We start from the raw sequence: 56,563 nt of genomic DNA on the forward strand, positions 1-56,563 counted from the left end.
AGCGCAGCGTGCGCCACGCCAACAGCTGCTTCTTCACCATGGTGGCGGTGGACGAAGAAGGCCGGCCGACGCCGGTGCCGCCCCTGCAGCCGGCCACATCCGACGAGAAGCGACGCCAGGCCGCCGCGCAGATCCGTCGCCAGCTGCGCCAGGAAATGGAACAGCGCCATCTGGAACTGCTGGCGTCGAACCCGCCTTCGCCGGAGGAATGACGTATTGCCGGCCAGCGGCCGGCACTACCGCAACAACTCAGCCCGTATTCTGCACGCCCTGCGAAACACCGTTCACGCAGGCCACCAGCGCGCGCAGCAGATCGTCGTCTTCCCGGTCGCTGGCCCGCCAGCGCTGCAGCAGATCCACCTGAAGCACGCTGATCGGGTCCACATAGGGATTGCGCAGGCGGATCGACAGCGCCAGCCGCGCATCGTGGTCCAGCAACGTCTGCTGGTCCATCAGCGCCAGCAACCAGTGCCGGGTCAGTTCCAGCTCGCGCTGCACCTGCGGGAAGAAACGCCCGTGAAGCTCACCGGACAACAGCGAGAACTGCTCGGCAATGGTGATATCGCCCTTGGACAGCACCATCGCAATGTCATCCAGGAAGGTGCGGAAGAACGGCCAGTCGCGCGCCATCTCGCGCAGGATGCCCTCGTGACCGGCATCCACGGCCGCCTGCAGGCCACTGCCCACGCCATACCAGCCAGGAATGACCGCGCGTGCCTGGCTCCAGGCGAACACCCACGGAATCGCGCGCAGGTTGCCCAGCGCCGCGTCCTGGCCGAGCCGGCGCGACGGCCGCGAGCCCAGCGTCATCCGCTCGATCACATCGATCGGCGTGGCGGTGCGGAAGTAGTCCATGAAACCGGGTTGGCCGACGAAGCCACGATAGACCTCGCTGCTGGCCGCAGCCACCGCATCCATCACCGGCCGCCAGTCATCCTCGCGCGGCTCGGCCGCGCGCGGGCGCAGGCTGGCGCGTAGCACCGCGCCGGTGGCCTGTTCCAGCGAACGCAGCGCCAGCGCGCGGATGCCGTATTTGCGGTGGATCACCTCGCCCTGCTCGGTCACCCGCAGTCGACCATCGATGCTGCCGCGCGGCGAGGCATCGACCGCGTGCGTGGTCTTGCCGCCCCCCCGGCTGATCGAGCCGCCACGGCCATGGAAGAAGGTCAATCGGATGCCCGCCTCGGCCGCCACCTCCAGCAGCTCTACCTGCGCGCGCTGCAGGCCCCAGCGCGAGGCGGCGATGCCACCGTCCTTGCTGCTGTCCGAATAGCCCAGCATCACCATCTGCACATCGCCGCGCGCATGCAGATGGGCGCGATACACCGGGTCGGCCAGCAGGTCGCGCAGGGTTGCGGTGCCACGCTTGAGGTCGTCCACGGTTTCGAACAGCGGTGCGATATCCAGCGGCACCGCCCCCCCCTCTTCCACCAGGCCGCCACGGCGTGCCAGCGCAAGCACCGCCAGCACATCGCTGCGATCATGTGCCATCGAGATGATGTAGCTGCCCAGTGCGTCGCCGCCATGGCGCGCACGTGCATCGGCCAGTGCAGCGAAAACCGCATCCAGCCGCTGGTTGCCCTCGTCATCGCCGTTGGACAATGCCGTTTCACCGCTGGCATGCGGGCTGAGCAGCCGCGCACGGCCCACCGCATCCAGCGCCTGCCATGCCTCCTCGCCACCCAGCACTGCGGCCAGCGCGCGCGCATGCACGCTCGACTCCTGGCGCACATCCAACCGCGCCAGGTGGAAGCCGAAGGTCTTCACCCGCCACAGCAGGCGCTGCACGGCAAAGCCACCGGCATGCTCGCCGCGGTTGGCACGCAGGCTGTCGAGGATCAGCTGCAGATCCTCGATCAGTTCCGCGGGTCCGGCATAGGCGCCTTCGCCGTCCTCCAGCGTGGCCTGCAGGCGTGCACGCATGCGGTCATTGAGCAGGCGGTACGGCATGTCGGCATGGCGTGGCCGCGACTGCACCTGCGGCAGCAGCTGCTGGTAATGCACCACGCGTGCCTGCAGCGCATCACTGACCCCCACCCGCTCGGTGGACTGGCTGAGCAGGCTGGCCAGCTGCAGCAGTTCCTTCTGGTAGCGCCCCAGCACCGCCTGCCGCTGCGCATCCAGCGTGCTGCGGATGGTGTGGGCATCCACGTTCGGATTGCCGTCCATGTCGCCGCCCACCCAGGTACCGAAACGCAGCAGGCGCGGCAGTGGCAGTTCTTCACCATAGGTATCGCGCAGTGCCTGCTGCAGCGATTCGTACAGCACCGGGATCACCCGGTACAGCACCTGCACCAGGTAGAAGCCGACGTGCTCGCGTTCGTCATCGACGGTGGGCCGCACCGGCGAGGAATCGGTGGTCTGCCACGAGGCGGTGAGTGCCATGCGGAAGCGCGCGGCATCAGCCGCCGCCTCGCCGGGCGTGCGCTGGCCGTCGAGATTGTCGACCAGGCTGGCCACCATCAGCTGCTCTTTTTCCAGCAGCGCGCGGCGCACCGCTTCGGTCGGGTGTGCGGTGAACACCGGTTCGATATCGATGCGCGGCAACCACTGCGCCAGCTCGTCCAGGCCCACGCCCTGTGCCTTCAGATGCAGCAGTGCATCCTGCAGGCCATCGGGCTGCGGCGCGGCGGTACCGGCACGCTGGTAGTCGCGGCGGCGGCGGATGCGATGCACGCGCTCGGCGATGTTGACCACCTGGAAGTAGGTGCTGAACGCACGCACCATGGTCTCGGCCTGCTGCGGCGTGCGCCCGGCCAGGCCTGCGGCCAGCTCCGACAGGGGCGCCTGGTTCTCGCGGCGGGCGATGGCGCGGGTACGCACGTCCTCGACATCGTCGAGGAAGGCGGCCGACACCTGTTCGACCAGCAGATCGCCGACCAGTGCGCCGAGCCGGCGCACATCATCGCGAAGCGGAAGATCGGGAGAAGCGAATTCGATGCTGCTGCGGTACTCGTTCATCGGCGACGCACGGGCCTCGGTCAACGGATCCTGGCCCCAAGCCTATCCCAGATCGGGTGTCGTGCTGCGATGCAAAAATGGTTTCATCTGGTAGTGCCGGCCGCTGGCCGGCAACCTCGGGTTGCGTGGGTCCCTGAGGTTGCCGGCCAGCGGCCGGCACTACCCGGTCCGGTCAGCGCGGCTTCTTTGCCTTGCCCTGCTCGGCCGGACCGATGGTCTGCTCCAGCCAGCGCTCGCTCTCGGCCAGCATGGTCATGATCGATTCGCGCGCACGATAGGCATGCGATTCGTTCGGCAGCATCACCAGCCGCGCGGTGCCACCCAGGCCCTTCACCGCCGCGAACATGCGCTCGCTCTGGATCGGGAAGGTGCCCGAGTTGTTGTCGTCCACGCCGTGGATGAACAGGATCGGATCCTTGATCCTGTCGGCGTAATTGAACGGCGCCATCTTCTGGTAGACCTCCTGTGCCTGCCAGTAGTTGCGCTCCTCGGCCTGGAAGCCGAACGGAGTAAGCGTGCGGTTGTAGGCGCCGCTGCGTGCGATGCCGGCCTTGAACAGGCGGGTATGCGCCAGCAGGTTGGCGGTCATGAACGCACCGTAGGAATGCCCACCGATGGCGATATGGTCGCGATCGGTCACGCCACGCCGCACCACTTCGTCCACCGCGGCCTGGGCGTTGGCCACCAGCTGTTCGATGTAGGTGTCGTTGGGTTCCTTGTCGCCTTCACCGATGATTGGCATCGACGGGCTCGCCAGCACCACGTAGCCCTTGGCCAGGAACGCCTGCGGGCCCCAATAGCTGACCGCATTGAAGCGGTACGGCGAATCGGTGACCTGGCTGGCCGCGGCCGCGCTCTTGAACTCACCCGGGTAGGCCCACATCAGCAGCGGGCGCGGGCCATCGCGCTTCGGGTCGTAGCCCGGCGGCAGCAGCAGGGTCGCAGTCAGGTCGACGCCGTCCTTGCGCTTGTAGCGGATCTGTTCCTTCTGCACGCCCTTCAGCTGTGGCAGCGGATGCGCGAAGTGGGTCAGCGCGCGCGGCGCGGTGCCGGCATCGGCCAGCGACTGCACGTAGAAGTTGGCCGGCTCGTCCGGGCTCTCACGGCTCAGCAGCAGCGAACGACCCTGGTCGTCCAGCAACGCCACCGGCAACGAGTAGTTCGGCGCCTGCGAGTGGAACAGACGCGTCGCCTTGCCGGTGGCGATGTCGAAGCGGTCCACGAACGGGCGGTCGCCCTCCGGCGAGGCACCGGCACCGGCCAGGTACAGGCTGCTGCCATCCGGGCTGGTCTGCAGCAGCGAGCGGCCGCGCTCGTCGCTGGACAACAGCGGCCGGCCCGGATCGGCGTAGCGGTCCTGCGCGTCGCGATCCCACAGCAGGCGTGGCTCGGCACCGGCGTTGTCCGGGGCGATCAGCCAGGTCCTGGTCTTGCGCGTCTTCCACCACGATTCGGTCAGCAGGGCCAGGTCGCCACGGCCCCAGCTGATGCCGGCCAGGCGGCTGCCGAGCTGGGCCAGGGTCACCGGCGGCCTGTCGAACGGCGCGGCCTGCATCAGTACCGCATCGCGCACCTTGGCGTCGCGGTTCGGGTCGCCGCCGTCCTGCGCTTCGGCCCAGACCAGGGTGGCATCGGCGTCGCCGCGCCAGCGGATGTCACGCACGCCGGTCACTTCAGCATCGTTGCCGGTCGGCAGGCCTTCCACCAGCGGGCGCACGGCCACGGTGTGCACCAGCTTGCCGCTGGCTCGGTCGATCACTTCGATGCGGCGCGGGAAGCTGTCCACCGGCACCACATAGGAGTACGGGCGCTGCACCGGCTGGCGCAGCACGAAGCGGCCATCCGGCGAAACCGCAAAGCCCATGAAGATGCCGGCGCTTCCGATCGCGCGGGTGCTGCCGTCCAGGCCGACTTCCACCGGTTGGGTGGTGGCGTAGTAATCGAACTGGCGCGCGTCGGCCTCGTTCTTCAGCAGGTCCTGGTAGGTGCGGATCGACACCACGCCGCCGCCCTGGCTGGTCTGCTGCACGGCCGGACCGGTCGGGATGCCGTCGGCGGCAGGCGCTGCACCAAGATTGGCCGGGCGGGTGAACACCACCAGCCCGCGGCTGTCCGGCAGCCACTGGTAGCCGCTGCCGATCACCGTGTTCAGCCCAGCAACCAGGCGGCGCGCACTGCCGGCGCCCACGTCCACCAGCCACAGTTCATTGGCGCCGCTGGCGGCGTCGACCTGGTTGAAGGCCAGCCACTTCTGGTCCGGCGACCAGGTCACGCTGGCGATCGACAGCTTGCCCGGCAGTCCGCTGATCTGCCGTTCCCTGCCATCGGCCACGTTCATCAGCCACAGCTTTTCGCCGAAGCTGAAGCGGCTGTCGGAGAAGGTACGCGGGTTGATGCGCAGGCCGGCCAGCTTCAGTTCCGGCTGGGCCACCACCTGGATCGACGGCAGCGACGGCATCTGCATCAGCGCGGCCACATCGCGGCGCGGCGACAGGAACAACGACGGCGCGCGCGGGGCATCGACCACCGCCTGCAGCGCAGCCGAGGGCAGCTCGTAGCCGTTGACGCCCTGTGCCTGCGCCGCCGCGGGCTGCGGGGCCGCGGCCCAGGCCAGCGGGGCGACCGCCAGCAGTCCCATCGACAGGACCAGGCCGGTCCAGCGCCGTGTGCGGCGCGCGTGCATGCTCATCGTTCCACCTGTGTATTGCGTGAAAACACCGACCTTAACAGGCCATGCACGCCAGCCCATCTGCCGATGGTTGGGTCATCCCGATGTCACCCCGGGGCCGCGATATAATGGGGGTTCTCCCCTGCCGAGGGGCGCTGCGACCGGATCCCACGAGGCCCGGCCAGGCTCGGTAAGGTGGCTTTGTAACAACGGCGCCCGGCCAGATGCGAGCACCCGCTCGTCCACAACCGGAGCACACCAATGAACGCTGTTGCCAAGACCTTCTCCACCGAAGGTGATTACAAGATCCGCGATATCACGCTGGCCGACTGGGGCCGCAAGGAACTGGACATCGCCGAGCACGAAATGCCGGGCCTGATGTCGATCCGCCGCAAGTACCAGGCCGAGCTGCCGCTGAAGGGCGTGCGCGTAACCGGTTCGCTGCACATGACCATCCAGACCGCCGTGCTGATCGAGACCCTGAAGGACATCGGCGCCGACGTGCGCTGGGCCTCGTGCAACATCTTCTCGACCCAGGACCACGCCGCCGCCGCGATCGCCGCCACCGGCACCCCGGTGTTCGCGTGGAAGGGCGAAACCCTGGAAGAGTACTGGGACTGCACCCTGGACGCGCTGACCTTCACCCTGGCCGACGGCACCCTGACCGGCCCGGAACTGGTGGTCGACGACGGTGGTGACGTGACCCTGCTGATCCACAAGGGCTACGAGCTGGAAAACGGCAGTGACTGGGTCAACACCGCGTCCTCCTCGCACGAAGAACAGGTCATCAAGAACCTGCTCAAGCGCGTTGCCAAGGAGCGCCCGGGTTACTGGGGCCGCGTGGTCAAGGACTGGAAGGGCGTCTCCGAAGAGACCACCACCGGCGTGCACCGCCTGTACCAGCTGGCCCAGGCCGGCACCCTGCTGATCCCGGCGATCAACGTCAACGACTCGGTCACCAAGAGCAAGTTCGACAACCTGTACGGCTGCCGCGAGTCGCTGGCCGACGGCCTGAAGCGCGCGATGGACGTGATGCTGGCCGGCAAGGTGGCCGTGGTCTGCGGCTACGGCGACGTCGGCAAGGGCTGCGCGGCATCGCTGCGTGCCTACGGCGCGCGCGTCATCGTCACCGAGATCGACCCGATCTGCGCCCTGCAGGCGGCGATGGAAGGCTATGAAGTCAACACCATCGAATCGACGCTGGGCCGTGCCGACCTGTACGTCACCACCACCGGCAACAAGGACATCATCCGCATCGAGCACCTGAGCGCGATGAAGGACCAGGCCATCGTCTGCAACATCGGCCACTTCGACAACGAGATCCAGGTCGATGCGCTGGTGTCGTTCGCTGGCATCAAGCACGTCAACATCAAGCCGCAGGTGGACAAGTACATCTTCCCGAACGGCAACGCGATCTTCCTGCTGGCCGAAGGCCGCCTGGTGAACCTGGGCTGCGCCACCGGCCACCCGAGCTTCGTGATGTCCAACAGCTTCGCCAACCAGACCCTGGCACAGATCGACCTGTGGGCGAACAAGGACAGCTACGAGAAGAAGGTCTACCTGCTGCCGAAGAAGCTGGACGAAGAAGTGGCCCGCCTGCACCTGGAGAAGATCGGCGTGAAGCTGACCACCCTGAGCCAGGAACAGGCCGACTACATCGGCGTGCCGGTGGAAGGCCCGTTCAAGCCGGACCACTACCGCTACTGATGCCTGCGCGGTGCCGGCCAGCGGCCGGCACTACCGGCGTACACGGGGTCGGATCCCTTTCCGCAGGAAAGGGCTCTGACCCCAGCAATGGAAGCAGAAAGAACGGGCGCCTGCGGGCGCCCGTTCTGCGTTCGCGTGCGGCCGTATCCCCCGCAGCCAACCCACAGTAGATCCACGCCATGCGTGGATGATCCACCCGCAATAGCCTCGGTCAAGGCAACACCCCGACCCCACGCTACGATGCGCACATGACTCCGGCCATCAACCTGCTCAAGCGCGAGAAGATCGCCCACACCGTGCGCAGCTACGTGCACGACGCCCACGCCGAATCGTATGGCGGCGAAGCCGTCGACAAGCTCGGCCTCGACCCGGCCCAGGTGTTCAAGACCCTGCTGGCCAGCACCGAGACACACGAGCTGCTGGTGGCGATCGTGCCGGTGGCCGGCCAGCTGGATCTGAAGGCACTGGCCGAAGCGGCCGGCTGCAAGAAGTGCGAAATGGCCGCGGCTGATGCCGCGCAACGCGCGACCGGCTACCTGGTCGGTGGCATCAGCCCGCTGGGGCAGAAGAAGCGCCTGCGCACCTTCCTGGACGCCAGCGCGCAGGCACTGCCCCAGTTGCATGTCAGCGCCGGCCGGCGCGGCCTCGAGGTGGAACTGGCACCGGCCGACCTGCTGCGCCTGACCGCCGGCCGCTACGCCGCGATCGGCAAGGCCCGCTGATGCGCTGGCCGTGGTCCACGGCGCCCTCGCCCCGGCTCGAGGATGCACAGGCCGATGTACTGATGCAGGAGCTGCTGTCGCGCGACGGCACGCGCATCACCGCCGCCGCACGCTCCGTCGCACGCCTGTTCACCGCGTCCTCGCTGGAGGCATTGGCCGCGCATGTCGAGCTGATCGAACAGCGCTGCCGTGGCATCGCACTCGGCGGCATGCTGATCAGCAACCAGTCGCACCTGAAGGCCGCCCTGCAGCGCCTGCGCTACTGGCAGGCGCACACGGGCTGCCTGTGCGCACTCAATCCCGGCTACCCGTTCTTCGATCCGCGCCGCCTGCTCGAACAAGGGCAGATGCAGCTGCTGTCGATGGAACCCGCCGAGGACGGATGGGGCGACTGCCACACCGTCGCCTGCACGCAGTGCGGCCAGCACTGGCAGGCGATCGACCGCGAGTACCACTACCCGTGGTGGGAGTGGAAAGCGCTCTGACCGACCTGCAGCCACGCATGGCGTGGCGCTACTGCGGTCCGGTGGATCCAACGCGGAACCGCACCCACATCCGTAGATCCACGCCACGCGTGGAGGGCATGACCGCGCGGAACCACACCCATCAGTAGATCCACACCATGCGTGGAGGGCATGACCCCGCGGAACCGCCCCCATCAGTAGATCCACGCCATGCGTGGAGGGCATGACCCCGCGGAACCGCCCCCATCAGTAGATCCACGCCATGCGTGGAGGGCGATCACTCCACCAGTTCGTACCGCATCGGCACGCGCACGAGGGTCAGCTCGGGCACCGTGCTCTTCGCATCGGCGCGGATGAAATGCCAGCCACGCAATTCTTCCACGGCCGCTTCATCCAGCAGCGCGTAGCCGCTGGATGTCTCCACGATCACCGCGGCAACACCCCCTCGTGCATCGATCAGCGCCTTCAGCTGGCTGCGACCGGAAAGTCCCTGCTGCATGGCCTCTGGTGGATACCGTGGCGATACGCCGCGTGGCTGCATCCACGGGATCCCCTCGCCCGCGAACAAATCGCGGCTGCTGCGTGCCGCGCAGTGCTTCGGCAGGCGCAACTGAAGAGACAACTGCGCGTGGTCCACGGTCACCTCGGCGGGCGCTGCGCAGGCATGCTGCGCCAATACATGCAGCATCTGCTGCTGCCGAAGCAGCGCCTTGCCATTGGCTGCGGTCGCCTCGACCACGCAGCGACCGCCCTCGGGCTGCATCGACAGCGCGGTCACGCCCGCATCGCGCAACGCCGGAACGGCCGCCAACGGCGCGCACGCGGCTTCGGCAGGTGGCTTCACTGCCAGTACCGGGGCGGCGGGCAGCGTGCCCGCCAGCACCGCCAGGATCATCCTTGCCCAGATCGCCATGCCCTGCCCTCCGTGGGTCTGCCTGGCCCGATCATAGCGCGCGCATGGGGTCGGCTCGCTTTCCCAAGGGAAGGGCCCAGGCTCCGGGTTCGAACGATCGGGTCAGAGCCCCGCGCCGCGGGGGGCCGACCCGGGCCGGCTACGGCCGCCAGTTGGCGTTGTTCTCCCAGAACGCCACCGAGCGCCGGTAGGCCTCACGGTCCAGCGGCACGCCCGAACCCCCTTCGTCCACGCCCAGCGCATTGCGCATCATCGTGATCGGCGCCATCGGCACCTCTTCCGGCTCGGCGGTGTAGATGCAGCCGACGATGCCCCAGTCGGCCTCGATCGGTGAACCTTCCCTGGCCAGCTGTTCGGCGCTGTACAGGATCACCACCAGATAGTTCGCACGCGGCGACTCCACGCCTTCGAACCAGCGCACCAGCACCGGCAGCTCTTCTCGATTGCGCGCTTCGTAGCCGCTGCGCAGCAGGTGGCGGTTGGCATCGGTAACCGGCACCGTGAGACAGCGCGTGCGGGTCCAGTTCTCGTAGACGAACAGCTTGCAGAATGGTGCGTAGCCATCGAGCACTTTCATCGGCGCGTGCGCGTTGAGGTGGGCTTCGAACTGCTCGGCCGTGCAGTCCTGGATGGTGTTACCACGCGGCACGCGCGGGAACAGGCGGGGACGGGCGAAATCGGTGAGGACGATGGACATGGCGGGACACGATCAGGAAATCCGCTGCACAGGGTAACCGCCCGCGGGCGCGGTGGAGCGGATGCCGATGGTCACTGGCATCCGTCGCGTACTTGCCGCACCCTGCGGGCGACCCACCCTCTGGATTGCCGGCTCATGGATGCAGCACGCGCCTTGCCCCGCCGCCGCCGATGGCCCTACGTGCTGGCCGCCTTCGTGCTGGTGCCGCCGCTGCTGTTCAGCGCTGCCCTGCTCTGGCCGCTGCCGGCACCGCCGCTGCCCGAACCCGGCAACAGCCGGGTGATCCTCAACGCGCGGGTGGTCGACGTCGCGCGTGGCGAGGTCAGCGAACCCACCACGGTGATCCTGCGCAACGGCACCATCGCTGCCATCGGCGAACAGGCGCATGACCCGGCATTGCCGGTCCTCGATGCCGGGGGTCGCTGGCTGCTGCCGGGCTTCTGGGACATGCACACCCATGCCCTGCAGTTGTCACCGCAGCTGCAGTTCCCGCTGATGCTGGCCAACGGCATCACCGGTACCCGCGACATGATGGACTGCCCGCAGCCGGCCGACCCGCTCATTGCCTGCGTGGCCGACAAGCGCCGCTGGACCGCACAGGCCATTGCCGGGCAGCAGGTCGCGCCGCGCTTCGTGCAGATCGCCAGCTTCTACTTTGAAGATCCGGCGCTCGCACCGGAGGCCGCTGTACTGCGCGCACGTGCCTACACCGCACGCGGCATCGATGCGCTGAAGGTCTACAACCGGTTGCGTGCGGATACCTACCAGCGGCTGGCCGGCGAAGCACAGCGGATGCACCGCCCGCTGGTCGGGCACCTGCCCAGGGCCGTGCCGCTGGAGGACGCCCTGCAGGCAGGCCAGCGCAGTTTCGAGCACGCCCACCTGTTCGTCCGCCACTGCTTCGACAATGCCGCCGCCTGGCGGGGCGGCACGCTGGATGGCGAAGACCCGACCGCCCTGGCCGAACGCATGGTCGGCGGCTACCAACCGGCGCTCTGCAACGAAGCGTTCGGGCTGATGCAGGCCAGCGGCGCCGCCTTCGTGCCCACCCACGTGACCCGCGAAGAAGACGCGCGCGCACGTGACCCGGCCTTCGTCGACGATCCGCGCCTGGCCTATCTCGATCCGCTCTCGCGCTGGGCATGGCGTGACGATCTCAAGGCGACGGTGCAGCGCTATCCCGGACTGCGCGGCGAAGACGCGCTGAGGGCCTACTTCGAACATGGCCTGGCGCTCACCGGTGCTGCGCATCGGGCAGGCGTCACCGTGCTGGTCGGCACCGACACCGGGCTGGGCGGGTTGCGCTACCACGATGAGCTGCAATGGCTGCGACAGGCCGGCCTCGGCCAGGCCGACGTGCTGCGCGCCGCTACGCTGCAGGCGGCGCGCCACCTGGAACTGCAGGCCTCGCACGGCAGCGTCGATGTCGGCAAGGCCGCCGATCTGGTGCTGCTCGACGGCAATCCGCTACAGGACACCGCCCATACCCGGCGCGTGCACGCGGTGCTGCTGGCCGGCCATCTCTACGACCGTCCACGACTGGATGCCCTGCTGGCCTACGCGCGCGCGCAGGCGCGTTCGCCAGCGGTCATGGCGCGCCTGCTGTGGGGATTTGCCACCAGTCCGGTCAGTGCCGAACTGTAACCACGGCTACAGCGCCATCCGCTCGCGCAGGTCGCGGGCCTGCCGCCTCGACACCTCCACCTCGCTGCCGTCATCCAGCGCCAGGTCATAGCCATCGCCGATGCTCGGCGTCACGCCACGGATGCGGCGCAGGTTGACCAGGGTGTTGCGGTTGGCACGGAAGAACAGATCCGGCGGCAGGCGGGCTTCCAATGCACTCAGGCTGCGGGTCAGCAGGGCGTTCTGGTCGCGGAACCACAACCGCGTGTAGTTGCCATCCACCACCAGCCGGCGGATCTCGGAAACCGCCACGAACCAGCAGCGTTCGCCTTCGCGCACGAACACCTGGTCCTGCGCGCCCAGCGTGCCGCGCAACGCCGGCGCTTCGCCCGCAACCGCCGGATGCTGGCGGGCCCGCTCCAGCGCCTCCAGCAGCCGCGGCGCCTCGACCGGCTTCACCAGGTAGTCCAGCGCATTGGCCTGGAACGCGCGTACAGCATAGGTGTCATAGGCCGTAACGAAGACCACGGCCGGCACCGTCTCCAGGTCGTCCAGCACATCGAAGCCACTGCCGGAAGGCATCTGCACATCGAGCAGCACCAGGTCCGGCGCCAGCGTGGCGATCGCCTCGCGTGCGGCGGGCACATCATCGGCCTCGCCCACGCACTGCACCCACGGCAGCGCCGACAGCAGGGTACGCAGTTCCTGCCGCGCCAGCCGCGCATCATCGACGATCAGCACGCGCAGCATCGCGCTCATTGCGGAATCTCCAGCAGCGCCTGCATGCGGTCGCCGACCGGCTGCAGGGTGAAACGCCCGCGCGTGCCGAGCTGCGCACGCAGATAGGCCAGGCCAACACCGTGCCCGTGACTGGGCTCGCCGGCACTGCCCAGCGGATTGTCCACCCGCAGGCGCAGCACGTCGTGGTCCAGCGAAGCACGGATCCGCACCTCGCCGCCGCCGGGACGGCTGGCAATGCCGTGCTTGATCGCGTTCTCCACCAGCAGCTGCAGCGCCATCGCCGGCAGCTGCGCCTGCGAGGCATCGGCCTCGATGTGCTGCTGCACCTGCAGCCGCTGTTCGAAGTGGATCGCCTCGATCGCCAGGTAGTCGTCGACCATCGCCAGCTCCTCGGCCAGCGTGACCTGCTCGCTGCGGTTGTGCGCCAGGGCCTGGCGCAGCGTGCGCGACAGCCGGGTCACCATGTCGCGCGCGCGTTCCGGGTCTTCCAGGATCAGCGCGCGCAGGTTGTTCAGCGCATTGAACATGAAGTGCGGGTTGAGCCGCGCACGCAGTGCGTCCCGTTCCAGTGCGCTGCGCTCGGCCTCTGCGCGCAGCCGCGCCAGCTCACTGTGGCGGGCCCGGCGCAGGCCGTGCAGGCCGGCCCACAGGCCGGTCCACATCAGCAGGAACAGCGCGGTGTTCATCCAGTACACCAGTACCGAAGACCATTGGTAGTCCGCATGGCCTCCGGGCAGTTGCACCCAGCCCAGCGCCAGCGCCGGCAGCAGCAGCGCGGCGGTCACCAGCTGTGCGACGCTGGCCCCCAGCACCACGCCGGCGGCCAGCTTCAGCAGCAGGCTGCCCAGGCTTCCGTCCCACCAGCGCTGGCGCAGCGCAACCGAGCGCAGCGCACCGCTGCACAGCCACAGGCAGGCAGCCACGCTGACGGTGATCAACACGATGCCGCTGTATACCGCGCCGCCCCCGATCCGCATCCCGACCCACAGCCCGTACAGCGCATAGCCGGACCACGCCAGTGCGTTGAGCGTCCAGAAGCGGCGGGAGGGCGTGGTGGCGTCCATGTGGGCCTTGGCGGTGGGCAGGGAATGCACAGCAATCAGGAATGCGCGGCCAGGAAGCGACGCAGCTGCTCCTGCAACCAGCTCGGATCATCCCACATCAGGAAGTGGAAGCCCTGCGCACTCATCGCCACCTGCACGCCCCGCAGCTTCGCGTACTGCGCCAGGAACACCGCGCGGGTGCTGTCTTCGGTGCCGCCCATCGGCTGGTAGCCAGCCCAACTGCCCAGCACCAGCGTCGGCGCGCTGATCGAGGCGATGCTGTCACGCAGGTCGGTGGTCATCACCGCATGCATGGCATCGGCCGTGGTCTGGCGGTCGCTGGCTTCGCCCCAGCGCCCCAGCTCGGCCTGGCGCTGCGGATTCCGGGTCATGCCTGGCAGCCCGGCCTTCAGCTGCGCCTGCCACTGCGCGGCGTCGGCGGCCAGCATCCCCTTGCGCAACTGGTCGGCCATGGGCCGCACGCTGTCCGCGGTGGCGTTCGGGTCACGTGCCGCCGGCAGGAACGGCAGTGCATCAACCACCACCAGCGCGCTGACCGCGTTCGGCTCGGCCTGCGCCATCTGCAGGCCCAGCAGGCCGCCCAGGCTGTGGCCGACCACCACCACCGGCCCCAGGTGGCGGTCATGCAGGTAGGCCAGCAGCTGCCCGCGCATCGCCGGCAGGAACCCGGCCGGATCCGGATCGGCCGCTGCCGCGCCGGCGAAACCCGGCAGCTGCACCAGGTGGCACTGCACGTCCTTCAGTGCCAGGCAGGTCTCGCGCCAGACCTCGGCGCTGCTGTTGAGGCCGGGGATCATCAACACCGGGCGGCCTGTGCCGACCACCTCGACCTGCACCTTGCCGGTGCCTGTGGCGGCCGCCGCATGGGCGGAACCGGAGCCCAGCACGGCCATCGCCATGCCGATCATCGCCAGCCGGGCCAGCGCCTTCATTGCGTACCAGAGTGCCAGGAAGATCTTCATCGTCTGCTCCTTCATCGGGTGGATGTTGCCGGGATGGAAGCAGCCTGCGGTCGGCCGTGGCAGCCCGGTTGCGATTTCGGAGCAGCGGCCGGACGCCGGGGCGAACGGTCGCACGGACGGATGGTGCCCCTCACACATTCATTGCACATCCATCTTGATGAAGCGATATACTTATTCACAACCGCCGCCGCCGCCCGCGCCATGACCGCCATCAGCTTCGAGTTCTATCCGCCCAAGACCGACGAACAGCGCAGCCAGCTGGACCGTGCCGCGGCCAGGCTGAAGGACTACAGTCCGGAGTACGTGTCGTGTACCTTCGGCGCCGGTGGCTCGACCCTGAGCTACACCTCGGAGACGGTGCGCCACCTCAACCAGCATCATGGCTTCGAGGCCGCGCCGCACCTGTCCTGCGTCGGCGGCACGCGCCAGGAAATCCGCGAGCTGCTCAAGCTGTACCGCGCCATCGGGTGCCGGCGCCTGGTCGCACTGCGCGGCGACCTGCCCTCCGGCATGGGCTTCCCCGGCGACATGCGCTATGCCGCCGAGCTGATCGCGTTCATCCGCGCCGAGCACGGCGATGCCTTCCACATCGAAGTGGGCGCGTACCCGGAAACGCATCCGCAGGCGACCGATGCACTGGCCGACCTGAAGCACTTCAAGGCCAAGATCGATGCCGGTGCCGACGCGGCGATCACCCAGTATTTCTTCAACCCGGATGCCTACTTCCACTTCGTCGATGAAGTGCGCCGGCTCGGCGTGCAGGTGCCGATCACGCCCGGCATCATGCCGATCGCCAACTTCAGCCAGCTGCGCCGCTTCTCCGAGCAGTGCGGTGCGGAGATTCCGCGCTGGATCGGCCGCAAGATGCAGGCCTACGGCGATGACGCCGAGTCGGTACGTGCTTTCGGTGCCGAAGTGGTGGCCAGGCTGTGCCAGCGCCTGATCGAAGGCGGAGCGCCCGGGCTGCACTTCTACACCTTGAACCTGGCCAAGCCGACCACCTCGGTGCTGAAACTGCTGCAGGGCTGAAAGCACGCCGGGAAGGCGTGATCGGCGCTACCCTGCAGGGATGATCCGGCTTTCCTTCCTGCTGTTGCTGCTGCCGTTGTGGTCGCCGCCGAACGCGGCCCACGCACAAACCACGCGCCTGAACCGCTGCAGCGACGCGCAGGGCCAGAGCGTCTATACCGATCGGCCCTGTGACAGCGTCGGCGCGCGCTCGCGCCTGCCACCACCTGCGCCTGCATCGACGGGCAACATCGGCCAGCGTGACACACTGGGTGCACGCTGCCCGCGCCGGTTGAGCGAGCTGGTCGAGGCGCTGCGCAGCGGCATCGCCAGCAACGATGTGAACCGGCTGTCTTCGCTGTACCTGTGGGGTGCGGTCTCCGACGCCGGTGCACAACGCATCCTCGGCCAACTCGAATCGCTGGCGCGACGGCCACTGGTGGACGTGGTGCCGGTGTATCCGTCACAGGGGCCGGCGTCCTCGCAGGAGGAGGGTCAGAGCCCTGCTGCACAGGAAGCCGACCCTGAGCCGCCGGCCGTACGGCATCCGATCGGCCTGCGCCTGGAGCAGACCCTGCCCGGCAGCGTGGCGCGCGCCTCGACGGTGCTGGGGTTGCGGCGGCAATACGGGTGTTTCTGGATCACGTTGTGATCGGGAGGGGTCGGATCGCTTTCCAGCGGAAAGGGCTCTGACCCCAGGATTCGTTCTTACTCCGGCCACAACCCGCGGATCGCGGCGATGCCCTGCCCACCATGGCGGCGCGCCTCGGCAATGTGGCCACTGCCCAGGCCACCCAGCGCGTAGATCGGCAGTGACACCTGCGCACGCAGTGTGGCGAAGGCATCCCAGCCCAACGGCTCGGCGTGCGGATGGCTGGCCGTGGCCTGCACCGGCCCGAGCACGGCGAAGTCGCAGCCCAGACGCTGTGCGGCCTGCAGCTGCGGCAGGTCATGGCAGGAGGCCGCCACCAGCTGGCCCGCGGGAAGCGGCCGCTGCGACAGCTGCAACAGTTGTTCGCTGCCCAGGTGCACGCCCACGCCCAATGCGCGTGCCAGTTCGATATCGCGGTTGAGCAGCCACTGCACCCCATTGCGGCGATGCGCGCGCACGGCCTGCTCGACCATCGCCTGCCGCTGCGGATGGTCAGCAGGCAGGCGCAGCTGGATGCGCTGCTGACCGGCCGCCACCGCCCGCTGCAGCTGGTCATGCCACTGCTGCACGCCGCTGGCATCGTCGGCCGGCGCCGGGGTGATCAGGTAGCGGTCGGGCTGGCGCAATGCGGCCACCACCGGCAGATCGGCAGGCGGCATCGAATAGCGGCCCAGCTTGTCCTGCGCCACCCAGGTAATCGCCTGGCCCTCGCGCCCGCGTGGGGTGCCTTTCCAGCTGCGCACATGGCGCACTTCCAGGGTCAGGTGCTTGTCCGGGTAGCGCTGCGGCACGTCCATCAGCCACTCGCCGACATCGGCCTCGATGCCCAGTTCCTCGCGCAGCTCGCGCACCAGGGCCTGTTCGGAGGTCTCGCCGGATTCGCGCTTGCCACCGGGGAATTCCCACAGCCCGGCCATGTCGCGGTTCTCGGTACGGCGGTTGAGCAGCACGCGGCCACGCGCGTCGGTGATGACGGCAGCCACGACATGGATCGATCGGGTGGGGGAAGGCATGGGGGAAGCATGCCCAGAACAGGGCGATCGGCGCAATCGCGGATCTGGCCAGGATCATGTACCACAAAAGAAAAGCCCCGCGTTCGCGGGGCTCTTCCGGATCAGCTCAGCTGGCCGTGGCAGTGCTTGTACTTCTTGCCACTGCCGCACGGGCACGGATCATTGCGGCCGATCTTCGGCTCGTCGCGCTGCAGCTGTGCCACGCCCTGCTGGGCGGCCTGCACCTGCGCGGCTTCCTCGTCGGCGCTGTAGCCACCCACGTCCTGGTGCTGGAACTGCGACTGGCTCAGGCGGGCTTCGGCCTGCTGGCGCTCGGCGGCTTCCAGTGCCTGCACTTCCTCGTCGCTGCGCACGCGCACACGCGACAGCAGGGTCACCACTTCGCGCTTGACGTTCTCCAGCATGTCCGAGAACAGCTCGAAGGCTTCCTTCTTGTACTCCTGCTTCGGCTGCTTCTGCGCGTAGCCACGCAGGTAGATGCCCTGGCGCAGGTAGTCCATGCGCGCCAGATGCTCCTTCCAGCTCTGGTCCAGCACGGTCAGCATCACGTGCTTCTCCAGTGCGCGCATGGTCTCTTCGCCCACGCCGGCTTCCTTCTCGGCGAAGTGCTGGTTGACCCGCTCCTGCACCTTGGCCGCGATCGCCTCGGCATCCAGTTCCTCGTGATCCTTGACCAGATCGGTCAGCGACATCTGCAGGCCGAAGTCCGACAGCAGGGTCGCCTCCAGGCCACGCAGGTCCCACTGCTCGTCGATCGAGTTCGGCGGCACGAAGCGCGCCACCACATCGAAGATCACGTCGTCGCGGATGCCATCGACGTTGTCCTTCACCGACTCGGCGTCCAGCAGCTCGTCGCGCTGGGCGTAGATCACCTTGCGCTGGTCGTTGTTGACGTCGTCGAAGTCCAGCAGGTTCTTGCGGATGTCGAAGTTGTGGGCCTCGACCTTGCGCTGCGCCTTCTCGATCTGGCGGCTGACCAGGCGGTCCTCGATGACGTCGTCTTCCTTCATGCCCATCATGCGCATGGCCTTCTGCACCCAGTCGGAGGCGAAGATGCGCATCAGGTTGTCTTCCAGCGACAGGTAGAAACGGGACGAACCCGGGTCACCCTGGCGGCCCGAACGGCCGCGCAGCTGGTTGTCGATACGGCGCGATTCATGGCGCTCGGTGCCGACGATGTGCAGACCGCCAGCGGCCTTCACTGCATCGTGGCGCTTCTGCCATTCGGCCTTGACCGCAGCCTTCTGCTGATCGGTCGCGTCCTCGCCCAGGGCGTGGATCTCGGCTTCCAGCGAGCCGCCCAGCACGATGTCGGTACCACGGCCGGCCATGTTGGTGGCGATGGTCACCGCCGCCGGACGGCCGGCGTTGGCGACGATGGTCGCTTCGCGGTCATGCTGCTTGGCGTTGAGCACTTCGTGCTTCACGCCGGCCTTGCTCAGGTGCTCGGACAGCATCTCCGAGGTTTCGATCGAAGTGGTACCCACCAGCACCGGCTGGCCGCGCTTGGCGCACTCTTCGATGTCGGCCAGCACCGCGTTGAACTTGCCCTTGCGGTTGAGGAACACCTGGTCCGGGCTGTCCTTGCGGATGGTCGGGCGGTTGGTCGGGATGACCACCACTTCCAGGCCGTAGATGCTCTGGAACTCGAACGCTTCGGTATCGGCCGTACCGGTCATGCCGGACAGCTTCTTGTACATGCGGAACAGGTTCTGGAAGGTGATGCTTGCCAGCGTCTGGTTCTCGCGCTGGACCGGCACGCCTTCCTTCGCTTCCACCGCCTGGTGCAGGCCATCGGACCAGCGGCGGCCGGCCAGGGTACGGCCGGTGAATTCGTCGACGATGACCACTTCGCCGTCGCGCACGATGTAGTCCACGTCACGCTGGTAGATCGCATGCGCGCGCAGCGCGGCGTTCAGGTGGTGGACCACGGTCAGGTTCTGCGCCGCGTACAGGCCTTCGGTCTCGCCGTTGAGGATGCCGGCCTCGACCAGCAGCTGCTCGGCGTGCTCCATGCCCGCTTCGGACAGGTGCACCTGCTTGCCCTTCTCGTCGACCCAGAAGTCGCCCTCGCCGTCTTCCACTTCCTGCTTGACCAGGTGCGGCACAACGCGGTTGACCCGGATGTACAGCTCCGGGGAGTCATCGGCCGGGCCGGAGATGATCAGCGGGGTACGCGCTTCGTCGATCAGGATGGAGTCGACTTCGTCGACGATGGCGTAGTGCAGGCCGCGCTGGTAGCGGTCGGCCTTGGACAGCGCCATGTTGTCGCGCAGGTAATCGAAACCGAATTCGTTGTTGGTGCCGTAGGTGATGTCGGCAGCGTAGGCTTCGCGCTTGTCGCTGTGCGGCATGCCCGGATACACCACGCCAACGCTCAGGCCCAGCCAGTTGTACAGCTTGCCCATCTGCGCGGCGTCACGGCGCGCCAGGTAGTCGTTCACGGTGACCACGTGCACGCCCTTGCCTTCCAGCGCGTTGAGGTACACCGGCAGGGTCGCCACCAGGGTCTTGCCTTCACCGGTGCGCATTTCTGCGATCTTGCCCAGGTGAAGCACCATGCCGCCGATCAGCTGCACGTCGTAGTGGCGCATGCCCAGCACGCGGCGACCGGCTTCGCGGCAGACCGCGAACGCTTCCGGCAGCACCTTGTCCAGGGCTTCACCGTCGGCGATGCGCTGCTTGAACTCCGGCGTCTTGGCCTGAAGCTGCTCGTCGGAAAGCTTCTCGATCTCCGGCTCCAGCGCATTGATCTTGGCGACGATGCGGTTGAGCTGGCGCAGCTGTCGTTCATTACGACTGCCAAATACGCGGGTAAGCAGGCTGTTGATCATTGAAGGAACCGGGTTGGATGGACACGACGCCCGGCCTCCCCCTTGGGATCCGTCCGCCGCAAACGAAACAGGGCGCCTGGCGCCCTGTCGATGGCAACACCCATTGTAGCTTGGGACGGCCGCGAGGGGTTTCAACCCTTCGGCGATGGGGTCAGAGCCCTTCCGCGCTGCGGAAGGGATCCGACCCCGTGCGGGATCGGGGTCGGATCCCATTCGCCATGGCGAATGGGCTCTGACCCCAGACCAGGGGTCAGCCGCGACTGATGCGGCCGACCGGCGTGTTGCCGCCGTCGCCGAGGAACTTGCGCGGGTTGACCACGTTGCCGTTCTCCCACACCTCGAAGTGCACGTGGGCACCGGTCGAGCGGCCAGTGGAGCCGGCCTTGGCCACTTCCTGGCCGGCACGGACCAGGTCACCGGCCTTCACCACCAGGCGCGAATTGTGCGCGTAGCGGGTGACATAGCCATTACCGTGGTCGACGTCGACGACATTGCCGTAGCCGCCCTTCACTCCGGCGAAGCTGACCACGCCCTCGGCCACCGCCATCACCGGGTCACCGACCTTGGCGTGGAAATCCATGCCCTTGTGGGTGGCGGCACCGCGGCCGAACGGGTCGGCACGGGTGCCGAAGCCGGAGGTCACGTAGCTGTTGCGGATCGGCATGCGCGAGGGCACGGCGTTCTGCTGCAGCTGGTGGTCGAACATCAGCGATTCCATCACCGACAACTGGCGGCCTGAAGCAGCGAAGCGCTGCTCCAGCACCTGTAAGTCGGCGTTGACGTCCTTGACCGGAATGTCGCTGGTCGGGCCGCCGGCGTCGCCGTCACCGAGACCGGGGGTCTCGTTGAAATCGAACTCGCCATCTTCCAGCTTGCCCATCTGGGTCAGCCGTTCGCCGAGGGCGTTGAGGCGGGTGGCCTGGGCCTGCAGCTCGCCGAGCCGGGCGGCCAGCGCGTTGACCTGGGTCTGCGCATCGCGCTTGACCTTGGCCAGCTCCGCATCCTGGCGCTCGACCTTGGCCTGCAGGCGCGAATCATTCAGCGCGCTGGCGCCAATGCCGCCGGCAAGGCCGATAATGCAGCCTACCCCGAGCACGCTGCCCAGCAGGGCGCGGGGGCGGTCCTCGAAATAGAACCGCAAACGCGCGATCGGCGACGCTTTGGCCTGTCCTTCACGCGTTTTGATTACGATCTTTTTGAATGCCATCAGTGAGTTTTCATGTCTGAGCCGAAATCCAGCGTTCGCCCCGCGTCAGTGCCGAAACCGGCGCTGGATGCGGTGATGGCGGACAAAAGCGGGAACCCGCTGCGGCGTGCCTTGTGGCTCGACGCGCTGGACCGTCAGTTGCGCCCCCAGTTACCGCCACCTCTGCGCAGCCGTTGCCGGCTGGCCAATGTGGACGGGGAACACCTCGTTTTTCTCGTCGAATCCCCGGTCTGGCATGCCAAGTTGCGGCTTGCCGAAGCCCAGTTGCTCGACGCGGCCCGTTCCATCGGGCTGAAGGCCACCAGGGTGACCATCAAGACTGCGTCCACCACTCCCTCACGCTCCCCAGCGATCGACAACCGGAATGGCCCCCACGCAGTTTCAGCCGCCACGCACAAAGGGCTACGCGACGCCTTGGCTTGCCTGCAGGACGTTCCTTCGAAGCCGAAGAAGCGGTCCTGACGACAACGGAGCATCCGGCTCCGCTCCCCGTCGCGCGTGTCACCACGGCGTGAAACATTTCGGGGGCCGGGTCGCATCCTAGCTGCCATCCGGGGGCCTGTCGTTAGATTGTTGTTAAAACTGCGTTAAATTCAGGCTTCCGGTCCAACAGGTTCACAAAACCGTGACCTCGGACCTTCGCGCAGGGGGGCCAGGCGCGCTGAATGCGTCACTGACACCAGAAACCGCAACGCCGCCCTGGAAGGCGGCGTTTTTTTCTTTTAATTCAATGGCCTGCAGGTATCAGGCGTAGGCCGGAGTGGCGTATTCGACCGGATCCGGGCTCGCCGGCGAGTCGAAGCTGACCCATTCCCAGGCGCTGGCGTCGGCCATCAGGGCCCGTACCAGCTTGTTGTTGAGTGCGTGGCCGGACTTGAAGCCCTCGTAGGCGCCCAGCACCTGGCCACCGGCCAGATAGAGGTCGCCGATCGCGTCGAGGATCTTGTGGCGCACGAATTCGTCGGCGTAGCGCAGGCCGTCTTCGTTGAGCACCCGGAACTCGTCCAGCACGATGGCATTGTCCATCGAACCGCCCAGGCCGAGATTGCGCTCGCGCATGTATTCCAGGTCGCGCATGAAGCCGAAGGTGCGCGCCCGGGAGATTTCCTTGGTGTAGGCCAGGGTCGAGAACTCGATTTCCTGGCGCGACTGCTTGGCCGGGATCATCGGGTGGTCGAACTGGATGGTGAAGCCCAGCTTGTAGCCCTCGTAGGGGGTGAAGCGGGCCACCTTGTCGCCCTCGGTCACTTCCACGGTCTTCAGCACGCGGATGAAGCGCTTGGGCGCATCCTGCTCCACGATGCCCGCCGACTGCAGCAGGAACACGAACGGGCCGGCCGAACCGTCCATGATCGGCAGCTCGGCCGAAGACAGTTCGACGATGATGTTGTCCACACCCAGGCCGGCCAGCGCCGACATCAGGTGTTCGACGGTCTGGATCTTGGCGTCATTGCAGGTCAGGCCGGTGCACAGGGTCACTTCGGTGACCAGTTCGGCCTTGGCCGGCACTTCCACCACCGGGTCCAGGTCCACACGGCGGAACACGATTCCATGATTGACCGGTGCCGGGCGCAGGGTCATGTAGACCTTGTCACCGCTGTGCAGGCCAACGCCGGTGGCGCGGATCGTGTTCTTGAGGGTGCGTTGCTGGATCATGGGGGATGGACCGGAAGTGACACATTAGATTAACACGCGCGCTCCCCTACCCCGGCTGAAACGCCAGTGAAGACGCCGGCAGGACGCACCGGCGCGCCGCAGGGACGCGCATGAAGCAGGGCAGCCGGGCCCATCCTGGCCCGGCGCCCGCGTTTTCAGGACATGGTGGCGCAACCCGGGGAGGACAAGCCCCGGGCAGCCCCGCTCAGTCCGCCTGGCGGCGCAGGAACGCCGGGATGTCCAGGTAGTCGTTCGGCAGTTCCGCCGCAGCCGGGGCCGAAGCCGCCGGGGCCGACGGCGCGGAGGCTGCCGCGGTGTCACTGCTGGCACGACGCAGGCCCATGCCCATGCCCATGCCACCCACCGCCTTCGACACGGCGTCGCCGCCGTTGTCGAACTCGCCGAACTCCGGCTGGCCGGTGGTGGCATTACGGACCAGCTTGATCGGGGCACGCTCGCCCGGACGCTGGGTCTTGCTGGCCGACACGCGGTTCAGGCCGGTGGCGACCACGGTCACGCGCACTTCGTCCTGCATGTCCGGATCCAGCACGGTACCGACCACCACGGTGGCATCTTCCGAAGCGAAGCCATCGATGGTGCGGCCGATCTCGTCGAACTCGGCCATGGTGAAGTCGGCGCCGGCGGTGATGTTGACCAGGATGCCGTTGGCACCGGCCAGGTTCACATCGTCCAGCAGCGGGTTCTGGATCGCGGCTTCGGCAGCGGCCTGGGCACGGTCATCGCCACGGGCGGTGCCGGTACCCATCATCGCCAGGCCCATTTCGGACATGACCGTGCGCACGTCGGCGAAGTCGACGTTGATCAGGCCCGGACGCACGATCAGGTCGGCGATGCCCTGCACGGCGCCCTGCAGCACGTCATTGGCGGCACGGAAGGCCTGGATCATGGTCGCGTTGCGACCCAGCACGGTGATCAGCTTCTCGTTCGGGATGGTGATCAGCGAGTCGCAGTGCTGGCTCAGTTCCTCGATGCCCTTCAGCGCCACCTGCATGCGGCGACGGCCTTCGAACGGGAACGGCTTGGTGACCACGGCCACGGTCAGGATGCCCATCTCCTTGGCCAGCTGCGCCACCACCGGCGCAGCGCCGGTACCGGTGCCGCCGCCCATGCCGGCGGTGATGAACACCATGTCCGCGCCCTGCAGGGCGTCCATGATGCGCTCGCGGTCTTCCAGCGCGGCCTGGCGGCCGACTTCCGGGTTGGCGCCTGCGCCCAGGCCCTTGGTCACGTTGGTACCCAGCTGCAGCTGCAGCTTGGCACCACAATTCTTGATGGCCTGCGAGTCGGTGTTGGCGGTGATGAACTCCACGCCGTCCACCGCCGAGTTGACCATGTGCGCCACGGCATTGCCGCCGCCGCCGCCCACGCCAACCACCTTGATCACCGCATTGGGTGCCATCTTTTCGATCAGTTCAAAATGCGCCATGTCCGTGTCCTCGTTGTATCCGCTTTGGCTGGCATGGGCATTCGGGCGTCCTGCCGTCCTGCTGCATGCCGACGTTGCGGCTGTGTGGGTTGTGTGTTGCCGGTGTTGCGTTGTGATGCGGGTACTGCAGGTGTTGCGCCCGGGCGCGGCCCGGGTCCAGCGGTGCCGCGTCAGAACTCGCCGCGGAACCAGGTCTTGAGTTTCTTGAACATGCTTCCAGCGCGCCCGGTCGGCAGCGACGGCCGCCGCGGGTGCTCGATCTGGCTGCCCATCAGCAGCAGGCCTACGCCGGTGGCGTGCACCGGGTTGCCGACCACTTCCCCAAGGCCGGTGACGTGCTGCGGGATGCCCACGCGCACCGGCATCTGCAGCATTTCCTCGGCCAGCTCGACCACGCCTTCCATCTTCGAGGCACCGCCGGTCAGCACCATGCCGGCGCGCACCAGCTCCTCGAAGCCGGAGCGGCGCAGTTCGGCCTGCACCATCTCGAAGATCTCCTCGTAACGACCCTGCACGGCCTGCGCCAGCGAATGACGCGGCATGCGGCGCGGCGGGCGGTCGCCCACCGACGGCACCTGGATGCTCTCCTCGGCGGTGGCCAGCTGGGCCAGGGCGCAGGCGTAGCGCACCTTGATCTGCTCGGCTTCCGGGGTCGGCGTGCGCAGCATGTGCGCAATGTCGTTGGTCACGTGGTCGCCGGCGATCGGCAGCGAGGCGGTGTGGCAGATCGCGCCCTGCACGAACACCGCGATGTCGGTGGTGCCGGCGCCCATGTCGACCAGCACCACGCCCAGCTCGCGCTCGTCGGCGGTCAGCACCGCTACGCTGGAGGCCAGCGAGGACAGCACCAGGTCGTCCACCTGCAGGCCGCAGCGCTGCACGCACTTGCTGATGTTGGCCGCCGCCGACTGCGCGCACACCACCAGGTGGGCATGCACTTCCAGGCGCACGCCGGTCATGCCGACCGGATTGCGGATGCCTTCCTGCGAATCGTCCAGCACGTACTCGCGCGGGATCGCATGCAGGATCTTCTGGTCGGCCGGGATCGCGACCGCCTTGGCCGCATCAAGCACCCGGTCCAGGTCGCCCCAGGTCACTTCGCCGTCGCGGATCGGCACGATGCCGGGCGAGTTCTTGCACTGCACGTGATTGCCTGAGATCGAGGCATACACCGAGCGGATCTCGCAGCCGGCCATTAGCTCGGCTTCTTCCACCGCACGCTGGATCGACTGCACCGTCGATTCGATGTCGACCACCACGCCACGCTTGAGCCCGCGCGATTCATGCGAGCCGATGCCGATCACTTCGATCGGATTGCCCGGCGAATACTCGCCCACCAGCGCCACCACCTTGGAGGTGCCGATGTCCAGGCCAACGATCAGCGATTTGTCACCCTTGCGATTCATGTCCTTTCCTGCGTGCTTCTGGCCGGGGTCGCCGGCGTTTTCGCCGGCGTGGCCGGGGTACCCCAGCTCAGCGTGAAACCATTGGTGTAACGGAGGTCGGCACGCTCGATCGGCGCGTCCTGACGGTTGAGCTGCGGCAGCACCTTGACGAAGCGCTGCATGCGCGAGCGCGCGTCGTCACGGCCGACCACGACTTCGGTGCCGTTGCTCAGCACCAGCGACCAGCTGCCGCGCGCATCCATCGTCACCCGGCGCACGTCCACGCCGGCCGGTGCGAACAATGCACGCGAGTCGCTGTACAGCTTCATCACTTCTTCGGTCTGGCTGTCCGGGCCATCCAGTTCCGGCAGCGCCAGGTCGGCCAGTTTCTTCGGCGTGGGGAACAGCTTGCCCTGCTCGGAGACCAGGCGATCGTTGCCCCAGCGCGCGAACGGCTTGTGCTCGACCAGGGTCACTTCCAGCACGTCAGGCCACTGCTTGCGCACCTGCGCGCTTTCCACCCACGGCAGCCTTTCCAGGGCGTCCTGCGCGTCCTGCAGCTTGACCGCGAAGAAACCGGAACGTGCATACGGCAGCAGTACCTGCTGCAGCTGTTCGGCCGGCACCCGCTTGAATTCGCCATGCACGCGCAGCTTCGCCAGCGGCCAGCGCTCGGCGCCAACCCAGCCATTGACCACGGCCACCACCGGTAGTGCAACCACCGACAGCGCCAACAGCCAGACGAAGATGCGCAGCACCGCGTTCATGCGTGCGAGGCCTCCAGGGTCTGTTCCAGCACGCGCCACACCAGTTCCTCGAAACCGATGCCGGCCTGCCGCGCCGCCTTGGGCACCAGCGAGTGACTGGTCATGCCCGGCGCGGTGTTCACTTCCAGCAGGAAGAAACGGCCGCTGGCGCGGTCGCGCATCACGTCTACCCGGCCCCAGCCACGGCAGCCGGCGGCGCGGAACGCGGCCAGCGCGATGCGGCGGATCTCGTCCTCGGCATCACCGTCCAGGCCCGGGCACAGGTACTGGGTGTCCTCGGCGATGTACTTGGCGTTGTAGTCGTACCACTGGCCCTTGGGCACGATCCGGATCGACGGCAGCGCGACGTCGCCGAGGATGGCCACGGTCAACTCGTCGCCGACCACCATCTGCTCCATCAGCAGCTGGCCGTCGTAGCGCGCGGCCAGGGCCACTGCTTCGTCCAGGCCGGCATCATCGGTCACCCGGCTGATGCCGACGCTGGAACCTTCGTTGGCAGGCTTGACCACCACCGGCAGGCCCAGTTCGGCGGCCAGCGCGTGGACCGTGGACGCATCCACCTTCCTGTACTGCGGAGTCGGCAGGTCCAGCGACAGCCACACCTGCTTGGTGCGGATCTTGTCCATGCTCAACGCCGAGCCCAGCACGTCCGAGCCGGTGTACGGCACGCCGAAGGCGTCCATCAGGCCCTGCACGATGCCGTCCTCACCACCACCGTTGTGGCCGTGCAGGATGTTGAACACGCGATCGATGCCGCCGGCGGCCAACGCCCTGGCCAGCGCCGGGATGCCGTCCACGGCGAACGCATCGACGCCGCGCGACTGCAGGGCCTCAAGCACGTTGCGCCCGGAATCCAGCGATACCTCGCGTTCGCTGGAGCTGCCGCCAAGCAGCACCGCGACGCGACCGAACTCGGCCGGGTCGGTCACGCGCAGCGGCGGGAAGGTCAGCGCGCTCACGCCTGGCCCTCCCCCTTGAAGCCTTCCACCGCGATATGGGTGGCCACCGCACCGATGTCGCCGGCGCCCATCATCAGCAGCAGGTCACCGTCCTGCAGCACATCCGGCAGCACGCTGGCCAGTTCCGCAGCCTTGCCCACCACCACCGGCTCGCTGCGGCCGCGCGCGCGGATGGCGCGGGCCAGCGCGTGCGAATCGGCGCCGGCGATCGGTTCCTCACCGGCCGGGTAGACCTCGCTCAGCACCAGCGCATCGACGCTGGACAGCACCGCGGCGAACTTGTCGAACTGGTCGCGGGTACGGCTGTAGCGATGCGGCTGGAACGCCACCACCAGGCGCTTGTCGGCCCAGCCGCCGCGGGCGGCGGCGAACACCGCTTCCAGCTCGCTCGGGTGATGGCCGTAGTCGTCGATGATGCGCACCTTGGCCCCGCTGGCGGTGGTCACTTCGCCAAGGTCGTTGAAGCGACGGCCGACACCGGCGAAACCTTCCAGCGCGCGCGCGATCGCGTCCGGCGCCACACCCAGCTGCCAGCCCACCGCCGCAGCGGCCAGCGCATTGAGCACGTTGTGCTTGCCCGGCAGCGCCAGCACCACTTCCTGGCTGGTGCCCTGCGGCAGGCGCAGCGTGAAGCGCATGCGCGAACCTTCCTGCACCACGTTCTCGGCGCGCACGTCTGCCTGCGGGCTCAGCCCGTAGCTCATCACGTGGCGCGGGGTCCTGGCGGCCAGGGCGGCCACTTCCGGGTCATCGATGCACAGCACGGCCAGGCCGTAGAACGGCAGGCGCTGCAGGAACTCGGCGAACGCCGCCTGCACGCGGGCGAAGTCGTTGCCGTAGTTTTCCAGGTGGTCGGCATCAATGTTGGTGATGATCGACATCAGCGGGTTCAGGCGCAGGAAGCTGCCATCGCTTTCATCGGCCTCGGCCACCAGCCACTGCCCACCGCCCAGCTTGGCATTGGCACCCGCTGCCAGCAGCTGGCCACCGATCACGAAGGTCGGGTCCAGGCCGCCTTCGCTCAGCACGGCGGCGGTCAGGCTGGTGGTGGTGGTCTTGCCATGCGTGCCGGCCACGGCGATGCCGCGGCGGAAACGCATCAGCTCGGCCAGCATGGCTGCACGCGGCATGATCGGGATGCGCTGGCTGCGCGCCTCCATCAGCTCCGGGTTGTCTTCGCGGATGGCACTGGAGACCACCACGCAGTCGGTACCCAGCACGTTGGCCGCCGAATGGCCGCGCATGATGCGCGCACCCAGGCTGGCCAGGCGGCGGGTCGCCACGTTGTCGGCGTTGTCCGAGCCGGACACTTCATAGCCCAGCGTCAGCATCACTTCGGCGATACCGCTCATGCCGGTGCCGCCGATGCCGACGAAATGCACGCGCGGGAACGCGCGCACCAGGTCGTTGGTGTCGTGCAGGCGACGGATCATGCGCGGCCTCGCGCAGGGCAGGCGCGGTGGCATGCCTTCTTCATACAGCTTCCTCAAGAATGATATCGGCGATGCGCTCGGCGGCATCGACCTTGGCCAGGGCACGCGCGGCTTGCGCCATCTGCATGCGGCGGGCGGGATTTTCGGACAGATCGCGCAGCAGTGCGGCAATGCCGTCGGCCAGCGTTCCGTCCTGCTTCAGCAAAACCGCCGCGCCGCGCTCGACCAGGTACTCCGCATTGCGGGTCTGGTGATCGTCGACGGCAGCGGGGAATGGCACCAGCACGCTGCCGACGCCGACCGCGCACAGCTCGGCCAGGGTCGATGCGCCGGCGCGGCACACCACCAGGTCAGCCCAGGCGAACGCCTCGGCCATGTCGGCGATGAACGGCGTGATCTCGGCCTGCACGCCGGCCTTGGCATACGCCTCGACCGCTTCGGCATGCATCTTTTCACCGCTCTGGTGGCGCACCTGCACCGGCACCGCAGCGCCCAGTGCAGCGATCGCCTGCGGCACCCCGGTGTTGAGCGCACGCGCGCCCTGGCTGCCACCCACCACCAGCACCCGCAGCGGGCCGTGACGGTCGGCGAAGCGCTGTTCCGGCGGGGCGATGGCAGCGATTTCCGCACGCACCGGGTTACCGACGAATTCCTCGCGCTTGGCGAAGGTGCCCGGGAAACCGGTCAGCAGCCGCCGCGCATAGCGCGACAGGATGCGGTTGGTCAGGCCCGGTGCACGGTTCTGCTCATGCACGATCAACGGCAGGCCATGCAGGCGCGTGGCCATGCCGCCCGGCCCGGAGGCGAAACCGCCGAAGGCCACCACCGCACGCGGCTGGCGCCTGCGGATGATCATGCCGGCGGCACGCAGCGCGCGCATCAGCCGCCACGGCGCCGCCAGCAGGGCCAGCTTGCCCTTGCCGCGCAGGCCGCTGATCGCCAGCGTGTCGATCGAGATGCCGTGCTGTGGCACCAGACGGGTCTCCATCGCGCCATCGGCCCCCATCCAGGTCACCGGCACGCCGCGCTCGCGCAGCACGCGGGCCACGGCCAGGCCGGGGAAGATATGGCCGCCGGTACCGCCGGCCAGGATCATCACCGGGCGTGCAGAGTCGTGGGCTGCGCTCATGACAGCCTCCCGAAGGTCGGTTCGACGCGCGACTGCAGGCGGCTGGTGCCACGCGCGGCGTTCGGCGCAGCGGCAGCCACCGGCTCGGCGCTCATCGGTACGCTGGCAGCCACCGGCGCAGCCGGCTCGTCCATCGGCTCGGCAGCGGCGTCTTCGGCGCCGCCGATACGCACGGCCTGGCGGCGCTCGGCGCGCTTGAGCTCATAGGAAACGCGCAACAGCAGGCCCATCGCCACGCAGGTCATCAGCACCGACGAACCGCCGGAGGAGATCAACGGCAGGGTCAGGCCCTTGGTCGGCAGGATGCCCAGGTTCACGCCGATCGAGACGAAGGTCTGCATGCTGATCCACAGGCCGATGCCGAAGGCGATGTAGCCGGAGAAGTGGCGCTTCATTTCCACGCAGCGCATGCCCAGCCAGAACGTACGGCCGACCAGCAGCGCATACAGCGCCACGATCACGCAGGTGCCGAGGAAACCGAATTCCTCGGCAGTGACCGAGAAGATGAAGTCGGTATGCGCTTCCGGCAGGTAGTACAGCTTCTGCACCGAGTTGCCCAGGCCGACGCCGGTCCACTCGCCACGGCCCACCGCCATCAGCGCGTTGGACAGCTGGTAACCGTCGCCCTGCTGGTCGGCCCACGGGTCCAGGAAGGAGGTGATGCGGCGCATGCGGTACGGCTCGATGATCGCCAGCGCGCTCATGCCGACCAGGCCGATGATCACCGGCATCGACATGCGCGGCATGTTGACCCCGCCGAGCACCAGCATGCCGGCGGTGATCGCCAGCAGCAGGGTCGAGGAACCGAAGTCCGGCTGCAGCAGCAGCAGCACCACCAGCGCACCGGCCACGCCCAGCGGCTTCAGCATCGCCGGCCAGGTCGCGTTGACCTCGTCGCGGAAGCGCACCAGGTAGCTGGACAGCCAGACGATGTAGAGCACCTTCACCGCTTCGACCGTCTGGAACTTGGAGATGCCCAGGTTGATCCAGCGGCGCGCACCGTTGACCGTGCTGCCCAGGCCTGGCGTGAACACCGCCAGCAGCAGCACGAAGCAGCCCAGCAGCAGCATCTGGTTGTACTGCTCGATGGACTTCAGCTCGGTGCGTGCGGCGATGACCGCCAACACGATACCGACCGCCAGGAAGATCAGGTGGCGGTTGAGGTAGTAGAACGGGCTGCTCATCAGTGCGATCGAGCTGGACGCCACCATCACCACGCCGACGCCGGTGAGCGCGATGATCGCGCCCAGCAGCCACTTGTCGTAGCTGCCTTCGATGGCTTCAAGGCGTGTTGCCTGGCGGGACAGGTCGTTCATCTCAGCGCACCTTCAACGTGGCCAGGCCGATCAGCACGAGCACGACGGAGATGATCCAGAAGCGCACGATCACGCGCGGCTCCGGCCAGCCCTTCAGTTCGAAATGGTGGTGGATCGGCGCCATGCGGAACACGCGCTTGCCGGTCAGCTTGAACGAGGCGACCTGGATCATCACAGACAGCGTTTCGATGACGAACACGCCGCCCATGATCACCAGCACCAGCTCCTGGCGGGTGATCACCGCGATCGTGCCCAGCACCGCGCCCAGTGCCAGTGCACCGATGTCGCCCATGAACACCATGGCCGGATAGGTGTTGAACCAGAGGAAGCCGAGGCCGGCGCCGGCGATCGCCGCGCAGATGATGACCAGCTCGCCGGCCCCCGGGATCTGCGGGATCTGCAGGTAGTTGGCGAACACCACGTTGCCCGAGGCGTAGGCGAACACGCCCAGCGCGCAGGCCACCAGCACGGTCGGCATGATCGCCAGGCCGTCCAGGCCGTCGGTCAGGTTCACGGCGTTGGAGAAGCCGACGATCCAGAAGTAGGCGATGGCCACGAAACCGATGCCGGCCAGGGGCAGCGCGATCGACTTGAACATCGGGATATAGAAGGTCAGCGCCGCCGGCACGTCGGCCGTGTAGAACAGGAACAGGCCGGCGGCCAGGCCGAAGATCGACTGCAGCAGGTACTTCCAGCGCGACTTCAGGCCATTCGGGTCGCGGCGGACGATCTTGATCCAGTCGTCATACCAGCCAATGGCACCGAAGCACAGCATCACCGCCAGCACCAGCCACACGTAGCGGTTGCGCAGGTCGGCCCACATCAGCACCGACAGGGTGATGGTGAGCAGGATCAGCGAACCGCCCATGGTCGGCGTGCCGGCCTTGGAGAAATGGGTCTGCGGACCGTCCTTGCGGATCGGCTGGCCGCCCTTGAACTGGGCAAGCTTGCGGATCATCGCCGGGCCGAGCCACAGCGACAGGAACAGGGCCGTCAGCGCGGCAAGGATGGCGCGGAACGTCTGGTAGTTGAACAGCCCGAACAGGCTCTCCAACTGCTGCAACCATCGAGCCAGTTCATACAACATGCGGGGATTCCTCTCCTTGCGCCAGCAGCGCTTTGACAATCGTGTCCATGGCGCTGCCACGGGAACCCTTGACCAGGCAGCGCACGCCGGCGTGCAGCTCGTCCTTCAGCGCCTGCGACAGCGCGTCATGGGTAGCGAAGTGACGGCCGCCTTCGCCGAAGGCATTGGCTGCGGCGGCGCTCAGCGGGCCCAGCGCATACAGGCGCTTCAGCCCCGCGGCACGGGCGCGCAGCCCGGCCTGCGCATGCAGCGCCTCGGCATCCGGGCCCAGTTCGCGCATGTCGCCCAGCACCAGCCAGCCCTCTTCCGGCGCGGCGGCCAAGGCATCGATGGCGGCGGCCAGCGAACCCGGATTGGCGTTGTAGCTGTCATCCACCAGCACCGCGCCGTTGCGCAGCTGGTGGGCAATCTGGCGGCCCGGCACCGGCTGTGCTTCGGCCAGGCCGGCAGCGATCAGCGCCAGATCGACGCCCGCGGCCAGCGCCAGGCTGGCGGCGGCCAGCGCGTTGCTGACGTTGTGGCGACCCGGCAGGCCCAGTACCACGCGGGCCTCGCCTGCCGGCGTGAGCAGGGTGAACTGGCTGCCCTGCGCGCCCGCGCGGATGTCGCGCGCGGTCACCTCGGCGGAGTGCTCCAGGCCGTAGCGCACTACGCGGCAGCGTGCCGGAGTACCGACGAAATGCTGCTCGAACCAGCGGCCATAGGCATCGTCGGCATTGATCACTGCCACGCCATCGGCCGGCAGTGCGGCGTAGATCGCGCCCTTGGTCACGGCCACGCCGAGCAGACTGCCCATCCGCTCCAGGTGGGCGGGGGCGATGTTGTTGACCAGTGCATAGCGCGGTCGGGCGATATCGGTCAGGTAGGCGATGTCGCCCGGCTTGCCGGCACCCATCTCGTAGACGGCATAGTCGGCGTCTTCCGGCGCGTCGACCACCGCCAGCGGCAGGCCGATCTCGTTGTTGCGGTTGCCCGGGTTGGCGTAGACCACCTTGTGCGCCTGCCGCGCCACCTGCTGCAGGATCGACAGCAGCAGGCTTTTCACGCTGGTCTTGCCGTTGCTGCCAGTGATCGCGAACACCTCGGTGGCGCGGTCGCGCTGCATGCCGGTGGCAATCTTCGCCAGGGCCAGCTCGCTGTCGGCCACCAGCACCTGCGGCAGCTCGATCGGCAACAGGCGCTCGACCAGCAGTGCGCTGGCGCCGCGCGCCTGGGCATCCGCGGCGAAGTCGTGGCCGTCGAAACGCTCGCCGCGCAGTGCCACGTACAGGCTGCCCGGGCCGAGGCTGCGGGTGTCATTGCTGACCGCGTCGATGGCCACGTCGTCGCCGTGGATCTCGCCGCCGGCCCAGTGCGCGATCAGCGAAAGCAGGGTGCGCTTCATTCCGCGCCCTCCGCAGCCTGTGCCTGCAGCACGCCGGCCTTGGCGGCCAGTGCGGCAGCAGCCACTTCGGTGTCGTCGAAGTCATGGCGTACGCCGTTGACCTCCTGGTAGGGCTCATGGCCCTTGCCGGCGATCAGGATGATGTCGCCGGCACCGGCGCGCTTCACCGCCAGGCCGATCGCGCGCGCGCGGCTGCGCTGCACGGTCACGGCGGAGGCATCGATGAATCCGGCCAGGATGTCGGCAACGATCACATCGCCGTCCTCACCACGCGGGTTGTCGTCGGTGACGATGACCTGGTTGGCCAGGCGCTCGGCGATCGCGGCCATCTGTGGGCGCTTGCCGGTATCGCGCTCGCCACCGCAGCCGAACACGCAGAACAGCGTGCCGTGCAGGTGGCCATGCAGGCTGTCCAGTGCCTGCTCCAGTGCATCGGGGGTGTGCGCGTAGTCGACCACCACGGTCGGCAGGCCACCTTCGCCGCCGAGGCGGTTCATGCGGCCACGGATCGGCTGCAGCGCCGACAGCACGTCGGCGATGCGCGGCAATGGCTGCCCCTGCGCATGCAGGGTGCCGGCCACGGCCAGCAGATTGTCCACGTTGAAGCGGCCCAGCAGCGGCGACTGTACCGCCGCACGCTGGCCGTCGATGACCAGCTCGAAGGCGATGCCACGGCCATCCAGCTGCAGGGCTTCGGCGCGCACGCTGGCATCGCCGGCTCCTCGCGAGCTGAGGCCGATCGGCTGCACGCCCGCCGGCAGGCCGGCGAACAGCTGGCGACCGAACGCATCGTCAAGGTTGATCACCGCCGCCTTCAGGCCCGGACGATGGAACAACCGTGCCTTGGCCGCGCCATAGCTGGCCATGTCGCCGTGGTAATCCAGATGGTCGCGGGTGAGGTTGGTGAACACCGCAACGTCGTAGTGCACCGCATCCACGCGGCCCTGGTCCAGCGCATGCGAGCTGACTTCCATTGCCACCGCGCGCGCGCCGGCGTCACGCAGCTGCGCCAGCAGCGCATGCATCTGCAGCACCAGCGGCGTGGTGAAGCCGGTCGGCTCGACCGAACCATAAAGTCCGGCGCCCAACGTGCCGATACTGCCACTGGGCGTTCCGAGCAGGTGCCAGGCCTGGGCCAGCAGCTGCACGGTGGAGGTCTTGCCGTTGGTGCCGGTCACACCGACCATCGCCATCGCCCGCGACGGTGCGCCATGGAACTGGTCGGCCATCGCGCCCATGCGCGCGCGCAGGCCCGGAACCGCGATCGCATCGGCCGGCGCCGGCAGCTCGGCAGGTGTCGGCGGCTCGAACAGGATGGCGGCCGCTCCGGCCGCGCGGGCCTGCTCGACAAAGCCCAGGCCATGCGCGCCGAAACCGGCGATGGCGACGAAGGCATTGCCGGGGCGCACGGCACGGCTGTCCAGCACCAGGCCGGTCAGGGCGGGGTCGTGCCCGGCAAGGGCAACGTCCGGAAGCAACTGCGAAAGCAACATCGAAGGACTCATTGCGTGCCTCCCGTAGCGGGCGGCGTCTGGGCTTGCGCGCTCGGCAGCGCAGCATCGAATTCAGCGGCGGCATCGACCGGCAGCGCGGCCTCGGCCGGCGGCGCGGGCAGGATCGAGGCCGAATGGCCGACCTTGCCGGACTGCTGTGCGGCCAGCCACGACTGCAGGTCATCCAGCGGCACGTCCATCAGGCGCAGGGTGCCCTCCATCACGTTGTGGTAGACCGGCGCCGACACCAGGCCGCCGTAGAACTTGCCGGCCTGCGGGTCATTGATGACGATGACGGTGGCGAAACGCGGATTGGTGGCCGGCACCACGCCCGCGAACAGCGCGTTGTAGTGGCCACGCTCGTATCCGCCGGGGCCGGCCTTGCGCGCGGTACCGGTCTTGCCGGCCACGCGGTAGCCCAGCACCGCCGCCTGCTTGGCGCCACCCTGGGTGACCACCGTTTCCATCATCGCCACCACCTGCCTGGCGACGTTCTCGTCGATGATCTGCTGGCCTTCGTTGCGCTGGCCCTTGACGAAGGTCGGCGCGATCAGGCGGCCGCCATTGGCCAGCGCCGAGTAGGCGGTCGCGATCTGCAGCGGGGTGACGTTCAGGCCGTAGCCGTAGGACATGGTGGTCTTGGTGGTGCCGGACCAGCGCGCCGGGCGCAGCACGACGCCACCCGACTCGCCGGGGAAGCCGCTGTGCGGCACCGAGCCGTAGCCGAACCGGCGCACGCCGTCGTAGAACACCTGGTCGGGCATCTTTGCCGCGACCTTGGCGGCACCCACGTTCGAACTGCGGGTGATCACGCCGGTGACGTTCAACACGCCGTTGTTGCGCGGCACGTCGCGGATGGTGAAGCGACCCAGGGTCATGTAACCCGGGTTGGTATCGATGATGGTGTCCTTGGTCACCGCACCGGCCTGCAGCGCCGTGGCGATGGTCAGCGGCTTCATCGTCGAACCCGGCTCGACCAGATCGGTCACCGCGCGGTTGCGGCGCGCATCGGGGAGCGCGCCGGTCAGCGAATTCGGGTTGTAGGTCGGCAGGTTGACCATGGCCAGGATCTCGCCGGTGGTCACGTCCATGATCACCATCGAACCGCCGGCCGCCTTGTTGGCCACCAGCGCGTTGCGCAGTTCCTTGAAGGCCAGGTACTGGATGCGGCGGTCGATGCTGAGGGTCAGGTCCTTGCCCGGCTCGGCTGCGCGCAGCAGGTCGCTCTCGACGGTTTCGCCCTTGCGGTTGCGGATCACCCGCTTGGCACCGGCCTTGCCGCGCAGCCACTCGTCGAAGGCCAGTTCCAGGCCTTCCTGGCCGCGGTCATCGATATTGGTGAACCCCAGCACGTGCGCCATCGCCTCACCCTGCGGGTAGAAGCGGCGGAACTCGCGCTGTGCGGCCACGCCCGGAATCTTCAGCGCGACCACCTTCTCTGCTTCGTCCGGATTGATCCGGCGCCGCAGGTACATGAATTCCTTGTCCGACTTCTGCGACAGGCGGCTGCTCAGCTCATCCACCGACATGCCGACCGCCTGCGCCAGTTCCGGGATACGTTCGGGTGAACGCAGCAGGTCCTGCGGATTGACCCAGATCGACGCAACCGGCGTGGACACCGCCAGCGGCTCGCCGTTGCGGTCGGTGATCATGCCGCGCGAGGTCTTGATCGGCAGCTCGCGCAGGTAGCGGGCCTCGCCCTGGCGCTGGTAGAAATCGCTGTTGATGATCTGCACGTAGGCGGCGCGGCCGACCAGCGATACCGAGCACAGGCCAAGTGCCAGCGCCACCCAGCGCAGGCGCTGGCGCAGGTTGAAGGCATTGCGGGGGCGGTTGCGGCCGGTCTTGCTCATGGGCGCACCACCACGATGTCGCCCGCCTCGGGGAACTTCATGCCGAGCTTCTCGCGCGCGATGCGATCGACGCGGTTGGCTTCGGCCAGGGTCGCCTGCTCCAGCTGCAGGCGGCCGAACTCGAGATTGATGTCATCGCGCTTGCGCTCGGCGCGCGACAGCTCGATGAACGTCTGCCGATGACGGTGACGCACGAACACGACGCCGATCGCCGAGGCCACGGTGGAGGCCAGCAGGATGATCAGCAGCAGCCGGCTCATGCCCCGGCCTCCCGCTTCTGGGCCACGCGCAGCACGGCACTGCGGGCGCGCGGATTGGCGGCCAGCTCTTCGTCGGTCGCCTTGATGGCACCGCCGATCAGGTCCAGGGTCGGCACGAACGCGACCGCCTCGGGCAGGCGGCGGTTGGCCGGCGGCGCCTTGGCCAGGCGGTTCATGTACTGCTTGACGATGCGATCTTCCAGCGAATGGAAGCTGATGACCGCCAGCCGGCCGCCGGGCTTGAGCCGTTCCACCGCCGCATCGAGCCCGGCTTCCAGATCGGCCAGCTCGCGGTTGATGTGGATGCGGATGGCCTGGAAGCTGCGCGTGGCCGGATGGATCTTGTCCTTGCCACGCGGCATCACCGAGGCGATCAGTTCGGCCAGTTCAGCGGTGCGCGAGAACGGCTGCTTCTCGCGGCGGGCCACGATGGCACGGGCGATGCGCCGGCTCTGGCGTTCTTCGCCGTAGGTCCACAGCACGTCGGCGATCTCGCGCTCTTCGACGCGGTTGATCCACTGCGCGGCGCTTTCACCGTTGTCCGGATCCATGCGCATGTCCAGCGGGCCATCCTTGCCGAAGCTGAAGCCGCGTTCGGCCACATCCAGCTGTGGCGACGACACGCCGAGGTCGAACAGCACGCCGTCCAGGCCCTCGGCCGTCGCATCCCACTGCAGCAGCTGGGCGAAGCTGCCGCGGAAGATGGACACGCGCGGATCCGGCGCGAAATCGCGCTCGGCTACGGCGATGGCTTCGGGATCCTTGTCCATGACCAGCAGGCGCCCCTCGGGACCGAGCTGGGTGAGCACGCCACGTGCATGACCGCCACGACCGAACGTGCCATCCAGATAACGTCCGTTTTCGATCACCCTCAGGCCTTCAAGGACCTGGGTGTACAGGACCGGCAGGTGCACCGCCGGCGACTGCGACACCGGAAGGTGACCGGCCTGCGCTTCTGGGCGCATCCGGGCACCCCGGCTCACAACTTCAGGTCGAGCAACCCATCACCCAGATCCTCATCAGACAATGTCTGCTGGATCAGGGCCCGATGCGCCTGCTCGCTCCACAATTCGAACTTGTCGCCCATACCGAGCAATACCGCCTTCTTCTCAATGCCCACCGCACCGCGGTGGCTGGCGGGGATGCTGATGCGACCGTTGCCGTCCAGTTCCAGATGGGCGGCCGAACCGACCAGCTTCTGCTGCAACAGGCGCACGACGCGCTGGGTGTTGGGCTTGGACATCACATCGTCGCGGACCCGCTCCCATTCCGACTCTGCATACAGCCACAGGCAGCCGGCTTCGAACGGGTTGTAGGTCAACACGAGACGGTTGTTGCTGGCGCGCGCGACGAGGTCGCGGTAAGCGGTGGGAACCGCCATGCGCCCTTTATCGTCAACTGTGATGGCCGTCTCGCCCTGGAACACGACGCCTGCACCTTGTCCTTCGCCCGGTGAAACATTGAACCACGAAAACCCACAAAACACCCGGATTTCCCTCTGATGCCCACCTTAGCAGCGAGCCAAGGGTTGTCAACACCTTTTCCGCAGGGAAATCGCCAGCCGCATCAATGGCTTGCAACAACCTTTAGAGAATTGTTCAAGGCTTATCCACAAGTTGCTGATCCGTCTCAATTTTTGAGATTGAACAGAAGTTCAGGGGCGTGGAGAGGGCGTGAAACATCGCCCGCGCATTCATCCGGAGCGCGCTGAAAACGACGCCGGACTGCGCAAACCGTGCACAATGAAGCCATGTGCCTGCTCGCTCTTGGCTGGATGCACCACCCGCGCTGGCGGCTGGTGATGACCGGCAACCGTGATGAGTTCCACGCGCGCCCGACGGCGGCGCTGGCCCCCTGGCAAGATGAGACCTCCGTCATCGGGGGGCGCGACCTGCGCTCCGGGGGCGGCTGGGCCGGGGTGGGCGCCTCTGGCCGGATGGCCGTGGTCACCAATGTCCGCGACCCGCTGGCCGCCCAGACCGGCCCCTCGCGCGGCGCACTGGTCGCCGACTTCCTGCGTGGCCGCGACCCCGCTGCGGTGCATATCGATCGTTTGGCGACGGTGGCCGGCGCCTACGCTCCCTTCAACCTCCTGCTGGCCGATGGCAACAGCCTGGAATACCTGGGCAACCATCCGGCCGAACGCCAGAGCCTTGGCCCGGGCGTGCACGGCATGTCCAACGGCGCACTGGACGCGCCGTGGCCGAAGACCCGGCGGTTGATGGCGGCCCTTGAAGGCTGGCTGCAGGAAGACCGGGCCAGAACCCTGGCCCAGGGGGAAAGTGACCTGACCCCGCTCTGGGCCGCGCTGGCCGATGAGCACCGCCCCGCCGACAGCGACCTGCCCGATACCGGCATCGGCCTGGAACGCGAGCGCTGGCTGAGCCCGGCCTTCATCCGCGGCGACGACTACGGCACCCGCGCCAGCACCGTGCTGCTGATCGATGCCGACGGCCACGGTGAGATCCATGAGCGCCGTTTCGGCCCGCAGGGCATCCCCAGCGGACACAGCCAGGTCATTTTCTGACCGCGCGGCTGTCGCAACCTGCAGCATCGGACCCCCAACGCGACATCCCGAAGGCGTCGTTCAGCTCCAGGGACCGCCTCCCAACCGGCTGCGCCGCAGGGGTCTGCGCGCCCGCGGCGGCCGGCTGTGCCCATTTTTGACCCGGCGCTGTGTCTATAAATAATGCCCGCAACCTCCCAGGGTGGTCCGGCCCGGCACCCCGCCGCGCGATCCATCGCAGCCACAAGGAGGCCCCATGCGCCGCATCCTCATCCTGTCCGCCACCCACCTGCTCACCCTCGGCCTGGGCTTCGGCCTGGGCGTGTATTTCCTGCCGATCCTGACCGCGCCCGATGACCCGCCGCTCGCGCAGGTGCAGGCGGCCATGCGCGAGGCCCCCCACCACACCCGCTTCCGGCGCGACCTGAAGGGCAGCGACGCGGTGCACTGGGCCGAAGGCGAGGTCAGCGTCAGCCCGCGCCAGGTCGCCTTCGACGGCAGGATGGGGCCGGGCCCGGACTACAAGGTCTATCTGGTCCGCGACTTCGTCGACAACAAGGCCGATTTCCTCAGGATCAAGGCACAGGCGCAGCGCATCGGCGAGGTGAAGACCTTCAACCGCTTCCTGGTGGACGTACCCGGCAACGTGGACGTGGACGACTACACCACGGTCGTGGTGTGGTGCGAGCGCTTCTCGCAGTTCATTTCAGCCGGCCAGTACCGCTGACCGTGATGGGGCCGGATGCCTTTCCTGTGGAAAGGCATCCGGCCCCGCAATCACGGTCGATCCACGCCTTGCGTGGAAGAAGAAGGAGGCGGAGCCGGCCGATAAGCCGGGTTCTGTCGTGGACAGTCATTCCTCTAGGCGTTACGTCACCGCAACGCTCAAGCAACCTACCCGGATCCAACGCGGGCCGCGCCAAAGGATCCCTATTTGGTCTTGCTCCAGGTGGGGTTTGCCGTGCCGGTCTGTTGCCAGACTCGCGGTGCGCTCTTACCGCACCATTTCACCCTTACCGGCCTTCCGAAGAAGACGTAGGCGGTATCTTTCTGTTGCACTTTCCGTCGGCTTGCGCCGCCCAGGCGTTACCTGGCACCTTGCCCTATGGAGCCCGGACTTTCCTCGGCACCCCCGAAGGGATGACGCGACTGTCTGGCCGGCTCCGCCAGCGCGCATTCTACCGCAGTAGCGCCACGCCATGCGTGGCTGCACGCTGATCGGCATCCACGCATGGCGTGGATCTGGCGCCCTCAACTGCCGTACAACGCCTTGCGCGGTGCGCCGGTCAACTCGGCGGCCAGCTTGGCCGCGGTCGACGGCGGCAGGTGCTCGCTCAGCTTCGCGTACACGCGACGTCCCTGCGCCAGCTGCGCTTCCTCGTCGTCGCCAGCGCCCTGCACCATCACCACGAACTCGCCCTTGCGCTGGTTGTCGTCGGCCTCGACCCGGGCCAACAGGCCGGCCAGGTCACCATCGAGCACGGTTTCGAACAGCTTGGTCAGTTCACGCGCCAGCACCGCCGGGCGCTCGCCGCCGAAGATCGCCGCCATGTCGGCCAGCGACTCGGCAATGCGGTGCGAGGATTCGTAGAACACCATCGTGCGCACTTCGCCGGCCAGCGCCTGCAGGCGATCGCGGCGCCCGCTGGCCTTGGCCGGCAGGAAGCCTTCGAAACTGAAGCGGTCGCTCGGCAGGCCGGCGACGCTCAATGCGGCAATGGCAGCACAGGCGCCAGGAATCGGGCTGACCCGGATGCCGGCCGCACGCGCGGCACGCACCAGCCGGAAGCCCGGATCGCTGACCAGCGGCGTCCCGGCATCACTGACCAGCGCCAGAGATTCACCCGCCTGCAGGCGCGAAACCAGGCGCTGCGCCAGCGCATCTTCGTTGTGCTCATGCAGGGCCACCAGCGGCTGCTGGATGCCGAAATGCGACAGCAACTGGCCACTGCGGCGGGTGTCTTCGGCACAGATGGCCGCCACCGAACGCAGCACCTCCTGCGCGCGCGGGCTCAGATCGGCCAGGTTGCCGATCGGGGTGGCGACGACGTACAGGGTTGGGACACTCATTTCAGCGGTACTCACGGGGCAAGGGTAGAATCGTAGCGTGTACCCGGCCAAGGCCGCTGCCCTCATCGCATGGACCCGATCATGAACAAGCCCGCCGCACGGATCTCCGCCCTGTCGTTGTCGCTGATGCTGCTGGCCGGCTGTGCCACCACCAGCCTGACCAGCACGCCCGATTCGCCGGCCCAGAGCCAGGCGCTGGCGCTGATCGAACAGGGCAAGCCCCGCGACGCCGCGCTGCAGTTGGAAGGCCTGGCCGCCACCCTGCGTGGCGGCGCGCGCAGCAACGCACTGGCCGATGCGGCCTGGGCCTGGCATCTGGCCGGTGACAGCGCCCGTGCGCGCAGCCTGCTCGGCCAGCTGACGGCCCGCCAGCTGTCCGGTGCCAGCCTGCAGCGCTACCAGCTGACCGGTGCCGAGCTGGCGCTGGCCGACAAGCAGCCGGCGCAGGCACTGGCACTGCTGAAGGATCATGCCGACAGCGTGGCGGTCGGCCTGCGTACGCGCTGGCTGCTGGCCCGCGCCCAGGCCCTGCAGGGCACCGGCGATGCGTTCGGCGCCGCCACCGAACGCGCACGCGCCCATGCCAGCCTGACCGGCAGCGCGCGCAGCGAGAACCAGGCCGCGATCGCCGGCCTGCTCGGCACCCTCGACGACGCCACCCTGCGCAGCCGCGCCGCCGCCCTGCCGGCCAACGACCCGCTGTACAACTTCGCCGGCCGTGCGCTGATCGCACGCGGCCTGCCGCTGCCGCGCCCGTTCGACCGCGATGGTGCAGCCCAGTTCGATACCAGCAAGCGCCCCCCGGCAATGAGCGACGGCTACCGCCCGCCGGCCAAGCTGGCGGTCCTGCTGCCGCTCAGCGGCCGCCTGGCCACCGCCGCGCAGCCGGTGCGTGACGGCCTGCTGGCCGCCTACTACGGCGAGACCCGCCGCCGCCCGGACATCAATTTCATCGACACCGCCGGTACGCCGGCCGGTGCACTGGCCGCCTATGACAAGGCCGTCGCCGCCGGTGCCGACTTCGTGGTCGGCCCGCTGGGCCGCGACGAAGTGGACGCCGTGTACGGCCGCCAGCAGCTGCAGGTACCGGTGCTTGCACTGAACCGCGGCAAGGATGCGCCGCCGGCCGGCAGCGCCGGGTTCTCGCTGGCGCCGGAAGACGACGGCATCGTCGCCGCCGAATACCTGCGTGGCCGCGAACGCAGCCGTGCGCTGGTGATCAGCAGCAACGACGACACCGGCCGCCGCTCCGCCACGGCCTTCGCCCAGCGCTTCGCCCAGCGCGGTGGCCAGGTGGTGGCCACGCTCAATGTCGGCGACGCCGTGGGCGATGTCGGCGCGCAGGTGCGCAATGCCGGCCAGGTCGATGCCGTGTTCCTGGCCGTGCGCGCACCGCAGGCACGCCTGCTGGCGCCGCAGCTGGCACTGGCCGGTGCCGGTGGCGCGACCCGCGTCGGCACCTCGCAGCTGACCGTCGGCAGCGGCAAGGTGGAAGAAGACGTGGCCCTGGACGGCATCGTCTATCCGAACGAAGCCTGGAACGTACGCAGTGTGTCCGGCCTGCCCTCGGCCAGCCAGGTCGCCAGCACCCTGCCGAGTGCACGGGGTGCCGCCGGCCGCCTGTTCGCCTTCGGCGCCGACGCCTGGAAGATCACCGCCTACCTGGACAAGCTGTCCAATGAAGGCGGCCTGGACGGCGCCACTGGCACGCTGTTCCTGGACAGCAACGGCAACATCCTGCGCCAGCCGGCGTGGTCGACCTTCAATGGCGGCCGGCCGATGCCGATCGTCGGTGGTCGCTGAGCGCAGCCAGCGTGGCTCGGCGGTGGAAGCCGCCGCCGAGCAGCATCTGCAACAGGCCGGGCTGCAGCCGCGTGCGCGCAACGTGCGTTATCGCGGCGGCGAACTCGACCTGGTGATGGACGACGCCGGCACCGTGGTGTTCGTGGAAGTGCGCTATCGCGCGCGATCCGACTTCGGCGGTGGCGCCGCGTCGGTCGACGCCCGCAAATGCCGGCGCCTGGCCCACGCCGCGCAACTGTTCCTGCAGGACAATCCCGCGCTGGCCAATGCGCCCTGCCGCTTCGACGTGGTCGAGGCCAGTGGCGAACCGCCGCAGCTGCACTGGCTGCGTGATGCGTTCCGGCTGGATGATTGCTGATGTGTACCTGCAGCCGGCCAGCGGCCGGCCCTACCCGACAGACATGCAGCCGGCCAGCGGCCGGCCCTACCCGACAGACATGCAGCCGGCCAGCGGCCGGCCCTACCCGAGAGACCTGTTGCCGGCCAACGGCCAGCATCACCCGACAGACCTGTTGCCGGCCAGCGGGCGGCGCCGCAGGAGTGCAGGACTGATGCCTTCGATCATCACCCATGCCGCCGTGCCGCTGGCACTGTGGTGTGCCGCCGACCGCGGCCGCATCCCGCCGCGCCTGCTGGCCGCCGGCGTGGTCGCAGCGATGCTGCCCGATGCCGACGTGCTGGCCTTCGCCCTGCACATTCCCTATGCCGATGCCTTTGGCCATCGCGGTGCCAGCCATTCGCTGCTGTTCGCGTTCGTGCTGGCGGCGGTAGCGGCGGTGTTGGCATTCTTTGGTAGCGGCCGACCTTGGTCGGCGGGTTCGTGCCAACCAAGGTTGGCACCTACCAAGGCAGGGCCAACGGTTGCGTCGATCCTACAAGCCGCGGTGTTCGTCTTCGTGTGCGCGGCCAGCCACCCGCTGCTGGATGCGATGACCTCCGGCGGGCTCGGCGTTGCCCTGGCCTGGCCCTGGAGCGACCAGCGCTTCTTCGCACCGTGGCGGCCGATCCGCGTTTCACCGTTTGCCGCGCAGTTCTTCAGCGCGCGCGGCGTCGCCACCCTGCTGTCTGAACTGCGCTGGGTATGGCTGCCACTGGCCACTGCCGTCGTCGCCTGGAAACTGATCCAACCCTCTTCTGCTGCCCCACGAGATCCGTCATGAGTACCGCCCTGCCTGCTGCCCTGGTTGCCGAACTGTCCGCCCTGCTGGGCGCGGAGGGCTGGCGCACGGATCCGGGCAGCCTGGAAGCGAACGCACAGGACAACTCGTGGCGCCACCAGCATCCTGCTGCCGTCGCGCTGCCGGCCGATGTGGCGCAGGTGCAGGCGCTGGTGCGTGCCTGCCGTGCGCATGGCGTGGCCCTGGTCGCGCGCGGCGCAGGGACCGGCACCACCGGTGCGGCCGTACCGTTGCCGGGCAGCATCGTGTTGTCGTTCACCCGCATGGACCGCATCGTGGAGATCCGCGCTGGCGACCGCTGCGCGGTAGTGCAGCCGGGCGTGCTCAACGGCACGCTGCAACAGGCACTGGCGCCGCACGGCCTGTTCTGGGCGCCCGACCCCTCCAGCGCGGACGTCTGCAGCATCGGCGGCAACCTGGCCTGCAACGCCGGCGGCCCACGCGCGGTGAAGTACGGCACCAGCCGCGACAACGTACTCGGGCTGGTGGCGGTGACCGGCAGCGGCGACCTTATCCGCTGTGGCGGCGCCTACACCAAGGACGCCACCGGCTACGACCTTACCCACCTGCTGGTGGGCAGCGAAGGCACGCTGGCCCTGATCGTGGAAGCCACGCTGAAACTGACGCCGCTGCCGGTAAGCCAGGCCGGCCTGCGCGTGCTGTATCGCGACGCCGATGCCGCCGCTGCGGCGGTGTCGCGGCTGATGTCGCAACCGGTGGTGCCGACCCGCCTGGAATTCATGGACGCCCGCAGCCTGGAACTGCTGCGCCTCAACGGCGCCGATGTGCCGGACGCCGGCGCGATGCTGCTGGTCGAAGCCGATGGCGACCACGACACCCTCCCGTACCTGCTGCAGGCATTGGCCAGCGCCGCCGAAGGCGACGGCATGATTGCGCTGGACGTGGCGATGGAAGGGCGCGCGCGTGACCAGCTGTGGGCCGCGCGCAAGGCGCTGTCGCCGGCGTTGCGCAGCGTCGCGCCGGGCAAGATCAATGAAGACGTGGTGGTTCCGGTATCGCGCATCCCTGCACTCGTGGCCGGTGTACAGGCGCTGGCACGCGACTACGCGCTGACCATCGTCACCTTCGGCCATGCCGGCAACGGCAACCTGCACGTCAACATCCTCTACCACCCTGACGATGCCGACGAGAATGCGCGTGCGCATGCCGCACTACCGAAGATCTTCGAGCTGACGTTGGCGCTGGGGGGTACCTTGTCGGGCGAACACGGCATTGGGCTGGCCAAGCGCGATTTCATGGCACAGGCCTTCAGCCCGGCCACGTTGATGGCGATGCGGGCAATCAAGGCCGCGCTGGACCCGGACGGCATCCTCAACCCGGGCAAGGTGTTGCCTCCGGCATAGCGCCGAGCGCACCCACCTGTAGCGCCGAGCCCATGCTCGGCTGCTCTCCGCCCAGATCACGATGACACCCGCGCCGCACGTGGCAAGCCGAGCATCGGCTCGGCGCTACAGGGGCGCGTCGTCGGCAAGGTCGACCAGGGTCTGGCGGAAACTGGGCAGCAGCACGCGGTTGCCGTGCCCGCTCAGATGGTCGTTGTCGAAGAACAGCGGCTCGCCGTCCGTCACCGCGGCACAGGTGTCGGGCCCGCACAGCCATGGCAGCGGGTCCCATACCGTCAGCAACGGATGGCGCACGGCCAGCTCCGCCAGCAACGTCATCTGCGGCGCGCGCAGCCGCTCCAGATCCGCGCGCGGCATGCTCAGGCCACCTGCGCACGCAGGGTTGCGGCGGTTGAACCAGTCCGAACAGCGATACGCACCGGCCTTGAACAACGGCAGCGGTGCGTCGATGACGATGTGCACGCGCAGCGCCTGCAGGCGCTGCAGGACACGTTCGGCTTCCTCACGCGCAGCCTGCGCATGTACCGGCGTACGCGCGTCCAGCAGCTGGCGGTAGATCTGCTGCGGATCCTGCTGCTGCCAGTCGAAGCCACGCAGCTCCGGCATGCGCAGCGCCGCAAGCAGCACGATATCGCCCGGGCGGGCCTCGCTCTCGACGGTCGACAGCGCCTCTTCGATGAAGTCCTGGCACTCGGCCGGGCTGGCCCGCAGCAGGTTGACGAAGCTGCAACCACCGCGATCCTGCTGATGAAGCTGCATGCCGGTCTGGCGCGCGGCCATGCTGGTCATCGTGCGATAGGCCGCCGCATGCGAGTCACCGACCACGAACAGGCGCCGCCCTGCAAGCGCCGGCGCAGCAACCGGTTGCAGTGGCCGCCACGCTGGATAGCGCCGGGCCTGCCACGCATACCCATCGCGGGTGACGCTGAGCGAGATCTGCTCGTGGTACTCCACCGTGGCCCAGGCACCCGCAGCGCACACCGCCACCACCGCCAGTGCCGACGCCAGCAGCTTGGCAGGAGCCACGCGCAGCAGCGGTACGGCACTGCGCAGCGGACGTTCCACGAGATGATGGGAGGCTGCCGACACCGCCAGCAGCAACAACGGGTACAGCCACAGCGCTGCGCCCTGCAGGCCATGGGTCCAGCGCAGCAGCACCAGCAGCGGCCAATGCCAGAGATACAGTGAGTAGGACAACCGGCCCAGATACGCCAGCGGCGCCCAGCCCAGCGCGCGGCCGATGCGCGAGGTGCCCGGCGCCGAAACCGCCGCCAACAGCAGCACGGTGCCGGCCACGGTGGCGAGCACGCCCGGCACCGGCATCGGCAGCCGCGGAGCCACCATCACGCCGGTTGCCAGCAACGCCAGGCCCAGCGCTGCAGAGCGATCACCCCACGGGCTCGTCGCACGCAGGCTCATCCACTGGTACAGCAGCGCACCGGCCGCCAGTTCCCAGAACCGCGACGGCAGCAGATAGAAGGCAGACGCCGGCGCGGCATGCGCCTGCCAGGCCGCCCACGCCAGCGACAGCAGGGTCAGCGCCGGCAGCAGCCAGCGCGACCCCAGCGATTGCCCGCGCCCCCGCAGCCAGATGAAGAACAGCAGCGGGAATACCAGGTAGAACTGTTCTTCCACGCCCAGCGTCCACGTATGCAGGAACGGGTTGAGTTCCGCACCCGGCGAGAAGTAGTCGTCCGGCTGGCCGGCCAGCACCAGGTTGCTGGCGCCCACCAGCGCCGCCCACCCGGTCTGGTCGAACTGTTCATTGCGCCAGGCACGCGGTATGAACAAGGCCGACAGCACGAAGGTGGCCATCAGCATCACCAGCAGCGCCGGCAGCAGGCGCAGCACGCGGCGCCGATAGAAGTCGAGCAGCAACGCCCCCAGCGGCATGCCCGCGCGCGCGGCCAGCGACTGGCTGATGACAAAGCCGGACACCACGAAGAACAGGTCCACGCCGGTGAAACCACCCGGCAACCAGGCGGCGTTGACGTGGAAGAGGATGACGGCCAGCACCGCCAGCGCACGCAGGCCATCGATGGCGGCGTTGTGGGGACGTTCGGTAGAGGTCATGCGGGTGGACGTGGCGGGCGATCCATCAGCATCACCGCCGCCGGCCCGCACACTCAACGGGCAATTGCGACAGATGCGGTTTCTGTTCAACCGCGGTCCAGCCAGGCATCCGCAAGGCGCGCAGGCGCGATCGCAGCGGATCACCAGGCTCCGGCGGATTTCAGCTGACGGGCGACATGTTGCCAGGCAAGCGTGGGCCCGGTTCTACAGAGGTCTCACGCGAAATGCTGGTAGCCACCCTCGCTGGCTTCGCCGTCCACGTGCACGCCCTGCCCTTCGGCGATGCGGCCGATGCGGGTGAGCGGCAGATCCAGCGATTCGGCCAGGTAGTGCAGTGCATCGCGCTGGTCGGCAGCGGCGGTGAAGCACAGTTCGTAGTCGTCACCCCCACGCAGTGCGCAATCGCGCGCGCCTTCGCGGCCCAGCAGTTCGCGCAGCGCCTGCGAGACCGGCAGCAGATCGGCATCGACGTGGGCAGCAACGTTGCTGCGCGTGGCGATGTGGCCGAGGTCGGCCAGCAGGCCGTCGGACACGTCCACTGCCGCATGCGCGAATGCACGCAGGCGCAGGCCGAGGGTGACCCGTGGCGTCGGCCGCAGCAGGCGCAGGCGCAGGCTTTCGTAGTCGGCCAGCAGCGTTGCGGTGGCCACGCTCAGCGCACCCTGCTGCCACAGGCGCAGCGCACCGGCGGCATCGCCCAGGGTGCCGCTGACCCACAGATCATCGCCGACCTGCGCGCGGTCGCGGCGCAGGGCCTGGCCACGCCCCACCTGGCCCATCGCGGTCACCGACAGCGACAGCGGCCCGCGCGTGGTGTCGCCCCCGATCAGCGCAATGTCGTGCTGATCGGCCAGGGCAAAGAAGCCATCGGCGAAGGCATCGATCCAGTCCTCCGACGCTTCCGGAAGCGAAAGCGCCAGCGTGCACCACGCCGGGCGCGCGCCCATCGAGGCCAGATCGGAGAGATTGACCGCCAGGGTCTTCCAGCCGATGTCGAAGGCCGGGGTTTCCGCCGGAAAATGCACGCCACTGTTGAGCGTGTCGGCGGTCACCACCAGCTGCTCGTTGGCACGCGGCTGCAGCAGCGCGGCGTCATCACCGATGCCGAGCAGGATGTCGTCGCGCTCGACGGTGCGGGCGCGGATGCGGTCGATCAGGGCGAATTCGGCCAGGGACATGGGGATGCTCCCGCAGTTGTGCATGCCGCGCATCGCGCGGCGGGCGGTAGTGCCGGCCGCTGGCCGGCAACCTGAGGATCCCTGCAGCTGCCGGCCAGCGGCCGGCACTACCACAGGCAGGTCAGTGACCCGATTCGACCTTGCGCCATTCCACGGCGGCACGATCCAGCACACCGTTGACGTAGGTATGGCCGTGCTCGGAACCGAAGCGCTTGGCCGATTCGATGGCTTCGTTGATGACCACGCGGTACGGCACGTCCAGGCGGTAACGCAGCTCGTAGGCAGCCAGGCGCAGCACCGCGCGTTCGATCGCGTCGACTTCCTCGATGCCACGGTCCAGGTACGGGCCCAGCGCTTCGTCGATGTCGCGGCGGTTGTCGAGCACGCCGTGCAGCAGGTTCTCGAAATAGCCGAGATCGGCGATCTCGCGCGCCTGCTCGTGGGCGAACTGGGCGATCAGCGACTGTGCGTTGCCGCCGGAGATCTGCCAGGCGTAGATGGCCTGCACGGCACGACGGCGCGCGCGCGAGCGCAGCACCGGATCGACGCCATCGCGGCGGACGGGTTTACCGGAGGGCTTGCCCTGGGTGTTCTTGTTCATGGCAGCTGCTCCAGGAGATTGACCATTTCCAATGCGGCGAGTGCGACTTCCTCGCCCTTGTTGCCGTGGCTGCCGCCTGCGCGGGCCTCGGCGTCTTCCACGCGTTCCACCGCCAGCACGCCGTTCAGCACCGGCACACCGAAATCCAGCTGCACGCGCATCAGGCCTTCGGCGCAGCGGTCGGCCACGTGTTCGTAATGACGGGTGTCGCCACGGATCACGCAGCCCAGGGTGAGGATGGCGGCGTGTTCATGGGCGGCTGCCAGGCGCGCGGCAACCAGCGGCAGTTCCCAGGCACCCGGCACGCGGATCACGTCGATGTTGGCTTCGCTGATGCCGTTGCCGGCCAGGCTCAGGCGTGCGCCTGCGACCAGCGTGTCGGTGATGCGGGCGTTCCAGCGGCTGGCCAGGATGGCGAAGCGCGCCGACTCGGGAGTGCGAAGATCGCCTTCGTAGTGGCTCATATGCGGCTTGGGGGACTCGATAAGGGGGAGATTCTACCGTGGATGGGCCCCGGCCGTTGCCGGGGGCGTGCCGACCAACGGTCGGCACCCACCGGTAGTGCCGGCCGCTGGCCGGCAATCAGGGGAACTGCGCGCCGACCAACGCTCGGCACGCACCGGTGATGCCGGTCAGCAGCCCACGGTTTCCACGACTTCCAGGCCGTACCCGGCCAGGCCGATCTGGCGACGCGGCGTGCCCAGCACGCGCAGCTTGCCCAGGCCCAGCTCGGACAGGATCTGCGCACCGGCGCCGTTGCGGCGCCACTGGCCCACGTCCTTGTCCTTGCCCGGCACCACCGGCGCCGGCTGCTGGCGCAGGCGGGCCAACAGCGCTTCGCCGTCGCGCGGGGCCGACAACACCACCATCACGCCAGCGCCCTCGGCAGCAATCGCACGCAGGGCGTCGGTGGCCGCCACGCCGAAGTCATCGCGGCGCCAGTGCAGCAGGTCGGCCAGCGGGTTTTCCACCTGCACCCGCACCAGGGTCGGGATATCCGCATCCGGAGTGCCCCGGACCAGGGCGAAATGCAGGTCGTGGGCGATGCGGTCGCGGTAGGTCACCAGCTTGAACGGACCGAATTCGGTATCGATGTCGCGTTCATCGACGCGTTCAACGGTCTTCTCGGTCGCCAGGCGATAGGCGATCAGGTCGGCAATGGAACCCATCTTCAGGCCGTGCTCGCGGGCGAACACTTCCAGCTCCGGGCGGCGCGCCATGCTGCCGTCGGGGTTCAGGATCTCCACCAGCACGCCGGCCGGCTCCAGACCGGCCAGCATGGCCATGTCCACGGCCGCTTCGGTGTGGCCGGCGCGGGTCAGCACGCCGCCCGGCTGGGCGATCAGCGGGAAGATGTGGCCCGGCTGGTGCAGGTCCGAGGGCTTGGCATTGGGCTTCACCGCGGTGCGGATGGTATGCGCGCGGTCATGTGCCGAGATGCCGGTGGTGACGCCCTCGGCGGCCTCGATGCTGACCGTGAAATTGGTCTGGAACTGCGCGGTATTGGCCTGCACCATCGGTGCCAGGCCGAGGTCGGCGGCGCGGGTGCGGTTCAGTGGCAGGCACACCAGGCCGCGGCCGTGGGTGACCATGAAGTTGATGTCGCTGGCCTTGACCAGCTCGGCGGCCATGATCAGGTCGCCTTCGTTCTCGCGGTCTTCGTCATCGACGATGACCACCATGCGGCCCTGGCGGATGTCTTCCAGGATCTCCGGAATCGGCGCGAAATTCATGCTGCATCTCCATGCGGGTGCTGGCCATTGGCCGGCACGCTGATCAGGCGCTCGACGTAACGGGCAACCAGGTCGATTTCAAGATTGACCGCACTGCCCACGCCCGTGGCGGAGAAGGCGGTATTGGCCACGGTGTGCGGGATCAGCGCGACTTCGAAACCCTCGTCATCCACTTCATTGACGGTGAGGCTGACGCCGTCCACGCAGATCGATCCCTTGCGCGCGATGTAGCGGCGCAGCGAGGCCGGCGCGGCGAAGCGCCAACGCTGGGCGCGCGCGTCTTCATGGATGGACAGCACCTGGCCGAGGCCATCGACGTGGCCACTGACCAGATGGCCGCCAAGGCGATCGGTCGGGCGCATCGCACGCTCCAGGTTGATGACCGCGCCCTGGTCCAGCTGGCCCAGCGTGGTCAGGCCCAGCGTCTCGGTGGACGCATCCGCCTGGAAGCTGCTGGCGTCGAATGCGATGACGGTGAGGCAGACGCCGTTGATGGCGATGCTCTCGCCCAGCTGCACGTTGTCGAACGGCAGGTTCCCGACGTTGAAGGTGAAGCGGACATCGCCGCCGATGGGCTCGCGTGCAGCCAGACGGCCGACGCCTTCGATGATTCCAGTAAACAAGTAACGTTCTCCGCGGAATGTGAGCGAAAAACGCCGCAAGGCAAACAGGCGCACGCAGGGCATACGCCCTGTGGCACCGTCTTCTTTCATCCGGACTATGACCGTCGGCTCCGGCATCGGACCGGATCTGCTGACCCCCGGCCGTAAGCCGGGGCGCTCGCGGGCTCGTGCCCTGGGGCACCTACCGCCGGTGGGGAATTGCACCCCGCCCTGAAGACGTTTGTGTACCGGCGAACCGGCCTGCGTAGTGTACCAGCCCAGGCTGAACGGGGTCGTTCAGGCATGGGCTCGGATTCCCTTCCGCAGGAAAGAAATCCGACCCCATGCCTGGTCAGCCCCACGGCAGCCTGTGACGACCGTCTCTCGCATTTTGTAAAACTTTCATTAAAATCGCCGCCGGACGACATGAGGTCGCCACGGGCCGCCCGGAGGGCGGACCCGCCAATGGACTGAAGTACACAGGAATTCCCATGCGCAAGATCCTGATCGTGGCCGCTCTGCTGGCCGCCGCCCCGTTCTCGGCTTCGGCCGAAGCCCTGAGCTACACCTACGTCGAAGGCGGCTGGACGCAGTTCAAGACCAACGATGACCTGCTGGATGACCCGAAGGTCGACGGCGCCTATCTGCGCGGTTCGGTGGCCGTGGCCGAGCAGGTCCACGTGTTCGGTGGCTGGTCGCGCACCAGCAAGACCTACCACTACCGCGATGGCTCGATGAAGCTGGAACTGAACCAGCCGGAGCTGGGCATCGGCTACCACATGCCGTGGACCGACCGCGTCGACTTCACCGCCGATGCCGCCTGGGTGCGCCAGAACGTGGAACTGACCGACCGCTACTACGGTCACTCCGAGCGCTACAAGGACCACGTCAACCTGGGCCGCGTCACCATGGGCGTGCGTGGCAAGCCGTCGCGCATGACCGAAGCCTGGGCCAAGGCCGGCTACATGGATGGCGGCAACAATTTCAAGGGCACCTGGGTCGGCACCCTGGGTGGCCAGGTCAACTTCACCAAGACCTGGGGCCTGGTCGGTGAGATCTCGGGCTACCGCGACGTCACCCAGTTCTCGGCCGGCGTCCGCGCCAGCTTCTGATTGCCCGATCCTCGTCGTGCGATCGAACGGGCCCCGCAAGGGGCCCGTTTTTTTTGGCCGCGGCACAGCGGCACGTGGCCGCAGCGCGCCATCGAAAGTACCCGTAGATGCGCTAGGCTTGCGCGCCTCTGGAACAGGAACCACCGTCATGAAGACCCCCATCCGTACCCTGCTGGCCAGCGCCCTGCTGTGCGCTCCGCTGTTTGCCCAGGCCGCACCGGCCACGCTGACGCCCGAACAGGCCTTCGACCTGTACGCACGCGTCCTGCTGGAAGACGACGCCGCCGCGACGCGCACGCTCAACGATGCACTGAAGCCGGCCTTCGAGGGCCAGGACGCCGTCACCCCTGCCCCGGGCGCGCTGGCCAAGGCCCTGGCCGAACCCTGGCAGACCGTGCTGGCCAGCAGCGGCGCCAAGGTCGATGCCGCCGCCACTGAAGCGCTGTATGCCAAGGCCCTGCGCGATTCGAAGTGCCGTGCCACCGGCAGCGTGATCGAAGACAACGAGTACGTCGAAGACCAGAAGCTGGCGCGGATCAACTTCAGCTGCCAGGTTCCCGACCTGGCCAAGGTCCGCCCGCTGTTCGCCGCCAGCCTGGCCGCCGATGCCAGCCCGGCCTCGCGCAGGCAGTTCACCGACGCCTACACCCAGGCGCTGCAGAGTGGCGCGCGGCAGCCGGTCAGCGGCACCTTCACCCTCTACCCGGCCAAGGACAACGGCTACTGGTACAGCGGCAACTTCGACGACCTGGTCGGCACCGTCACCGGTGCACTGGCACCGTTCGAAGAGTGGATGCAGGACGCGCAGGCCGCGAATGCGCCGAAAGTGACCGGTGTGCCGGGCTGCGATCTGCTGCTGCAGCAGCACCGCAGCTGCGTGGCGAAGATCGCGCCGGACCAGATCGGTGGCGTGGACGCGATGGCCGAGGAACTGAAGGCCAAGGCGCAGGTGCAGTCGGCCGAGCAGATGACCCAGGAGTGCAAGGCGCTGCGCCCGATCGCCGAGATGATGTGGACCGACGAGTGCGCCTGATGCGCGGGTGCCGGGCCAGGCCCGGCGCTTGCAGCCAATGACGAGTGGCGCCGGGCACCGCCCGGCGCCGCCAGCGCTCGCTACGCGCGCAGCAGCAGGCGCAGATCGTCCCCCACTTGGCGCTGGTCGATCACGCGCAGGCGGCGCTGCTGCTCCATCGCCTCGATGCCGAGGCCGGCCAGCAGCGGGCGACCGCTGTCACCCAGCAGCGTAGGTGCCTGGTAGAGCAGCAGCTCATCCACCCAGCCACCCCGCAGCAGCGCGCCGGCCAGGGTCGCGCCGGCTTCGGTATGCACTTCGTTGATGCCACGTTCTGCCAGCAATGCCAGCACTGCGCCCAGGTCCAGCCGCCCGTTGCGGCTGGGCACGCTGGCGAATCCGGCATCAGCCGCATCCGGCGCGCTCACGGCCGGGTCATGCAGGTACAGCGTCGGCGCCCCACCCTCGCGGACACGGCTGCATTGCAGGGAGCGCAGCCGCGAATCGAGGACCACGCGCAGCGGCGGCATCACCTCGGTCTCGGCCAGGCGTACGGTCAGCATCGGGTCGTCGGCCAGCACGGTATCGGCGCCGGTCAGGATCGCGCCGGCGCGTGCGCGCCAGTGCTGCACGTCTTCGCGTGCGGCCGCGCCGGTGATCCACTTGGAGCTGCCGTCGGCCATCGCGGTACGCCCATCCAGGCTGGCAGCCAGCTTGACCCGCAGCCACGGGCGGTTGCGCTCCACCCGCGACAGGAAGCCCTTGTTGATCTCGCGCGCCTGCGCCGCCATCAGTCCCTCGGCGACCTCGATACCGGCGTTGCGCAGCAGATCGAAACCGCCGCCATCGACCTTCGGGAACGGATCACGCATCGCCGCGACCACGCGCGACACGCCGGCCTCGATCAGCGCCAGCGCACACGGCGGCGTGCGTCCGTAGTGCGCGCAGGGTTCCAGGGTCACGTACGCGGTGGCACCGCGTGCTTCAGCACCGGCCTCGCGCAGCGCGAATACTTCGGCATGCGGGCCACCCGCGCGCTGGTGCCAGCCCTGGCCGACCACGCGTTCGCCATGGGCGATCACGCAGCCCACCATCGGGTTGGGGCGGGTGGTGTAGGCACCGCGCTCGGCCAGACGCAGTGCGTTGGCCATGTGCAGGTGATCGAGGACGGAGAACAGGTGGCTCATGTGGCCATGGTACCGCCAGTAGATCCACGCCACGCGTGGATGCAGGCGTCCGTGCCAACCAACGGTTGGCACCCACCAGGGCATGAACCTCGCCAACCAGGGTTGGCAGCTACCAGGGCATGGGGCTTGCCAACCAGGGTTGGCGGCTACCGCGGGCTCAGCCCTTCTTCTTCTTGGCCAGGGCGATCACATCGCCGAGCAGCTGCAGCTGTTCGGTGCTGGCCGGCAGCTCGCGTTCGAGCTTCTCGATCTCCTCGCGGAAATCGGCCACATCCTCGAAACTGCGGTACACCGAGGCGAAACGCACGTAGCCGACATGATCGAGCTTGCGCAGTTCATTCATCACGAACTCGCCGACCTTGATCGACGGCACTTCACGCTCACCGCTGATGCGCAGCTGGTGGACCACGGCGCGTACCGCCGCTTCGATCTTGTCTTCGGCCACGGCGCGCTTCTGCAGCGCGCGATCAAAGCCGGCGCGTACCTTGCGCTGGTCGAACGCTTCACGGGTGCCATCACTCTTGACGATCGCTGGCAGCTTCAGCTCCACCGTTTCCAGGGTGCTGAAGCGCTCGCCACAGGCCTCGCACTCACGCCGACGACGGATCGTCGCGCCGTCTTCGGAGACGCGCGAGTCGATGACCCGGGTATCGGCATGTTGGCAGAAGGGGCAATGCATGGAGGCCTGGCTCAGGAAAGTACCGGCTGCCATCGTCACGGCAGCGTCGCAACGGTACCT

General features: G+C 68.1%; 49 protein-coding genes, 1 other RNA gene, 1 pseudogene and 2 riboswitches (1 of these 53 running past the window's edge). Of the genes and pseudogenes, 16 read left to right on the forward strand and 35 right to left on the reverse strand.

What is annotated here, in order from left to right:
- Positions 1 to 212, forward strand: partial view of an acyl-CoA thioesterase gene (locus Q0P60_RS04410; protein ID WP_294988791.1) — the 3' portion only. It extends 295 nt beyond the left edge of the window; only the last 212 of its 507 coding nucleotides appear in the window; the start codon falls outside the window, past its left edge; it ends in the stop codon at positions 210 to 212.
- A 37-nt stretch (positions 213 to 249) separates the two neighbouring features.
- Here Q0P60_RS04410 and ppc read toward each other — a convergent pair whose 3' ends face one another.
- Both ppc and Q0P60_RS04420 read right to left on the reverse strand, forming a co-directional pair.
- A complete protein-coding gene (gene ppc, locus Q0P60_RS04415) occupies positions 250 to 2,961 on the reverse strand; it encodes a phosphoenolpyruvate carboxylase (protein WP_294989250.1) in 2,712 nt (903 codons plus the stop codon).
- A gap of 172 nt (positions 2,962 to 3,133) precedes the next feature.
- Positions 3,134 to 5,650, reverse strand: coding sequence for a prolyl oligopeptidase family serine peptidase (locus tag Q0P60_RS04420; protein WP_294988794.1), 2,517 nt, complete (start codon positions 5,648 to 5,650; stop codon positions 3,134 to 3,136).
- 120 nt (positions 5,651 to 5,770) lie between these two features.
- Positions 5,771 to 5,854, forward strand: a riboswitch (S-adenosyl-L-homocysteine riboswitch).
- Positions 5,855 to 5,890: 36 nt separating this feature from the next.
- Here Q0P60_RS04420 and ahcY point away from each other — a divergent pair.
- The 3 genes from ahcY (at position 5,891) to Q0P60_RS04435 (ending at position 8,543) form a co-directional block, all read left to right on the forward strand.
- Entirely contained in the window at positions 5,891 to 7,336 is a 1,446-nt protein-coding gene (gene ahcY, locus Q0P60_RS04425) for an adenosylhomocysteinase (RefSeq protein WP_004154241.1), read from the forward strand.
- A 248-nt stretch (positions 7,337 to 7,584) separates the two neighbouring features.
- Positions 7,585 to 8,058: a Cys-tRNA(Pro) deacylase gene (ybaK, locus tag Q0P60_RS04430; protein ID WP_294988798.1), complete on the forward strand. Its 474-nt coding sequence runs from the start codon at positions 7,585 to 7,587 to the stop codon at positions 8,056 to 8,058.
- The gene (locus tag Q0P60_RS04435) at positions 8,058 to 8,543 is read left to right on the forward strand and encodes a hypothetical protein (RefSeq protein ID WP_294988801.1); all 486 of its coding nucleotides are present in this window, start codon (positions 8,058 to 8,060) and stop codon (positions 8,541 to 8,543) included. The genes ybaK and Q0P60_RS04435 overlap by 1 nt, the downstream gene beginning before the upstream one ends.
- 256 nt (positions 8,544 to 8,799) lie before the next feature.
- Here Q0P60_RS04435 and Q0P60_RS04440 read toward each other — a convergent pair whose 3' ends face one another.
- Positions 8,800 to 9,435 carry an energy transducer TonB gene (locus Q0P60_RS04440; protein WP_294988804.1) on the reverse strand — a complete coding sequence of 212 codons (636 nt, stop codon included), beginning with the start codon at positions 9,433 to 9,435 and terminating at the stop codon, positions 8,800 to 8,802.
- A 139-nt stretch (positions 9,436 to 9,574) separates the two neighbouring features.
- Positions 9,575 to 10,132: a DUF3228 family protein gene (locus Q0P60_RS04445; RefSeq protein WP_294988807.1), complete on the reverse strand. Its 558-nt coding sequence runs from the start codon at positions 10,130 to 10,132 to the stop codon at positions 9,575 to 9,577.
- A 135-nt stretch (positions 10,133 to 10,267) separates the two neighbouring features.
- Here Q0P60_RS04445 and Q0P60_RS04450 point away from each other — a divergent pair, with 135 nt between their 5' ends.
- Positions 10,268 to 11,776, forward strand: coding sequence for an amidohydrolase family protein (locus Q0P60_RS04450; RefSeq protein WP_294988810.1), 1,509 nt, complete (start codon positions 10,268 to 10,270; stop codon positions 11,774 to 11,776).
- A 6-nt stretch (positions 11,777 to 11,782) separates the two neighbouring features.
- On the opposite strand, the gene Q0P60_RS04455 is transcribed toward Q0P60_RS04450, so the two are convergent.
- From Q0P60_RS04455 to Q0P60_RS04465, 3 genes are read right to left on the reverse strand one after another with little or no spacing between them, the layout of a single operon-like run.
- Positions 11,783 to 12,514: a LytTR family DNA-binding domain-containing protein gene (locus Q0P60_RS04455; RefSeq protein ID WP_294988815.1), complete on the reverse strand. Its 732-nt coding sequence runs from the start codon at positions 12,512 to 12,514 to the stop codon at positions 11,783 to 11,785.
- Positions 12,511 to 13,560, reverse strand: coding sequence for a histidine kinase (locus Q0P60_RS04460; RefSeq protein ID WP_345780313.1), 1,050 nt, complete (start codon positions 13,558 to 13,560; stop codon positions 12,511 to 12,513). The genes Q0P60_RS04455 and Q0P60_RS04460 overlap by 4 nt, the downstream gene beginning before the upstream one ends.
- 35 nt (positions 13,561 to 13,595) lie before the next feature.
- A complete protein-coding gene (locus Q0P60_RS04465) occupies positions 13,596 to 14,522 on the reverse strand; it encodes an alpha/beta hydrolase (protein ID WP_294988821.1) in 927 nt (308 codons plus the stop codon).
- Positions 14,523 to 14,723: 201 nt separating this feature from the next.
- Between Q0P60_RS04465 and metF the strand changes: the two genes are divergently transcribed.
- The gene (gene metF / locus Q0P60_RS04470; protein WP_294988824.1) at positions 14,724 to 15,551 is read left to right on the forward strand and encodes a methylenetetrahydrofolate reductase [NAD(P)H]; all 828 of its coding nucleotides are present in this window, start codon (positions 14,724 to 14,726) and stop codon (positions 15,549 to 15,551) included.
- A gap of 40 nt (positions 15,552 to 15,591) precedes the next feature.
- The gene (locus Q0P60_RS04475; protein ID WP_294988826.1) at positions 15,592 to 16,182 is read left to right on the forward strand and encodes a DUF4124 domain-containing protein; all 591 of its coding nucleotides are present in this window, start codon (positions 15,592 to 15,594) and stop codon (positions 16,180 to 16,182) included.
- A 56-nt stretch (positions 16,183 to 16,238) separates the two neighbouring features.
- On the opposite strand, the gene Q0P60_RS04480 is transcribed toward Q0P60_RS04475, so the two are convergent.
- From Q0P60_RS04480 to Q0P60_RS04490, 3 genes are all read right to left on the reverse strand, one after another.
- Entirely contained in the window at positions 16,239 to 17,195 is a 957-nt protein-coding gene (locus Q0P60_RS04480) for a Nudix family hydrolase (RefSeq protein ID WP_294988829.1), read from the reverse strand.
- A gap of 101 nt (positions 17,196 to 17,296) precedes the next feature.
- Positions 17,297 to 20,029, reverse strand: a complete 2,733-nt coding sequence (gene secA / locus Q0P60_RS04485) for a preprotein translocase subunit SecA (protein ID WP_294988832.1) — start codon at positions 20,027 to 20,029, stop codon at positions 17,297 to 17,299.
- 250 nt (positions 20,030 to 20,279) lie between these two features.
- Positions 20,280 to 21,236: a M23 family metallopeptidase gene (locus tag Q0P60_RS04490; protein ID WP_294988835.1), complete on the reverse strand. Its 957-nt coding sequence runs from the start codon at positions 21,234 to 21,236 to the stop codon at positions 20,280 to 20,282.
- Positions 21,237 to 21,248: 12 nt separating this feature from the next.
- Here Q0P60_RS04490 and Q0P60_RS04495 point away from each other — a divergent pair, with 12 nt between their 5' ends.
- The gene (locus tag Q0P60_RS04495; protein ID WP_032956682.1) at positions 21,249 to 21,698 is read left to right on the forward strand and encodes a DUF721 domain-containing protein; all 450 of its coding nucleotides are present in this window, start codon (positions 21,249 to 21,251) and stop codon (positions 21,696 to 21,698) included.
- Between the two features lie 282 nt (positions 21,699 to 21,980).
- On the opposite strand, the gene lpxC is transcribed toward Q0P60_RS04495, so the two are convergent.
- From lpxC to mraZ, 15 genes and pseudogenes are all read right to left on the reverse strand, one after another.
- Positions 21,981 to 22,892, reverse strand: a complete 912-nt coding sequence (gene lpxC / locus Q0P60_RS04500; protein ID WP_294988841.1) for a UDP-3-O-acyl-N-acetylglucosamine deacetylase — start codon at positions 22,890 to 22,892, stop codon at positions 21,981 to 21,983.
- Positions 22,893 to 23,097: 205 nt separating this feature from the next.
- Positions 23,098 to 24,339, reverse strand: coding sequence for a cell division protein FtsZ (ftsZ, locus tag Q0P60_RS04505; protein WP_294988844.1), 1,242 nt, complete (start codon positions 24,337 to 24,339; stop codon positions 23,098 to 23,100).
- A 170-nt stretch (positions 24,340 to 24,509) separates the two neighbouring features.
- A complete protein-coding gene (gene ftsA / locus Q0P60_RS04510; RefSeq protein ID WP_005408083.1) occupies positions 24,510 to 25,745 on the reverse strand; it encodes a cell division protein FtsA in 1,236 nt (411 codons plus the stop codon).
- 71 nt (positions 25,746 to 25,816) lie between these two features.
- Positions 25,817 to 26,491: pseudogene (locus tag Q0P60_RS04515) on the reverse strand (cell division protein FtsQ/DivIB); the annotation flags it as partial.
- Positions 26,488 to 27,450: a D-alanine--D-alanine ligase gene (locus tag Q0P60_RS04520; RefSeq protein ID WP_294988852.1), complete on the reverse strand. Its 963-nt coding sequence runs from the start codon at positions 27,448 to 27,450 to the stop codon at positions 26,488 to 26,490. The gene Q0P60_RS04520 and the pseudogene Q0P60_RS04515, both read right to left, overlap by 4 nt.
- Complete coding sequence (murC, locus tag Q0P60_RS04525; protein WP_294988855.1) at positions 27,447 to 28,883, reverse strand: UDP-N-acetylmuramate--L-alanine ligase; 1,437 nt, start codon at positions 28,881 to 28,883, stop codon at positions 27,447 to 27,449. The genes Q0P60_RS04520 and murC overlap by 4 nt, the downstream gene beginning before the upstream one ends.
- A gap of 40 nt (positions 28,884 to 28,923) precedes the next feature.
- Positions 28,924 to 30,012, reverse strand: coding sequence for an undecaprenyldiphospho-muramoylpentapeptide beta-N-acetylglucosaminyltransferase (gene murG, locus Q0P60_RS04530; RefSeq protein WP_294988858.1), 1,089 nt, complete (start codon positions 30,010 to 30,012; stop codon positions 28,924 to 28,926).
- Positions 30,009 to 31,328 carry a putative lipid II flippase FtsW gene (ftsW, locus tag Q0P60_RS04535; protein WP_294988861.1) on the reverse strand — a complete coding sequence of 440 codons (1,320 nt, stop codon included), beginning with the start codon at positions 31,326 to 31,328 and terminating at the stop codon, positions 30,009 to 30,011. Before ftsW ends, murG begins: the two co-directional genes overlap by 4 nt.
- Before the next feature lies 1 nt (position 31,329).
- The gene (mraY, locus tag Q0P60_RS04540) at positions 31,330 to 32,415 is read right to left on the reverse strand and encodes a phospho-N-acetylmuramoyl-pentapeptide-transferase (protein ID WP_010481929.1); all 1,086 of its coding nucleotides are present in this window, start codon (positions 32,413 to 32,415) and stop codon (positions 31,330 to 31,332) included.
- Positions 32,405 to 33,799 (reverse strand): UDP-N-acetylmuramoyl-tripeptide--D-alanyl-D-alanine ligase, encoded by a 1,395-nt coding sequence (gene murF, locus Q0P60_RS04545; protein ID WP_294988864.1) that lies wholly within the window; start codon positions 33,797 to 33,799, stop codon positions 32,405 to 32,407. Before murF ends, mraY begins: the two co-directional genes overlap by 11 nt.
- The gene (locus Q0P60_RS04550) at positions 33,796 to 35,304 is read right to left on the reverse strand and encodes a UDP-N-acetylmuramoyl-L-alanyl-D-glutamate--2,6-diaminopimelate ligase (RefSeq protein WP_294988867.1); all 1,509 of its coding nucleotides are present in this window, start codon (positions 35,302 to 35,304) and stop codon (positions 33,796 to 33,798) included. Before Q0P60_RS04550 ends, murF begins: the two co-directional genes overlap by 4 nt.
- Complete coding sequence (locus tag Q0P60_RS04555) at positions 35,301 to 37,145, reverse strand: penicillin-binding transpeptidase domain-containing protein (protein WP_294988870.1); 1,845 nt, start codon at positions 37,143 to 37,145, stop codon at positions 35,301 to 35,303. Before Q0P60_RS04555 ends, Q0P60_RS04550 begins: the two co-directional genes overlap by 4 nt.
- Positions 37,142 to 37,405, reverse strand: a complete 264-nt coding sequence (gene ftsL / locus Q0P60_RS04560) for a cell division protein FtsL (protein ID WP_005408074.1) — start codon at positions 37,403 to 37,405, stop codon at positions 37,142 to 37,144. Before ftsL ends, Q0P60_RS04555 begins: the two co-directional genes overlap by 4 nt.
- On the reverse strand, positions 37,402 to 38,370 hold the full coding sequence (gene rsmH, locus Q0P60_RS04565; protein ID WP_294988874.1) for a 16S rRNA (cytosine(1402)-N(4))-methyltransferase RsmH: 969 nt from the start codon (positions 38,368 to 38,370) through the stop codon (positions 37,402 to 37,404). The genes ftsL and rsmH overlap by 4 nt, the downstream gene beginning before the upstream one ends.
- A 14-nt stretch (positions 38,371 to 38,384) precedes the next feature.
- Positions 38,385 to 38,831, reverse strand: a complete 447-nt coding sequence (gene mraZ / locus Q0P60_RS04570) for a division/cell wall cluster transcriptional repressor MraZ (RefSeq protein WP_004143635.1) — start codon at positions 38,829 to 38,831, stop codon at positions 38,385 to 38,387.
- A gap of 324 nt (positions 38,832 to 39,155) precedes the next feature.
- Between mraZ and Q0P60_RS04575 the strand changes: the two genes are divergently transcribed.
- Both Q0P60_RS04575 and Q0P60_RS04580 read left to right on the forward strand, forming a co-directional pair.
- Positions 39,156 to 39,932, forward strand: coding sequence for an NRDE family protein (locus Q0P60_RS04575; RefSeq protein WP_294988877.1), 777 nt, complete (start codon positions 39,156 to 39,158; stop codon positions 39,930 to 39,932).
- Between the two features lie 235 nt (positions 39,933 to 40,167).
- Positions 40,168 to 40,638, forward strand: a complete 471-nt coding sequence (locus Q0P60_RS04580; RefSeq protein WP_294988880.1) for a DM13 domain-containing protein — start codon at positions 40,168 to 40,170, stop codon at positions 40,636 to 40,638.
- A gap of 86 nt (positions 40,639 to 40,724) precedes the next feature.
- Here the strand turns inward: Q0P60_RS04580 and rnpB are convergent.
- Positions 40,725 to 41,076: RNase P RNA component class A (gene rnpB / locus Q0P60_RS04585), an RNA gene on the reverse strand.
- Between the two features lie 86 nt (positions 41,077 to 41,162).
- Positions 41,163 to 41,981 (reverse strand): 16S rRNA (cytidine(1402)-2'-O)-methyltransferase, encoded by an 819-nt coding sequence (gene rsmI / locus Q0P60_RS04590; protein WP_294988883.1) that lies wholly within the window; start codon positions 41,979 to 41,981, stop codon positions 41,163 to 41,165.
- 81 nt (positions 41,982 to 42,062) lie between these two features.
- Between rsmI and Q0P60_RS04595 the strand changes: the two genes are divergently transcribed.
- From Q0P60_RS04595 to Q0P60_RS04610, 4 genes are all read left to right on the forward strand, one after another.
- Positions 42,063 to 43,784, forward strand: coding sequence for a penicillin-binding protein activator (locus Q0P60_RS04595; RefSeq protein WP_294988886.1), 1,722 nt, complete (start codon positions 42,063 to 42,065; stop codon positions 43,782 to 43,784).
- Positions 43,774 to 44,142, forward strand: a complete 369-nt coding sequence (locus Q0P60_RS04600; RefSeq protein ID WP_180879035.1) for a YraN family protein — start codon at positions 43,774 to 43,776, stop codon at positions 44,140 to 44,142. The genes Q0P60_RS04595 and Q0P60_RS04600 overlap by 11 nt, the downstream gene beginning before the upstream one ends.
- 193 nt (positions 44,143 to 44,335) lie before the next feature.
- Complete coding sequence (locus Q0P60_RS04605) at positions 44,336 to 44,944, forward strand: metal-dependent hydrolase (RefSeq protein WP_294988891.1); 609 nt, start codon at positions 44,336 to 44,338, stop codon at positions 44,942 to 44,944.
- Positions 44,941 to 46,326, forward strand: a complete 1,386-nt coding sequence (locus tag Q0P60_RS04610; RefSeq protein WP_294988894.1) for an FAD-linked oxidase C-terminal domain-containing protein — start codon at positions 44,941 to 44,943, stop codon at positions 46,324 to 46,326. Before Q0P60_RS04605 ends, Q0P60_RS04610 begins: the two co-directional genes overlap by 4 nt.
- A 105-nt stretch (positions 46,327 to 46,431) precedes the next feature.
- Here the strand turns inward: Q0P60_RS04610 and Q0P60_RS04615 are convergent, their stop codons facing one another.
- From Q0P60_RS04615 to Q0P60_RS04640, 6 genes are all read right to left on the reverse strand, one after another.
- The gene (locus tag Q0P60_RS04615; RefSeq protein WP_294988897.1) at positions 46,432 to 48,399 is read right to left on the reverse strand and encodes an acyltransferase family protein; all 1,968 of its coding nucleotides are present in this window, start codon (positions 48,397 to 48,399) and stop codon (positions 46,432 to 46,434) included.
- A gap of 215 nt (positions 48,400 to 48,614) precedes the next feature.
- Positions 48,615 to 49,577: a thiamine-phosphate kinase gene (gene thiL / locus Q0P60_RS04620; protein WP_294988900.1), complete on the reverse strand. Its 963-nt coding sequence runs from the start codon at positions 49,575 to 49,577 to the stop codon at positions 48,615 to 48,617.
- Positions 49,578 to 49,698: 121 nt separating this feature from the next.
- The gene (gene nusB, locus Q0P60_RS04625) at positions 49,699 to 50,178 is read right to left on the reverse strand and encodes a transcription antitermination factor NusB (RefSeq protein WP_294988903.1); all 480 of its coding nucleotides are present in this window, start codon (positions 50,176 to 50,178) and stop codon (positions 49,699 to 49,701) included.
- Positions 50,175 to 50,642 carry a 6,7-dimethyl-8-ribityllumazine synthase gene (ribH, locus tag Q0P60_RS04630; RefSeq protein ID WP_294988906.1) on the reverse strand — a complete coding sequence of 156 codons (468 nt, stop codon included), beginning with the start codon at positions 50,640 to 50,642 and terminating at the stop codon, positions 50,175 to 50,177. Before ribH ends, nusB begins: the two co-directional genes overlap by 4 nt.
- 168 nt (positions 50,643 to 50,810) lie before the next feature.
- Positions 50,811 to 51,911, reverse strand: a complete 1,101-nt coding sequence (gene ribB / locus Q0P60_RS04635) for a 3,4-dihydroxy-2-butanone-4-phosphate synthase (protein ID WP_294988909.1) — start codon at positions 51,909 to 51,911, stop codon at positions 50,811 to 50,813.
- Positions 51,908 to 52,534 carry a riboflavin synthase gene (locus tag Q0P60_RS04640; RefSeq protein ID WP_294988912.1) on the reverse strand — a complete coding sequence of 209 codons (627 nt, stop codon included), beginning with the start codon at positions 52,532 to 52,534 and terminating at the stop codon, positions 51,908 to 51,910. Before Q0P60_RS04640 ends, ribB begins: the two co-directional genes overlap by 4 nt.
- Positions 52,535 to 52,608: 74 nt before the next feature.
- Positions 52,609 to 52,756, reverse strand: a riboswitch (FMN riboswitch).
- Between the two features lie 248 nt (positions 52,757 to 53,004).
- Between Q0P60_RS04640 and Q0P60_RS04645 the strand changes: the two genes are divergently transcribed.
- Positions 53,005 to 53,625, forward strand: a complete 621-nt coding sequence (locus Q0P60_RS04645) for a hypothetical protein (RefSeq protein WP_294988915.1) — start codon at positions 53,005 to 53,007, stop codon at positions 53,623 to 53,625.
- A gap of 148 nt (positions 53,626 to 53,773) precedes the next feature.
- A complete protein-coding gene (locus Q0P60_RS04650) occupies positions 53,774 to 54,658 on the forward strand; it encodes a hypothetical protein (protein WP_294988917.1) in 885 nt (294 codons plus the stop codon).
- A gap of 80 nt (positions 54,659 to 54,738) precedes the next feature.
- Here the strand turns inward: Q0P60_RS04650 and ribD are convergent, their stop codons facing one another.
- Positions 54,739 to 55,824: a bifunctional diaminohydroxyphosphoribosylaminopyrimidine deaminase/5-amino-6-(5-phosphoribosylamino)uracil reductase RibD gene (gene ribD, locus Q0P60_RS04655; RefSeq protein ID WP_294988920.1), complete on the reverse strand. Its 1,086-nt coding sequence runs from the start codon at positions 55,822 to 55,824 to the stop codon at positions 54,739 to 54,741.
- Between the two features lie 157 nt (positions 55,825 to 55,981).
- Positions 55,982 to 56,503: a transcriptional regulator NrdR gene (gene nrdR, locus Q0P60_RS04660; protein ID WP_294989253.1), complete on the reverse strand. Its 522-nt coding sequence runs from the start codon at positions 56,501 to 56,503 to the stop codon at positions 55,982 to 55,984.
- Positions 56,504 to 56,563 lie beyond the last annotated feature (60 nt).

It is taken from the genome of uncultured Stenotrophomonas sp., assembly GCF_945952405.1.
In the GTDB taxonomy this organism is placed as follows: Bacteria; Pseudomonadota; Gammaproteobacteria; order Xanthomonadales; family Xanthomonadaceae; genus Stenotrophomonas.

Bases quoted from the DNA above. Each gene is read 5' to 3' on its own strand.
- ppc (WP_294989250.1), bottom strand. From the start codon at position 2,961: ATGAACGAGTACCGCAGCAGCATCGAATTCGCTTCTCCCGATCTTCCG.
- Q0P60_RS04420 (WP_294988794.1), bottom strand. From the start codon at position 5,650: ATGAGCATGCACGCGCGCCGCACACGGCGCTGGACCGGCCTGGTCCTG.
- ahcY (WP_004154241.1), top strand. From the start codon at position 5,891: ATGAACGCTGTTGCCAAGACCTTCTCCACCGAAGGTGATTACAAGATC.
- ybaK (WP_294988798.1), top strand. From the start codon at position 7,585: ATGACTCCGGCCATCAACCTGCTCAAGCGCGAGAAGATCGCCCACACC.
- Q0P60_RS04435 (WP_294988801.1), top strand. From the start codon at position 8,058: ATGCGCTGGCCGTGGTCCACGGCGCCCTCGCCCCGGCTCGAGGATGCA.
- Q0P60_RS04440 (WP_294988804.1), bottom strand. From the start codon at position 9,435: ATGGCGATCTGGGCAAGGATGATCCTGGCGGTGCTGGCGGGCACGCTG.
- Q0P60_RS04445 (WP_294988807.1), bottom strand. From the start codon at position 10,132: ATGTCCATCGTCCTCACCGATTTCGCCCGTCCCCGCCTGTTCCCGCGC.
- Q0P60_RS04450 (WP_294988810.1), top strand. From the start codon at position 10,268: ATGGATGCAGCACGCGCCTTGCCCCGCCGCCGCCGATGGCCCTACGTG.
- Q0P60_RS04455 (WP_294988815.1), bottom strand. From the start codon at position 12,514: ATGAGCGCGATGCTGCGCGTGCTGATCGTCGATGATGCGCGGCTGGCG.
- Q0P60_RS04460 (WP_345780313.1), bottom strand. From the start codon at position 13,560: ATGGACGCCACCACGCCCTCCCGCCGCTTCTGGACGCTCAACGCACTG.
- Q0P60_RS04465 (WP_294988821.1), bottom strand. From the start codon at position 14,522: ATGAAGATCTTCCTGGCACTCTGGTACGCAATGAAGGCGCTGGCCCGG.
- metF (WP_294988824.1), top strand. From the start codon at position 14,724: ATGACCGCCATCAGCTTCGAGTTCTATCCGCCCAAGACCGACGAACAG.
- Q0P60_RS04475 (WP_294988826.1), top strand. From the start codon at position 15,592: ATGATCCGGCTTTCCTTCCTGCTGTTGCTGCTGCCGTTGTGGTCGCCG.
- Q0P60_RS04480 (WP_294988829.1), bottom strand. From the start codon at position 17,195: ATGCCTTCCCCCACCCGATCGATCCATGTCGTGGCTGCCGTCATCACC.
- secA (WP_294988832.1), bottom strand. From the start codon at position 20,029: ATGATCAACAGCCTGCTTACCCGCGTATTTGGCAGTCGTAATGAACGA.
- Q0P60_RS04490 (WP_294988835.1), bottom strand. From the start codon at position 21,236: ATGGCATTCAAAAAGATCGTAATCAAAACGCGTGAAGGACAGGCCAAA.
- Q0P60_RS04495 (WP_032956682.1), top strand. From the start codon at position 21,249: ATGTCTGAGCCGAAATCCAGCGTTCGCCCCGCGTCAGTGCCGAAACCG.
- lpxC (WP_294988841.1), bottom strand. From the start codon at position 22,892: ATGATCCAGCAACGCACCCTCAAGAACACGATCCGCGCCACCGGCGTT.
- ftsZ (WP_294988844.1), bottom strand. From the start codon at position 24,339: ATGGCGCATTTTGAACTGATCGAAAAGATGGCACCCAATGCGGTGATC.
- ftsA (WP_005408083.1), bottom strand. From the start codon at position 25,745: ATGAATCGCAAGGGTGACAAATCGCTGATCGTTGGCCTGGACATCGGC.
- murC (WP_294988855.1), bottom strand. From the start codon at position 28,883: ATGATCCGTCGCCTGCACGACACCAACGACCTGGTGCGCGCGTTCCCG.
- murG (WP_294988858.1), bottom strand. From the start codon at position 30,012: ATGAGCGCAGCCCACGACTCTGCACGCCCGGTGATGATCCTGGCCGGC.
- ftsW (WP_294988861.1), bottom strand. From the start codon at position 31,328: ATGAACGACCTGTCCCGCCAGGCAACACGCCTTGAAGCCATCGAAGGC.
- mraY (WP_010481929.1), bottom strand. From the start codon at position 32,415: ATGTTGTATGAACTGGCTCGATGGTTGCAGCAGTTGGAGAGCCTGTTC.
- murF (WP_294988864.1), bottom strand. From the start codon at position 33,799: ATGAAGCGCACCCTGCTTTCGCTGATCGCGCACTGGGCCGGCGGCGAG.
- Q0P60_RS04550 (WP_294988867.1), bottom strand. From the start codon at position 35,304: ATGAGTCCTTCGATGTTGCTTTCGCAGTTGCTTCCGGACGTTGCCCTT.
- Q0P60_RS04555 (WP_294988870.1), bottom strand. From the start codon at position 37,145: ATGAGCAAGACCGGCCGCAACCGCCCCCGCAATGCCTTCAACCTGCGC.
- ftsL (WP_005408074.1), bottom strand. From the start codon at position 37,405: ATGAGCCGGCTGCTGCTGATCATCCTGCTGGCCTCCACCGTGGCCTCG.
- rsmH (WP_294988874.1), bottom strand. From the start codon at position 38,370: ATGCGCCCAGAAGCGCAGGCCGGTCACCTTCCGGTGTCGCAGTCGCCG.
- Q0P60_RS04575 (WP_294988877.1), top strand. From the start codon at position 39,156: ATGTGCCTGCTCGCTCTTGGCTGGATGCACCACCCGCGCTGGCGGCTG.
- Q0P60_RS04580 (WP_294988880.1), top strand. From the start codon at position 40,168: ATGCGCCGCATCCTCATCCTGTCCGCCACCCACCTGCTCACCCTCGGC.
- rsmI (WP_294988883.1), bottom strand. From the start codon at position 41,981: ATGAGTGTCCCAACCCTGTACGTCGTCGCCACCCCGATCGGCAACCTG.
- Q0P60_RS04595 (WP_294988886.1), top strand. From the start codon at position 42,063: ATGAACAAGCCCGCCGCACGGATCTCCGCCCTGTCGTTGTCGCTGATG.
- Q0P60_RS04605 (WP_294988891.1), top strand. From the start codon at position 44,336: ATGCCTTCGATCATCACCCATGCCGCCGTGCCGCTGGCACTGTGGTGT.
- Q0P60_RS04610 (WP_294988894.1), top strand. From the start codon at position 44,941: ATGAGTACCGCCCTGCCTGCTGCCCTGGTTGCCGAACTGTCCGCCCTG.
- Q0P60_RS04615 (WP_294988897.1), bottom strand. From the start codon at position 48,399: ATGACCTCTACCGAACGTCCCCACAACGCCGCCATCGATGGCCTGCGT.
- thiL (WP_294988900.1), bottom strand. From the start codon at position 49,577: ATGTCCCTGGCCGAATTCGCCCTGATCGACCGCATCCGCGCCCGCACC.
- nusB (WP_294988903.1), bottom strand. From the start codon at position 50,178: ATGAACAAGAACACCCAGGGCAAGCCCTCCGGTAAACCCGTCCGCCGC.
- ribH (WP_294988906.1), bottom strand. From the start codon at position 50,642: ATGAGCCACTACGAAGGCGATCTTCGCACTCCCGAGTCGGCGCGCTTC.
- ribB (WP_294988909.1), bottom strand. From the start codon at position 51,911: ATGAATTTCGCGCCGATTCCGGAGATCCTGGAAGACATCCGCCAGGGC.
- Q0P60_RS04645 (WP_294988915.1), top strand. From the start codon at position 53,005: ATGCGCAAGATCCTGATCGTGGCCGCTCTGCTGGCCGCCGCCCCGTTC.
- Q0P60_RS04650 (WP_294988917.1), top strand. From the start codon at position 53,774: ATGAAGACCCCCATCCGTACCCTGCTGGCCAGCGCCCTGCTGTGCGCT.
- ribD (WP_294988920.1), bottom strand. From the start codon at position 55,824: ATGAGCCACCTGTTCTCCGTCCTCGATCACCTGCACATGGCCAACGCA.
- nrdR (WP_294989253.1), bottom strand. From the start codon at position 56,503: ATGCATTGCCCCTTCTGCCAACATGCCGATACCCGGGTCATCGACTCG.